Raw genomic sequence first — 44,511 nt, forward strand, 5'->3', positions numbered from 1 at the left:
AACAGCGGCAACCGTAACAGCGGCAACCGTAACAGCGGCAACTGGAACAAGACTTCCTTTTCATCTGGTGTTTTCAATACCAATGAAGCAAAAATTCTGATGTTCAACAAACCTTCTGATTGGACATTCAGAGATTGGCTTGATTCCAAAGCAAGGTATTTGTTGAATCAAATCAAACATGACCTGCTTGAATGGGTGTGGTCAGAAAACATGACCGATGCTGAAAAAGAACAGCACCCGGAACACACAACCACAGGTGGTTATTTGAAAGTTCTTGATGAATCAGAATGTGGTCAAAAGTGGTGGGATTCTTTATCTTATGATGACAAGATGGTTATTGCATCACTTCCAAATTTTGATGTGAAAATCTTTGAAGAAATCACAGGAATTAAAACAGGTGAACATTGATGCCGGTTCAGTTATATCCCCATCAGGTCGAGGCACTGCAAGAAACCAAAGACTTCAACCGGGTTGCCTATTATCTTGATATGGGACTTGGTAAAACATTTGTCGGTTCAGAAAAGATGATTCAATTAGGTTCAACAATCAATTTGTTGGTGTGTCAAAAGTCAAAAGTTCAAGACTGGGTAGAACATCTAAATAAATATTATGGTTATCCCGGACACATTAAAAGCGATTGCTATCCTTACCAAGTTATGGATTTGACCAAAGAAAAGGCAAAGTGGTTTTCTACAAATGAAAATTTCATCACCAAACCATTAGTTGTTGGTCATAGAATTTATGTCATCAACTATGAACTTGCTTTTCGTAGACCTGAATTGTTGAAATTGGAGCATTTCACCTTAATGCTTGATGAATCATCAATGATAACAAATCCCACAGCAAAAAGAACCAAGTTCATTCACAAACTAAACCCTGACAATGTAATTCTGTTATCAGGAACGCCCACAGGCGGTAAATATGAAAAACTATGGTCACAGCTTCACTTGCTTGGATGGAGCATAAGCAAGAAACTATTTTTGAACCAGTACACGGTTACAGAAAAGATTGATGATGGTTCAGGTTTTATGCGGAATGTGATTGTTGATTACAAGAATGTTGACCGGTTGAAAATGAAGCTGAAACAGCATGGATGTGTCTTTATGAAAACCGATGAAGTGTTTGACCTTCCTGAACAGGTGCAGATTCCGGTTGAGGTAACCAACACCAAAGAGTTCAGATATTTCATGCGGAATGATTTGGTGACACTTTCAGACGGTACAGAATTGATTGGTGATACCAAGTTGACCAAAAGGATGTATGCAAGGCAACTTTGCGGTCAGTATAGCAAAGCAAAATTATCAGCCTTTCAAGACTTGATTGAATCCACCGATGATAGATTGATTGTGTTCTATAATTTCAACGAAGAACTGGCAAAGATGAAATCCATTGTGGAAAGCATTGAAAAGCCTGTTTCCATCGTCAACGGTTCAATCAAGGACTTGGATGCCTACGAAACAAAAAGTGATTCAGTGACCTTTGTGCAGTATCAAGCCGGTGCAATGGGGCTAAATCTTCAAAAGTCAAATAAAATCATTTATTTCACCCTTCCGCAAAGTTCAGAACTTTTTGAACAATCAATGAAGCGGATTCATCGAATTGGTCAGAAAAACAACTGCTTTTATTATCTGTTGATGGTCAAAAACAGTGTAGAACAGCAGATTTTGGAAACGCTAAAACAGCGCAAAAATTATGATGATGCACTATTCATCAAATACGAAGGAGAATTTCAATGACAGTCAAAATCAAAGTCAACAGGAAAACACACAGTATTGAAAAGATTGTCGGTGACATCGGTCACACGGCACAATGTATGGCAGGGTCAAAGTTGTTCCGGCACGAAGTTGAACCCACGTTCGGTTATAAATTCCGCAGATTTATCAGGCGGTTCAGGCGTGAAATGAATTATCAACTTGATGCGATTTGCGGTCACGTTGTCGGAAGTGAACAGGCGGCTTCCGTTCCCTACATCGGTATTGAAGCCCACAATGAAAGGTGGTGAATAAAATGATTAAATGTGAAAACGCTTGTCCATTGGGTAAATTTGAAGGGTGTTGTCGTTGTTGCCCTGAATTTGGTTCTTGTGCGGAAGAATGTTCAGAGCGTCCCGACACTTGCGACGAATCAACCTTTGATGAAGAAAGCGGTTTACAGACCTTCAAAAACAGTCAGATTAATGTGATGCAGGAGATTTGCAACATCGTCACCATCAAGAAGCAGGTTGAAGCAAAAGAAAAAGAATTGAAAGACAAGCTGAAGGCGGCTATGGAGCTATACGGCATTAAAAAATTCAATTCTGATGAACTTGAAATCACCTATGTTCCGGATGGAATAAGAACAGCGGTTGACGGCACGAAGTTGAAAAAACTGCACCCCGAAATTGCAGCAGAATGTTCCAAAGTCAGCAAGACTTCCGCTTATGTCAAAATTACAGTCAAAGGTGGTGACAAGTGATGTCGGTCAGTGTTCAAATTACCTTGATTATTTGTGGAACAATCCTTCTGCTTGCAATCATCGGCGCAATGAAAAGGAAGTGATGATGTGGCGGCTGAAAAGAATTTTGAAGTCAAAGTCAAAAAATGGCTTGAATCCATCGGTGTTTATCCACTGGGAACCGCAAAGCAGAAAATGAAGGTCACACCTTGTGGTTATTATGAAAAGCGTTGGGGTGGCGGTTATTCAAAATCAGGCTTGCCCGATATGCACATAGTTGTGAACGCAATCAACATTGATGTTGAATTGAAAGCACCCACAGGCAGACCATCAGAAATTCAAAAACACAACATCACACAAATCAATGATTCAGGGTGTATTGGTGTCATCCTCTACCCTGACAGGTTTGACGATTTCAAAACATTGGTGGAAGGGGTGAGAAAATGCAGTGGTCACACAGCAGGGTTGAAGCGTTTGAAAAATGCCCTTTCAATTTCAAACTGCGCTATCTGGAAGGGGCAAAAGTAAACAGTCCGATTGATGCAGACAATGCACTGATTGTGGGAAAAGCGTTACACACCGGCATTGAAAAAGATGTGCAGACAGCCTTGAAAGAATACTTCTTCAGCTATCCCATCATCAGCGATGCCCACATCAATGAAGCAATTAAACTGGAAACGATGATTCCAAAGGCAAAAGCAATCTTGCCTTCCGGTGAATATGAAGTTGAAATTAAAGATGATGATTTTCACGGCTTTATTGACCTGCTTGCACCTGCAACAGTCTTTGAAAGGGGTGTTGAATTACCCAACACTTATGACATCTATGACTTCAAATATTCCAACAATGAAAATCATTATAAGGAATCAAACCAACTGCATCTGTACAAATATTTCTTTGAAAAGTGCAACCCCGGCAAGCACATCCGCAATTTATATTTTGTTTTTGTTCCCAAGGTGAACATCAAGCAGAAAAAGACAGAGGATTTGATGCAGTTTAGACAGCGCATCCGGGACAAGCTGAACGAAAGTGAACCCCACATTGTTCAGATTGAATATAAGCCCGAAAAGGTCATTGACTTCCTGCTGAAAGTCAAGACCATCAGTGAATCAACAGAATATCCGCAGAAACAATCTTGGTTCTGTAGATATTGTGATTATGAAGAATTTTGTCAGAAAGGATGGGACTATTTTATGAAGTTACCGAGTAAAGAAAGAAGAAGCCTTGAAAAGGTTGAAAAAAGGGTCATTTGGATTTATGGTGTGCCGTTCTGCGGCAAAACTACCTTTGCAAACGCCTTCCCCGACCCCTTAATGCTGAACACCGATGGAAACATCAAGTTTGTCGATGCACCCTATATCCGCATTAAGGATGAAGTCAAGGTCGAAGGTCGCTTGACCAAAAGAACCCTTGCATGGGCGGTGTTCAAGGACATCATTTCCGAACTGGAAAAGAAGGAAAATGAGTTCAAGACCATTGTGGTTGACCTTGTTGAAGATTTGTATGATTTTTGCCGCTTGTATATGTATGACCAACTGGGCATCAAGCACGAATCAGACGATTCCTTCAAGGCTTGGGATATGGTCAGGGGCGAGTTCCTGAACACATTGAAGCGGCTGATGGCGTTGGACTATGAGAACATCATCCTGATTTCCCACGAAGATACATCCAAGGACATTACCAAGAAGGGCGGCGACAAAATCACGGCAATTAAACCGAATATGCAGGACAAGGTTGCTTTGAAGGTTGCCGGTATGGTTGACATTGTTGCCCGAATTGTTGCTGACGGCAATCAGAGAACCTTCAACTTCAAGTCTGATGAAGTCATTTTCGGTGGCGGTCGCTTGACAGTCACACAGAAGGAAATTCCCCTTGATGTCAATGCCCTGTTTACCGTTTACGATGAAGCAAACAGAAGGGCGGTCAGAAAGGCGCAGGAAGGCACCACAGCACACGAAACCGAGCAGGTGACAAAATACACTACTAACACAGAAACGCCCACAGAAGCCCCGAAAGCGGCGAGAACACGCAGAAGGAAAACGCAGGAAGAACCTGCACCTGCTGAACCGGTACATGAAGCGGTTGACGAAGGTCAGACCGATGATGCACCAACTGATGTTTCAACTGAAACTGATACATCAACCGATGCACCAACTGAAACACTGGAAACAGAAACCGAACAGCCGAAACCCGAGGTTCCGAAAAGAACACGCAGAACAAGAAAGACCACCGCAGAATAATTTTGAAAGGACAAAGGTGAATAACAATGGCAGAAAATATTTGGGATAAGTTTGACAAGGCAATTGACACAGAAGGCTTGGCAAAGGATGTCAAGGAAGCCGCTGAAAACGGCGGTGAATATGTGGAAGTTCCGCATGGTGACTATGAAGTTTCCGTTCAGAAGTTAGAACTGACCACATCCAAAAAGGGTGACCCGATGGTAACCATTTGGTTCAAGGTTCTGACCGGTGAATATAAAGGAAGCCTGATTTTTATGAATCAGGTGGTGACCAAAGGATTCCAAATCCATATTGTCAATGAGTTGTTAGGAAGCATGGACACCGGCATCGACATTGAGTTTGTGACCTATCGTCAGTATGGCAACCTGTTGATGGATGTTGCAGAAGCGATTGATGGCAACCTTGAATTTGCCCTTTCTTACAAGGAAGGCAAAAAGGGTTTCAGTACATACGAAATCACGGAAGTTTTTGAAGTAGGCGAATAAACCACATCAAAAGGTGGTGGCGGTGTTCTGCATCGTCACCACCCATCACGGAAGAAAGGATGGTGAACAATGCTTTTTTATGATTTTGAAGTTTTTATTTATGACTGGTTAGTTGTAATTAATGATGCTTCAAACAGACAGGAAAAAGTCATTGTGAATGACCCCGATGCACTGCAAAAGTTCTATGATGAACACTGCAATGACGTTTGGACTGGCTATAATTCAAGGCATTATGACCAGTATATTTTAAAAGGCATCCTTTGTGGTTTTGACCCGAAGAAAATTAATGATTACATCATTCTCAAAGGAAACCCCGGTTGGAAGTTCAGCAGTATGTTCAAACAGATTCCTTTATTGAACTATGATGTGATGCTTGGGACTGACAGGGGCTTGAAATCCTTTGAAGGTTTTATGGGAAACAATATTAAAGAAACATCAGTTCCTTTTGATATTGACCGCAAATTGACACCTGAAGAAATTGAACAGACTATTTTCTATTGTCGGCATGATGTTCAACAGACAATGGAAGTGTTCATCAAAAGGGTTCAAGAGTTCAACACAATGATGTACTTCATCAAGCACTTCCATCTTCCCATTAGTTCTTTATCGAAAACAAAAGCGCAGTTGGCGGCTGAAATTTTGGGCGGTAACCGTAAAGGTCAGAACTTTGATGATGAATTTCAGTTCCCAATCCTTGACTGCATCAGCCTGAATAAATACAAACACATTGCCGATTGGTACAGAAACCCCGAAAATCACGACTACACCAAATCACAAGATAATGTGATGGTTGCAGGTGTTCCCCATACTTTCAGTTGGGGCGGCGGTCACGGCGCTATTCCTAAATATCACACAAAAGGTGATTTCCTGATTGTTGATGTTACGGCTTATTATCCATCGTTACAAAAGCAATATCATTTCGGTTATAGAGTAATGGACAACCCTGAAAATTTTGAATTTATACACGATTCAAATATTGCCTTCAAGCGGAAAGGTGATAAAAAAGCAAGGTTGCCTTTCAAAATTATGGATAATGCAATCAGTGGTCAGATGAAGCAGAAACAATCTGCATTATATGACCCTATGAGCAACAACAGCATTTGCATCAACGGTCAACTTCTTTTGCTTGACCTGATTGAACATCTTGAACCATTTTGTGAACTTGTGCAGAACAACACAGATGGTATCATCATCAGATTGAAAGACTATGACCGAGATTTTGACATCATTGATGATGTAGTTGCTGAATGGGAACACCGAACAGGGATGAAAATGGACTTTGACACATTCTTTGGTGAAATATTCCAAAAGGATGTGAACAATTATTTGATCGTTGACCGGGAAACAGGTGCAATGAAAACCAAAGGCGGTTACATCAAACAACTGTCTGATTTAGATTATGACCTTCCGATTCTGAATAAAGCGGTGGTCAATTATATGGTGCATGGCATCCTTCCGGAACAGACAATAATGCAGTGTAATGATTTGAAGGAATTTCAACTGGTTTCAAAGATTTCAAACAAGTTCAGTCATATTCTTCACGGCGACAAGCCCATCAAAGAAAAGTGCATCAGGGTTTTTGCTTCCAAGAACCCGAATGATGCAGGAGTCAAGAAGGTCAGCATCAGAACCGGCAGACCGGCAAAACTGACCAACAGCCCTGAACACTGTTTCATCTGGAACGATGAAGTGAACGGTGTCAAGGTTCCGGCGAAACTGGACAAGCAATGGTATATCAATTTTGCAAACAAGCGGTTGTCTGATTTTGGGGTGGTGATTTAATGGAATTTTTAAAAATCAACTGGTACACAGGAAACATGATTATTCATCTTGACACATTTTTCCCTAATACGATTAAAAAGGCAAAACAGCTTTTGCAGTTGGTTAGACAATGGTGTGACGATGAAACAAAAGCAGATTTAGCAGAATACTTCAAGGAAAAAATCCTTGAAATTGATGCCGAAATTGCTAAAATCAAACAAATATATCCAAATACAAAAGCAGGTTCAAAAGAGAAAAAGCAGTGTGAAACGGAGTTCAAACGCCTTCAAAGGTTAGAAAACAAATATGTCAAATACCTTGCTTTTCTAAATGAAGGGCGGTGTTGAATTTGCACACACACACACACATGAAAGGAAGTGATGAAGGGTGTCTTTTTTCAAAGGGTACATAATGACTGAAAATAAAAATGCCGCTGAAAAATTCAAAGGCAGAACAAAGTTCAAAACCCTTAAACAAGTTTCATCACTTCCCGAATATGCCGGAATACTGGCATCAGATGCAATCCTGATTGATGTTGACGATATGGAGCAGTCAGAAGTTTTGCTGAAAATATGTGAAGGTGAAAACATCAGATGCAGAGTTTTGCAGAGCCGGTCAGGGATGCACTTTTTGTTCAAAAACAGTAAAGTCAAAAATTGTTTTACAAAAACCAAGGTTGCTTGCGGTTTGAGGGTTGACATCAAATCCGGTTTCAAATCCTGCTACGAGGTTTTGAAGATTGATGGAAAAGAACGTGAACTATTATATGACATCTTGGAAGGTGAAGAATATCAGGAATTGCCGAAATGGTTATTCCCCATCAAAACCACACAACAGTTTTTGGATATGGAAGCCGGTGACGGACGGAACCAAGCCTTGTTCAATTATATTTTGACTTTGCAGGGCAACGATTTCAGCAAAGAAGAAGCAAGACAAACCATCCGCATCATCAACAAGTATGTGTTAAAAGAACCACTTTCCGATGATGAACTGGATGTGGTTCTGCGTGATGATGCCTTCCTGAAAGACATCTTTTTCAAGGGCAACACTTTCCTGTTTGATAAGTTTGCAACATTTCTAAAGAACAATCATCACATCATCCGCATCAATGGTCAACTTCATTTATTCAAAGATGGAATTTATGTTGCAGGTCAGGATGAAGTTGAAGCCGCTATGATTCAACACATCAGCAGTCTTTCAAATGCCAAGCGGTCAGAAGTTTTCAAGTATTTGAACTTGCTTCTGCTTGAAAATACAGAAATGGCAAAACCAAATTTCATTGCCTTCCGCAATGGTATTTATGATCTGACCACCGACACCCTGAACCCATTTTCACCCGATGTGGTGATCACCAACCGCATCCCTTGGGACTATAACCCGGCGGCATATTCTGAACTTGCTGACCGAACATTGAACAAAATTGCTTGCAACGATGAACAGGTCAGAACTATTTTGGAAGAATGTATTGGTTCATGTTTCTATCGGTCAAATACTTTGGGCGGTGGAAAAGCCTTCATTCTGACCGGTGACAGGTCAAATGGCAAATCAACATTCATTGGTATGGTTCAACATCTGCTTGACGAAAAGAACATCAGTGCGCTTGATCTGAAAGAACTTGATCAAAAATTTCAGAACACTGCATTGTTTGGCAAACTGGCAAACCTTGGTGATGATATTTCTGATGAATTTATTGTCAATGCTTCCATTTTTAAGAAGTTTGTGACCGGCGAAAGGGTGCAGGTTCAGAATAAAGGTGAAAAACCTTTTGAATTTAACAATTATGCAAAATTCCTTTTCAGTGCAAACGATATTCCCCGAATCAAAGACAAGACAGGGGCAGTTTTGCGGCGTTTGTTGATTGTTCCATTCAATGCCGAGTTCAGCAAGGATGACCCTGATTATGACAGCAACATCAAGTATAAACTTCAGGAGCAGGATGTTATGGAATACCTGATTGTTTTGGGACTGAAAGCCCTGAAGAATGTCATTAAAAATCAGGGATTCACCGAATCAGTTAAGGTGCAACAAGAAATTGATGATTACAAGAAAACGAATAACCCCATTTTAGGATTCCTTGAAGAATGTGAAATGGAAGGTTTTGAACTTGAACATCAGCCTATACCGGAAGTATTCACAAAGTATGATTATTACTGTTCACACAGCGGTTTGCAGAGTATTTCAAAACCAGAATTTACCAAGCAGATTAAACGCTTGACCGGTCTTGATAAAAAACAAGTCAGAATCCCAAATAGAAAAAATCCTGTTTGGGTATTCATCAGAAAGGATGATGAAAAATGATAGGTAAAGAATTAAAAGCAATGATTTCATCAATTCCCGATGAAGCTATTGTCAACATTGATGTTCAGACATCTGGTTCGGATAGTGAAATTTTTAAAATCAATAACACATTCGGTTGTGAGGTGAAATCCAAAAGTTTATTTTCAATGGATTCAGATGATTTCTTTTATGTCAAAACACATATTACATTTAAAGCCGAAGGAGTTGAAACAAAATGATGACAGGTAAACAGTTAAAAGAATTGGTTTCACTGATTCCCGATGATGCCAAAGTCGGCATCGGATATGATGAAAATAAACAGGGGGAATTTCTTGCCCCTGATTTAATCACAGGGGCAACGGTTCAGACCACAATCAAATTTCCTGAATGTATGTTTTTTTCTACAATAGTAGAAAGCACTATCATTTTTGATGTGAAGGGGGCTGGACAGCAATGAACGCAGTTGAAAAGGATGTTGAAATCCTGACTTTCAAAAAGCTGAACAGCGCAAATGACCAGTTCCCTTTGTTCCATTCACAGCATGAAGGCTATGCCGTTATCAAGGAAGAAATTGAAGAAGTGATGGATGGGATGAACGGTCTGCTTGAAGTCTTTGCCAACGCTTGGGCGGCAATCAAGAAAAATGAGAACGCAACAGTTCAGATGAAGATGGTCGGAACGCTTGCACAGCAGGTTGCAGTTGAGGCAATCCAAGTGGCGGCAATGTGTGATAAATTCAATATGAGCCTTGCCCAACCTGCACAGGTGAACATTGATTCACAGTCTTTTGCTGACTTGATGAACCCTGCAACATAGGCGGTGAATTTATGGCAAACACAGAAACACCCTACACCAACGCAGAAGGTTATGCAGACCCAACCGCATACAAAGGAATTAAGAACATCACCGACACGGAACACAAATGCAATTTCCTGATCAAAGTGATAAAGTTCATTATTAAAGAATCAGGCTTTGAACTTTTGAACAGGATGGAGTTGAAACACACTGATTCAGGAAGGATATTCAGATGATGGCATTACAAGAAGCTATTGAACATTGTGTTGAGGTCAGCAACCGTGATGATGTTTGCGCTGAATGTAAAGCCCAACACAAACAACTTGCTGAATGGCAGAAAGAACTTCAATTCCTCAAAAATCAAAAGTGTCAACCGCCCGATGGGGTCAGCATCAAGCCGGACGGAGTGAACGAACTTGACCCTTGTCTGTATGATGAAGTTGAAACGTATCAAAATGTGACTGTTCATGTGTTGCGATGCAGAAGGTGTGGTCACATTGAAATTGAATGGGAAAGGAATGTTGACGATGACGGAATACAGTGAAGCACTGGAAAATTTCAACAAGGCATTTGATGAAATTATCAAGTCTTTGGTTGAAGGCCTGAAGCCTGTTATTGAAGCAGTAACAAAAACTGTTTTTGAACAAATCAGACCGGTGATGAATGTCATTGTGGAAGGTTTCAGATATTACTGCAAGCATTACGACAATAAAAGGGTTGTTCATCTTGCCCTTCACGCAAAGAAAGCAAGGGTCAGAAATAAGAACAGAAACCGGTTATTCAATGACTACCTGAAAGCACTGCAAAGAGGTGTTGTGCAGTGAAAGGTCTTGGAAAAGAGCGCATTGTTTTATTCACACAATTCTTCCTGACACACGATGAACCCATCACAGTGAAACAGCTTCAACAGATGGTCGAGCGTTACAGCGGTGAAAAGGTCAAGCGGCAAACCATATATGATGACCTCAACGCTATTGACATTGTGATTGGTCTGAAGTGTGAACACGTTACAGACAAACCCGGAAGGATATTGCAATGGTCAAGGGGGGGGTTCCCAAGGTGAATCAAATCACACTTCTCTTTGATTTCGGTCAGGAAATCTTCATTGTTTTGAATGAAAATAAAATGTTTAAAACAAAAGTTAAAAACTATACAGTTTATGATGATTCAATTTTTGTCGGAACACCTAATAGTGAATTTAATGTCAAAGATTGTTTTGCAACTTTTGATGATTATTTATCAAAGGGGGTGAATGTGAAATGATTTGCCCTTATGCCGTGAACAGAAAAGTGGTAACACAGACCCGAATGACCTATGATGAAAATGGTCAGCAGACATCTTGGATGGAAGCACAACAGAACACAGCAGAGTTTGTGGAATGTCAAAAAGAGAATTGCGGTGCTTTTCACGATGGAAAATGTTGTTACGGAGGTAGTTGTAACAATTAAGTAACAGATACATTTCTTTTATCTGTTACATAACAAAAGCCGCATAAACACTGGATTTTTTAACAGGTGTAACAGATGTAACAGATATTTTCTTCTTTTGTTCAAATAATAAGAATTTTTAATCATCAAATTTTTATACTTCCCTAAAAATAAGAAAATATAGAAGTCATCTGTTACTTGTTACACTTGTTACAAATCCGTTGAAAGGAAGTGATGAAAATGACAGTGAAACAATACTTAAAACAAGCATACAGACTTGATGCGTTGATTGATGCTGACCTCGCTGAATTGCGTGAACTTAAACAGCTTGCTTTGTCTGTTTCTTCACCATCTTTGTCCGGTATGCCTTCAGGCGGTCATAAACAACAAGCACCATTTGTGAATCCGGTGCAGAAAATTGTTGACCTTGAAGCACATATCAATTCAGAAATTGACAGATTTGTTGACTTGAAAACAGAAATCAGAAGTTATCTTGAACAAATACAAGATAACACCCAAAGATGTGTTCTACAATACAGATATATTCTGTTTTATTCTTGGAATGATATTGCTGATAAAATGGGATATACAGTGCAATGGATTCATCAAATTCACAAAGATGCTTTGATTTCCTTTAGCAAAGTGATGAAAACAACCAACTAAACTTTATTGAAATTTACTTTTCAATAATTGAAATTTACTTTTCAATTATAATATAATTATAATTAGAAATTTATCTAAATCACCACACAATGATGTTGTTTCCTCCTTTGGACATCATTTGTGGTGATTTTTCGTTGAAAGGCAGGTGTTGTGTGATGGCAAGAATGACACAAAAGCAGAAGCGATTTGTTGAAGAATACCTGATTGACCTGAACGCAACACAAGCTGCTATCAGGGCAGGTTATTCACCACAAACAGCGCAAGAACAAGGGTATCAACTACTTCAGAAAACTTCAGTTCAAAGTGCTATTGGGAAAGCAATGGCAGAAAGAAGCAAGCGCACAGGTATCAATCAGGACAGGGTTATTTCTGAACTGGCAAAAATCGCATTTATCAAGATGACTGATGTTGTTGATGCCAATGGAAGAATTAAATCCGGTGCATCAAGTAATGACCTTGCTTGCATTGAATCAATAAAATATAAGGAATCCGAAAGTGAAACAGGTTCAAGTGTTGAAAGAGAAGTCAAGGTTGCATCAAAGTTAAAAGCCCTTGAACTGCTTGGAAAGCATTTGGGAATGTTCACCGATAAAGTAAAAATTGACGGTGGAACAAAGGTTGTGATTGTTGATGACCTTGATGAATAGTATCAGGTTAGTAACAAAACAGCCTTCTTTTCCCTATTCAAAGTGGTTTAGCACATATTGTGTCATAAATAGGCGGTGGTCTGATGTATGATACAAGGTTGAAGATGTCACAAATCGTTGGTAAAGGCTACAATGAGTTTTGGAAGTTCAAAGGACGTTACAGAGTAGTTAAAGGTTCACGAGCATCCAAAAAGTCAAAGACTTCTGCTTTGTGGTATATGGCGAACCTGTCAAAAGAAAAATATCGGCAAGCAAATTTGCTTGTTATCCGTAAAACATACAGAACACTAAAAGATTCTTGTTTCACAGAACTGAAATGGGCTATCAACAGACTGGGATTGCAAAATCAATGGGTGGCAAAAGAATCACCCCTTGAAATTGTCAATGTAGAAACCGGTCAAAAAATATTCTTCAGGGGATTGGATGACCCTTTGAAAGTCACATCAATCACTGTTGATGTAGGTGTCCTTTGTTGGCTTTGGATTGAAGAAGCCTATGAATTGATGCAGGAATCAGATTTTGACACCATTGATGAATCAATCCGTGGTGAAGTACCGGAAGGTTTATTCAAACAAATCACCCTGACCTTCAACCCTTGGAATGAACATCACTGGATAAAAAAGCGATTTTTCGATGCACCACCTGACCCGGACATTCTTGCAATCACTACCAATTATTTGTGCAATGAGTGGTTGGACGAAGCTGACAAGAAGGTATTTGAACGGATGAAGAAACAAAATCCGAGAAGATACCGAGTTGCAGGTCTTGGTGACTGGGGCATCGTTGATGGTCTTGTCTATGAAAATTGGCATGAACAGATGTTCAGTCTGAAACAAATTCAAGAACAGCACCCTGATTTGAAGTCAGGCTTTGGTCTTGACTATGGTTTCACGAATGACCCATCAGCCGCCTTCATTGGTTTTGTTGACCTTGAAACACATACAATCTATGTGTGGGATGAAATGTATGAAAAGGGACTGTCAAACAAAAAGATATATGATACCCTTTGCAAGATGGGTTATGGTAAAGATAAATTTACCGCTGAATCAGCAGAACCAAAATCAAATGCCGAATTGAAAGGCTACGGAATGAGGGTCAAGGGAGCCGAAAAGGGCAAAGACAGCATCAACAACGGCATCCAATGGATTCAGGACTGCACCATCATCATTCATCCCCGGTGCGTGAACTTCTTGACCGAAATTTCAAACTACACTTGGGAAAAGGACAAGTTTGGAAACAAGTTGAATGTTCCCATTGATGATTTCAACCATTTAATGGATGCAATGCGTTATGGTCTTGAACAATACATTAGGAATAATAAATGGTTGTATTAGTAACACGGTAGTAACAGGAACGTGCATCAATTCTGAAAAGATGCAGGTTCTTATTTTATTTACACAATAAATTCTATGCGGAAAGGCGGTGAAAAAAGATGCTTACAATAGACGAAATCAGCAGATTAATTCAGGACGATGCAAACAGCCCAAGAAAGCAGAGTGCAAAAGTCGGTTCAAGGTATTATGAAGGAAAGCATGATATTTTGAACTATAAATTGTACTACTTCAACGCAAATGGGCAGTTGGTTGAAGATACTACAAGAAGCAACATCAAGATTTGTCATCCTTTCTTCACCGAACTGGTTGACCAGTGTGTTCAATATATGTTGTCCGGCAAGGAAGGGTTTGTCAAATCGGACATTCCTGAACTGCAAGAACAGCTTGACTTATATTTCGGTGATGATTTCAGGGATGAATTTGCTGATACTTTGACCGATGTGTGCAAATGTGGTTTCGGTGATATATACGCCTACAAGAACGCTGATGACCGCATTTCCTTCCAATACGCTGATGCAATGGGCGTTATTAAAGTTAAGGCAAAGGACACAGATGACCACAACGAATATGTCATATATATCTACACTGACCGCATTGACAAAAACAAAAAGGAAATCAAGCGGATTCAGGTGTGGGATAAACAGCAAGTTCATTATTATGTTCAAGTCGATTCAAACAAGATTGAAAAGGACACTGATGAACCACTGAACCCAAGACCACACATTGTCTATGAAAAAGACAATGAAGAAGGCAAGTTTGGTGATTCCTTTGATTTCATCCCCTTCTTCAGACTGGATGCCAACCGAAAGCAGACCAGTCATTTGAACCCGGTCAAGGCATTAATTGATGATTATGACCTGATGGCTTGTGGGCTGTCAAATAACCTGCAAGATGTATCAGAAGCCTTGTATGTAGTCAAGGGCTTCCAAGGTGACAATATGGAAGAACTGATACAGAACATCAAAACCAAGAAACACATCGGTGTTGAACCTGATGGTGATGTTGATGTCAAGACGGTTGATTTGCCCTATGATGCAAGGGTCAAGAAGTTAGAAATTGACGAAAAGAACATATACAAATTTGGTATGGGCTTTAATGCGGCACAGCTTGGTGATGGAAACATCACAAACATTGTCATCAAATCAAGATATGCCCTGTTGGATTTGAAGTGCAATAAACTTGAAACCAAAGTCAGAGCATTTTTGAAGAAACTGGTCAAGGTTGCTTTGCAGGAAATCAATGACATCAATGAAACTGATTATCAGTTGAACGATGTTTATTTTGAATTTGAACGTGAGGTAATGACCAACGCTTCTGATAATGCGCAGATTGAAAAAACGGAAGCCGAAACCGAACAAATCAAGTTAAATACTATTCTAAATATGGCGGCAAAACTTGATAATGACACAATTCTTCAGGCTATTTGTGACCTGTTTGACTTTGATTTTGAAGATGTAAAGGCAAAGCTTGAACAGAATCCTGTTGTTGACCTGAACAGCGCATCGGAAACCCTTGCAAATAAGCCGGTGGACGATGAAGGCGGTGATGGTTGATGAATAACCGTCAAAAAGAAGTGTATCAAGCAACCCTGCACGATGAACAGGTTGTGATGAAGCGGCTTGAAAGCAATTATACATCAGCCCTTGCGAGAATCAGAAGAAACATCAAGGAACTGCAAGCAAATCCGCTGACACAATCAAAAGCCTATCAGCTTGAATTTCAAAAGCAGTTGGAAGCACAAATTTCAGGCATCCTTGACACACTTCAGGGCAACAACTTTTCAACCATTGCCGATTATCTCAATACTTGTTATCAGACCGGCTTCATCGGTACTGCGTATGACTGGCAAGGACAAGGTGTTCCGCTGACGATTCCGATTGACCAAAAGCAGGTTATCAAGGCGGTTCAAAAAACTGGTGATGATTTCAAACTTTCAAATAAACTTGGGGTGAACACCAAGCTATTGAAAGAACAAGTCAAAACCGAGTTGCAAAGAGGTCTTGCATCACAAATGACCTATGCTGACATTGCCCGGAACATTACTGAATATGGTCAGTCTGATATGAACAGGTCAATGCTGATTGCACGGACAGAAGGACACAGGGTTCAGAATGATGCCCGGTTGGATGCAATGCAAGCGGCAAAGAAGAAGGGTGCGGATATTGTTAAACAGTGGGATTCTACCCTTGACGGCAAAACAAGACCGAATCACAGGTTGCTTGATGGTCAAGTCAGGGAACTTGATGAAGCCTTTGAAGTGTCTGGAATGAAGGTCAATGCGCCCGGTCATTTCGGCATTGCTGCTGAAGATTGCAACTGTAGGTGTTGCCTTCTCCAAAGGGCAAGATGGGCATTGAAAGAAAAGGTTGACCCGAACACTGGTGAAGTTACCTATGAGGACAAAGAACCCTATCAGAAATGGAACAATGAAGATGGTGGGTTCATCAAATGTTCAGGGTTCAAAGATTTTGAACAAAAATATATAAAACAGACAAAATCATTGAAATCATCGTCAAAAGGTGGTAACATTACTATACAAAGCTGTTCTGACTTTACACAACTGTCTGATTATTTACAAAAGAACTATGGAATACAGATGCACCCATCTGTTTCAAAATTATCTTTGGATGTTGTCAAAAGACCCTTGATGGGATATGAAGATATGGTTCAAGATTTTCCCGAACTTGGTCAATCAGTTCAAACTGTTATGACTTCCAATAGGGGTGTAATGAGTTGCGCAGGTGACAAAATCAGTTTCAATCCTGCATATTTTAGTGATTTGCAAAAGTTGGAAGGGTTGTGTCAGCAATATGGCGGTGGATGGTGGGTGGCAAATGTTAGCCCTGAATCAATAGGAGTTCATGAATCAGCCCACGCGGTTGAATGGATATTGTGTCAGATGAACCCATCCAATGTTTATGATTGGCAAAAAATCATGGCATACAATCAATGTGCTGAAGCAAAAGGAATAGTCAGTCGAGCTTGTAAAAATATTAAAAAGACACCATTCGGAAAAGGAAAAAAGAACGATGAACTAAAACAAGGTATTTCAAGGTATGCTTTAGATAATCCATCAGAAACGTTGGCTGAAGCATTTGCTGATGTATATGCTAATGGAAAAAATGCACACCCATTATCAACAGAAATCAGGAAACTGACTGTTGAACGATATAAACATTTGAAAGGTGGCGGTGTCCCGTGAGGTTACCCGAAATTTGGGATAATTGGGTTACTTATGATGATAACGGTATTTCAGGCATTAGAGATGATGCCCCTGATAATGTAAAACAGGAATTTGAAAAATACTTAAATCAACAAAAAGACCTTGAAACAGCGCATACTAAAATTTGATTTACTGATTGAAGCACCTGCAAGGGTGCTTTTTTCATACCATTTTTCATCTTCAAAGGTCAGATGTAAAAGAGAGGTATTTCAATCAAGACATAACTTGTAAAAATTGTAGTTGAAAGGATGAACAAAATGACATTACAGGAAATCTTGAAAGCAAAAGGACTGGACGATGCGGCGGTTGAATCCGTCATCGGTGAAATGAAACAGAACAAAATCTTCACGGCATCGGAAGAAAACCTTGATGTTCGCTATGGCAAACTGAAAGGTGATTTTGATGCACTGACCAAACAGCACGGTGAATCCACCACCCTGATTGAACAGTTGAAGAAAGACAGCAAGGGCAATGAAGCCTTGCAGGGCAAAATCACCGAGTATGAAGGAAAGATTCAGCAGATGGAAAAAGAGCTTCAGCAGACCAAGGTCGATGCGGCACTGAAAGTGGCGTTGCTTGAAGCAAAGGTCACTGACGTTGATTATCTGACTTTCAAGATCAAGGAAAAGGGTGAAGTCACCCTTGGTGATGATGGCAAAATCAAGGGTATTGATGACACCATTGCCGCATTGAAAACACAGTACCCACAGCATTTTTCAACGGAATCAAAAAAGAAGATTGATGAAAACAAACTTCCTGACGGCGATGGACACAATGAGGGCGGTTCAGAGCCTAAAACACTTGCAGAAGCCCTTGAATTAAAATACAATCCGCAAACAGCGGAATGAAAGGATGATTGATTATGGCAATGACACTTGAACAGATCAAGGTCGCAATGAATGACAAGGTGTTCGGCAAGATCGTTGACATCTTTTACAGGGAATCGGAAATTCTGACACTGCTTCCCTTTGATGATTGTGTAGCAGAGGGCGGCGGCAACAGCACCCTGCGTTACACCTATGTCAGAAAGGTTCTTCCTGCGCTTGCAGAGTTCAGAAAGCTGTATGGTGAATATACCGCATCGGAAGCAACTGTTGAACAGTTTATTGCACAGCTTGCAATTATGGGCGGCAAGATTCAGATTGACAGAGTGTTGAACAAGGCAAACGGTCGCTTCAACAACTTTGCCTATCAGCTTGAAGAACACATCAAGGCGGTTGCATCCCTTTTCAATTACACGCTGATTAATGGTGATGCAGTAACAACTGCAAGCGGTGACCATCCCGAATTTGAAGGTCTTGATTCGATGGTTGCAGGTACAACCACCGAGTACAACGCTAATGGAAGCATCGACCTTTCCACAATGGCGGCACTGAAGCAGAACGCTGATGAATTTTATGAAAAGCTGACCATTCTTGCGGCTGAAACAGATGCCGATGCGCTTCTGATGAACACCAAGATGATTTCCAAGATTCAGACGGTGGCAAGAATCCTTGGTTACAAGACCGAATCCGAACAGGCTTTTGGCAAGAAGGTCATCAGCCTTGATGGTCTGCGTTTCATCGACATGAAGAATCACTACACCATCAATGATGGTCATGCAACCGCAAATGCGGTCATTCCTGTTGCTACAAAGACCATCGGCGGTTCTTCCGTTACCGGCGTTACTGACATCTATGGTGTCAAGTTTGACGTAAATGACGGCTTCCACGGCATCACAATGAACGGTTCTTCTGTTGTTGAATCCTTCTTGCCCGATTTCAGCAAGCCTGACCCGGTCAAAGATGCGGAACTGGAACTTGTTGCCGCAACTGTCCTGAAGAACACACAGCACGCTGGTGTTCTCCGTAACATCAAGATTGCATAAGAAAGGATGAAAAACAATGGCTGATACAAACAAGAAGCCCGAAACCAAGGGCGAACAGAACACAAATGAAACTGCTGAGGAACCCAAGAAGAAAGCCCCTAAAAAGGCAAAGACCTTCACTGTTACAGTTGAAAACAATTTCACCGGCGTTGGCGCAGGCGGCGTTGCCTTTGCGAACGGCAAAGCGGTTGGTGTAAATGAAAGAATGGCTGAATGGTTCAGAAACCACAAGGGCTATTCCGTTACCACTGACTAAATTTCAACACATAACCCCTGACTTTTTCTGATGAAGTCAGGGGTTTTATTTTTTGAATAGAAAGGGGTGTTGACAATGATTATTGATGTCAAGGAACTGACAAAAATTTCTGATTTTGATGGGGTTGATGAAGCAGTATTGCAGATGAAACTTGATGCGATTGAAGAACTTGTCAGAGCCTACACCAACAACAATTTCCAAAACAGAAAAATCAGATTTTCAGCACCTTCCAACGCAAACCGCATTGACGGTTGGTGCGAATACATCCGAGAGGGTGACACCATTCAAATCACTGATTCAATCAATGATGGTTTGTATGTGGTCAAGAAAATGAAAAGGGTGGGTCACACCATTGAACTTGACAAAGAACTGTTTGATGCACCCTATAACCTTATCACCAAGGTTCAATACCCGGCTTCATTCAAAGAAGGTGTCATCAATCTGATGATGTGGGATGTTCAGAACCGTGAAAAGGTTGGTATTCAGTCGGAAACCCTTTCAAGACATAGTGTGACATATTTTCAGCAGGATGCAAACAATCAGTTGATGGGTTATCCCATCACCCTTCTTGGCTTCCTGAAACCCTACATCAAAGCGAGGTTTTAACCTATGAAAAAGATTGGTGGAAACCTGATTGCATTGTTGCAGGTTAAAGATGAAGGCGAAAAGAACAGCATCGGTGAACGCACACACACTTGGGTTGACGTTGCATCAGTTAAAGGTTGGTTGGATTTCTCAAACGGCGAATCATCAAACACCAATTTCAATTCTAAAATTCAGGAATCCACCCACATTTTTCTTTGTGATTTTCAATCCTTCAAAGGTCTTTCAGGTCAATGGGTGTGGGATGCGCTGAATTTTGTCAACGGCAAAATTTCCGATGCGACATTGCAGAAAACTGTTGATGCTACAAGCGAGAACGCAAGGATGCTGATTGATGGTCAGGTCTATCAGATACAAGTCATTGATGACCCCATGACTATGCACCAACACCTTGAAATTTATTTGAAGTTTGTTGGTGGTCAGTGATGGGCAAAGTCAGTTTTGAGGATAACAGGATGCGGTGCAAAGCCGCCCTTGCGGATGCAGGGGTTGCATTTCTTCACGAAGCGGCAGGGGAATTGGTCAGTCAGACGGCACGAAACAGCAGGGTCAGAACCGGTCAGACAAAGGGTTCTTGGGACTATGTTGTTGATGAAGCAGAACTGACTGCAACCATCGGTTCACCCTTGGAAAATGCAATTTGGGAAGAATTTGGAACAGGCGAATATGCACTGAACGGAAACGGCAGAAAAGGCGGTTGGTACTATGTGGATGAAAAAGGCGATGGTCATTTCACACACGGTAAAAAGCCGAACAGGGCATTATGGAACGCAATGGAAACCCTGAAACCGAGCCTTCAAGCCGCATTGGAAGAACATTTGAAAGGATTGAACTGATATGACTGATGTTCTTGCTTTTGTGTCAGACCAAATGGAAACACTTGGTCTGACCTATGAATTTATGCAAATGACAAAAACGCCCTTGACCTATCCTTACTGGGTCGGTGAGGTCACCGAACCCGAAAACATCACCGAGGATGGCAAGTGTGAACCTACTGTCATTTTGACTGGATTCACAAGGGGTAGTTTTTTAGAACTTGAACAGCAAAAAACAGCAATCAAAGACCATTTTTTGCACGGTCAAACAACCATCAAGAACGGAACGGCGGTTGCAGTCTTTTATGGTGGTTCTTTAACAATCCCCATTGAAGATGATGACCTGAAGAAATGTCAGGTCAATTTATCAATAAAAACTTGGAAAGGAAAATGATTCATGTATAACGAATTTACAAAGCATGGTGTTACTGAGAAAACACCCAAGTCTATTATGCTTGGTGCAGGTACACTTCATAAAGGCTTGAAGTTTGGTTATCACGCTTTGACTGCTGAACCTGCTGACTGGGCAACCAATTACAAGAATTATTATGCCAAAAGCGATGCTGACCACTACGCCAAACTGGACGGCGATGCGGCACCGGCATTTGATTCAAGCATCCATTTCTACAAAGGATGGAACGCAAAAGAAACACTGATTGGTGCGACATCTGGCGGCAACAAAGTCAGCATCAAGCCTGAAGTTATCGACGTTGATGTTGATGGTGCGTTGGTCAAGGTCAAGGGTCTTACTTTCAAACAGGGTGAGGTTGCAACCCTTGAAACAAACCTTGTTGAAATCACACCTGACCTGCTGAAAAACACCTTGATTGGTGAAACTGTTGATTCCGATGTTGAAGGTTTTGCCCTGCTTGAATCCAAACCCGACATTCAGGAAGGTGACTATTTTGAAAACCTTGCTTTTGTCGGTTGGAGAACGGACAACACACCCATCATCATCATTTTTGACAATGCGCTTTGCACAACCGGCTTTGAAGGTGAAGCAAAGAACAAGGAAAACACAGTGGTCAAGGTAACCTTTGAGTGCTATCAGGATGTTACCGCTGACCTCATGGTGCTTCCTTATCACATCTATTATCCTACACAGGGTTAAACAGAAAGGACAGTTGAACAATGGACGAAGTAACAAATAAGAAACCCTATACATTCAGAAAATTACAGGCAACGGATATTGCACCGATGGCGACGGTCATCAGCAAGATTGGTATTGACCAGTTCACAGACTGCTTTGCATCTACTGGTGACTTGGCAAAGATTTTCAGGGACAAAACCAAGACCAAGGAAGCAATCACCAACATTGCCGGAATGAAAATTGCCTTTAAGGTGGCAAACATCGTTCTTGCACATTATGGTGAATGTCAGAATGACATCTTTGCATTACTTGCAGATGTCAGCGGTCTGACCGTTAAAGAAATCAGCGAAATGTCACCGGCAACATTTGCAAAGATGCTGATTGACTTCATCAAGATGGATGACTTTGCGGATTTTTTCAAGGTTGCTTTGGAATTGCTCAACTAACATACATCAAGTGGATGGACTTGCTATTTAAAAGATATGCAAGTCCATTTTTGCTTGTTGACCAAATGATTTTAACTGGTAACTTTGCAGTATTTGTTGCAAAACTGGTTGAACTGGATACAGATGAAAAATTATGGCAATTCTTCCTGCACAAAGTTGATGAAGAAAAATCATTCAATGATTGGAAAGCATCACTTGGAGTTGACCAACAAGCAGAAACACAGATGTCAAATGACGAAATCAAAGCAACAGTTCAAAGTTCATTTTCAATTTTGAACGGCTATGAACCCACATAAGAAAGGGGGTGCATTGAATGGAACTATTCAAACTGTTCGGCACCATCGCCCTTAAAAACGAAGAAGCAAACAGGGGAATTGATGAAACATCCGACAAGGCAAAGGAAGCGCAGAAAAGTGTTGAGGATTTCGGCAACGAAGGTGAAAGAACCGAAAGCAAACTTGGAAAATTCTTTTCAGGTGTTGGAAGGGTTGCCGCAACAGCCGGAAAAGTTATTGGTGTAGGAATGGTTGCGGCAGGAACAGCCGTTGTTGCCGTAGGAAAACAGGCACTTGATTCCTATGCCGATTATGAACAATTAGTCGGCGGTGTAGAAACCCTTTTTGAAGATTTGAGTTATGATGTTATTGAAAATTCAAAGGTAGCTTATAAGACGGCAGGACTTTCAGCAAATGACTATCTTGAAACCGTCATGGGCTTTTCTGCATCTTTGAATCAGTCGCTTCAAAAGTCGGAAGGTAACATTGCAAGGTCTGCTGAATTGTCGAATCAGATCATTATTGATATGTCAGACAACGCAAACAAAATGGGTTCTGATATGGAATCAATACAGAACGCATATAACGGTTTTGCAAAGCAGAATTACACAATGCTTGACAACTTGAAGTTGGGTTATGGCGGTACTAAAGAAGAAATGCAAAGACTGCTTGAAGATGCTGAAAAGCTATCAGGTATCAAGTATGACATTTCTTCCTTTGCCGATATTGCAGAAGCAATCCATGTTGTTCAGACAGAAATGGGCATCACCGGCACAACCGCAAAGGAAGCATCAACCACCATTCAGGGTTCCATTCAGTCAGCAAAATCAGCGTGGCAAAACCTGATAACCGGTATTGCTGATGACGAAGCTGACCTTGATGAACTGGTCAATAATTTCTTCAACAGCATTGTTACTGTTGGTGAAAATATCATTCCAAGAATCAGTGTGATTCTTAATGGTATTGCAAAAGCAGTAGAAAAGATTGCACCCAAAATCATTGAGGTGTTACCAGATGTTATTTCAAAAGTTCTGCCTGAAATTGTAAAAGGCGCACAAACTTTATTAAATGCCGCGGTTAATGTGATACCACAGATTGCTAAATTGATAGTTCAAATGTTACCCAATATTATTTCAGCCTTTGAACAAGTGTTCAAGGCACTTGCAGGGGCTTTGAACTCTATATGGGGAACTCTGCTTGAAGCTTTGCCAACTCTTATTCCTCAACTTGTAACAGCTATTACAGATGTAGTTGTGTACATATTGGAACACATTGGAGAAATTCTACAACCAATTATTGATAATTTGCCCGACATCATAATATCAATCGTTGATGCACTTATGGACAACTTGCCAACCCTGATTGATGGTCTTATTTCATTTATTTTGGCTATCGTTGAAGCAATCCCACAAATCATCATGGGATTGATCGAAGCCTTGCCAACCATCATTGAAAAGGTCATCACCGGACTGATTGAGTGTTTACCCCAACTAATTGAAGGCTTGATTGAATTGGTGATTCAACTGGTGATTCATCTTCCTGAAATCATCATTGGTCTGATTGAAGCTATCCCAAAAATCGTTGTGTCAGTTGCACAGGCTTTGGTTGAAGCAGGACCCAAGATTTGGGAAGCGTTCAGTGAAATCTTTTCAAAGGCTTGGACGAAAATTCAGGAAATCTTTGCACCTGTTGCGGAGTGGTTCGGCAACATGTTTTCAAAGGCTTGGGAAGGCATCCAAGCTATTTGGAATAATGTTGTTTCTTTCTTCCAAGGCATTTGGCAGGGTATTTGTAACGCATTTTCGGCGGTTGGTGACTGGTTCAAGGGCGTTTTTGAAGGTGCTTGGAACGGTATCAAGAGCATTTGGGAAAGTGTGACAGGCTTCTTCAAAGGTATTTGGGACGGTATTGTTGGCATTTTCAGCGGTGTTGGTGAATGGTTCAGTAACATTTGGAACGCCGCAGTCAGCGGTGTCAAAAACGCTTGGAACGGCATCAAAGAATGGTTTTCAAACCTTTGGGATGGCATTTGGAATGTTATTAAAACACCTATCAACTGGATAATCGGCGCAATAAATGCAATCATTGATGGTCTGAATATGATTAGTATTGACATTCCTGACTGGGTGCCGTTAATAGGTGGTCAACACTGGGGATTTTCGCTTGACCATATTGCAGAGCTTGCAGAAGGTGGTGTTGTTGACAGACCAACACCTGCAATCTTTGGTGAACGTGGTGCAGAAGCGGTTGTTCCGTTGGAAAACAACACAGGATGGATAAATAGAATTGCAAAACAAATTCATCAGTTTAGTGTTGAGGATGGCACAGATGCAAGAGCCTTGACATCTAATGGTGGATTTATGACCGCAATTAGAACAGAAATTGGTGACAGAATCAAAAGCCTTGAAAGCATCGTTGCAAGAATTTTGGAAGAGCTGCAAGAGTTCTTCCCCGAACTGCTTGATGCGTTTGATGTTCAAATCGTTCTTGATGATGGAACATTGGTTGCTGAACTGACACCCAAGATTGACCGGGAACTTGGTGCAATCAGAAAACGAAAGGAAAGGGGATAAAATATGGACACAGTGACATTTGGAACTAAAAATTCATATACAGACTTTGGATTGATTCTTTCATCCAAGTCTGTTTCCCTTCCGAGAGCAAAGACAAAAACGGTTGAAGTGCCGGGTGCTGATGGCGAACTTGACTTGACGGACGTTTTGACTGATGAAGTTAAGTATAGCAACCGCAAACTTCAATTCACATTTACGGTTATTGACCACTTCAACGGATGGGCGACACGTTTGTCACAGGTTACCAATTATCTGCACGGACGGCGGCTGAAAGTAATGATGGACTGGGACAAGCATTATTACTATGAAGGTAGATGCACGGTCAACAGCCTGAAATCAAAGAAACGAACTGCAACCATTGTCATTGATGTTGATGCTTCACCTTGGAAGATGGAGCGCAATGCAATCTATCAGCCTTGGGAATGGGATGATTTTTGTTTCATTGATGGCATTATCAGAAAAAACACCTTTCATGTTATCGGTGGGGCTGTAGGTGGTCAGGATGTTACCTTGATAAATACAAGGAAGCCTGCAACACCGACAGTCACTTGTAGTGTTGCCCTTGTTTTCACTTTGAATGGTGTCACTGTCAATGTTCCACCCGGAACAACAACTTTGAATACTGTCAAAATGGTTGAGGGTGAAAACATAGCACATATCAACGCATCAGCCGATGACAATATTGAAATAACTTGGAAGGGTGGTTCATTGTAATGTATCAGGTATATTGTGATGGATTGCCCTTGCTTGACCTTAGTCAGGATGATGAATTTGTATTGATTGACCCTGAAATTTCATTGAAAGATAATGATTCAGGGCAGTTCAATTTCAAGATTTCCCCGAAACATCCGCATTATGACAGCATTAAAAAACTGAAATCTGAAATAATGGTTTTGCTTGATGGTGCTGAAATCTTTTGTGGAAGAATTACAGAAGAAGGTTCAGATTTTTATAAAAATAAAAAGTTCATTGCCAAAGGTGAACTTGATTTTTTAACTGATTCAGTTCAACGCCCGGCAGAATACCACAATTTGACCGTCAGAGGATTTTTGACAACCCTGATTGAAGTGCATAATGCACAGGTTGAAGAAAATAAACATTTTCAGGTTGGTCAGGTAACTGTTACGGACAGCAATGATTCCCTTTACAGATACACCAATTATGAAAACACCTTGGAATGTATCAAAGAAAAGTTGCTGAAGAAACTGGGCGGTCACATCATAATCAGAAAAGTGGAAGGTGTCAAATATATTGACTATCTTGCAGACTTTCCAAATACGAATGAACAGGTCATTGAATTTGGAAAAAATCTGCTTGATTTTTCAACCAACACCGATGCAACAGACATTGCAACAGCGGTTATTCCGCTTGGTGGCAAATTGGAAACTTCCACCATTCAGGCACTTGATGAACGCCTAACCATTAAATCGGTCAACGATGGTTCAGATTTTATTTACAGTCAAGAAGCTGTTGACAACTATGGTTGGATTTACAGAACAGTCATTTTTGATGATGTTAATGTTCCAAGAAACTTGTTGAGAAAAGGCAGGGACTATCTGACCAATGTGCAGTATGAAAATATGATTCTGAAACTTTCAGCGGTTGACCTTCACAAGGTAGATGTTGAAATTGAAAGAATTAAACTGCTTGATAGAATCAGGGTGAAATCATCACCACACGCCCTTGACCGTTATTTCCCTGTTACGGAATTGAAGTTGAAATTGATGAAGCCTGAAAGTGATTCCGTCACCTTGGGTAGTGAGGGGCAAGACACGACCTTCACATCATCAAGCATCGGCACCAATAAAGATGTGATGGAACGCATCAATGCGGTTCCTTCTGAAAGGCTTATTCTTCAGGAAGCGATTGACAACGCAACCGCATTGATAACGGCGGCAACACACGGTCATGTGGTCACAACAGCGGAAGAACAGTTGATAATGGACACTGATGATGTGGAAACTGCAACCAAAGTTTGGCGGTGGAATTTGAATGGCTTGGGTTATTCAAACACCGGCTATAATGGGCAGTACACAACAGCAATCACAATGGATGGTCAGATTGTTGGTGAAAGAATTGTTGGTGGTTCTGTTTCGGCTGATAAACTTGATGTGAATTATAGGTCATCTGTTGAAAAGAAAATCACCGATGCGCAAGCCGAAGCAGAAAGCGCATCAAACGGTTATACAGATAACAGTTTGAAATCATACTGGACGGCGGTTGAAACACAGACCATCATCACAAATACCGCTGATTCTGTTCTTCTTTCTGCACAACAAGATGCGGTTGCCTACACTGATGAACAGTTGCAGAATTATTCCACCTCAGCACAAATCAAGGTGACCACTGATGCGATTGAAGCAGAGGTCAATAAAAAGTTCAATACTTCCGAATGGTCAACTAAAATCAGAGCATCGGCAACTGATATTCAATTTGCTTGGAACAACATAAGTAAATATATTCAGTTTGAAAGTGGTGCAATAAAAATCTATGATTCTGCACTTACTGCAAGTCAAAAACTGCGGTGTGTAATGGATGATGCAGGTCATCAATTCTATCGTGACGGCTATCACGTTGGTAACATTGAAACCAATCAATGGGCTGACAACAACACACACAAGGGGCTTGTCTTTGATTTGGACTATCAGGGAAAATATATGGGCTTTTTGCAAAAAGCCTCTGCAAGTGCTTCAACCTATACCACCATGATGTGTTTTTCAAGGGCAAATTCCATTTATTCTGAATATGGTATGCACCTTGGTTGTGATTTTTACGGTCATAATTACACATTGCATGATGTTTATTTGTCAGGTGTTAATGTAAATTACAGTGGTACAAATTATAAAGGATATACAGGTACAATCCCCATTGTAACCAAATGTGAAATATCTGAAAACAGTAGCGGTGGCATTAGTTGGAGTATTTCTAAATCAAATTTAAGAGTTTCAAACGGACTTATCGTTGGATATTGGAGTTAAAGGTGATTTAATGCGAATTAAACAAATCGAAGATAAAGAACCGGGCAAAGAAGCGGTATGCAATATAGAAACTGCATCAGGTTCAAGTAATGGTTCTGATTCAAGTAACACTGAACGGGAAGTGGAAGAAAATGAATAAACCTTTATCAGTGATGGTTCAGGAAGCAAAGGCAGAGGTTATGACAGTTATCAACCGTATTGGGTTGCCTGTTGAACTGGCTGACCTTGTTCTTTCTTCCGTTCTTTCTGATGTCAGAGGTCAGTTGACATTAGAAGTTTTGAACTATTCAAAGAAAATTGAACAAGAAATAAACAAACAGGAAGGTGATGAAAATGGCTGACATTTCGCAATATACCGAAAAAATCAGAAGGGCAGTGTACGGTGAAGAAGTCAGGGGTTCCATCATAAACGCTTTGGAAGCGGTCAATGATGACAACAATAGTTATCAGGCTATCAAAGATGAAATCAAACAGGATAAACAGGACATCGACAACACAGTTGATGAATTTGATGGTCTTGTTGAACAGGTCACGGAAGCAAAGGAAGTCATTGTTTCATCGTTGGAATCAGTTGAAACAGCAAAAAGGGACCTGCAAGCGGTTGTTGCCGATGCGGAAAGCAAAAACAGCACACTGGTTTCTTCCATTTCAGGTGCTTACAATGCTAATGCCGCTTTGCAGGCAGTCACAAGGAACGCTGAAACCGCAACCACCAACGCTGAAACGGCGAAAACAAACCTTGATGCTTCAATAGGAACATCAGAAACCAAGAAAGCAGACCTTGACGGTGTTGTTTCACAGGCGAGCACTGCTGAATGGAACTTGCAACAGCAAATTTCCAATGCACAAAGGGCAGGTTCAAACCTTGAAACTGTTATTTCAGCGGCAAACAGTGTAAAGTCAGAACTTCAATCTGCAACATCAGATGCGGAAAATATGAAGTCAGACCTTTCAGATGTGCTGACAACGGCAACAGAAAAGCATACTGTACTGACTGAAACGGTGCAGACAGCGGAACAAATTGATTCCCACATCACCAACGAAAACGACAGAGCCGAAAACAACATCAATGCACTTGATGTTAGACTGGAAAACGCTGATGAAATTCTGACCGGCGTTGAGGACATCAAAGCCTATTTAGGCTATGACGATGAACACATTGTTGGTCTGCAAGCGGATTTCAAAAACAAGGTGTTCAAACGCCTTGCAGGTGCTTATGGTCTGAACGCAGGTGCAGACTTTGATTCCTTCCCCATGTTTGGTGGAAGAAGGCGGTGCAATGTTGCCGCTGATGGAACCATCAATGCTTACTATGGTGACGAAGGTTACACAGAGGATGGCACCAATGGTCAGGTGATGGTCTATCAACCGGCATTTTATTACAAGGTTGTTCCCCTTGAACTGGAAAAGAACACGCAGTCAAACATTGGTTATCATTTGAGAAAGGCAAACTACTATGTGAGTAGCAAGCCTGTTTTCGGATTCAAGCGGCATCCGCTTTTCTACGATGAACAGGGCAACCCGGTTGATTATGTTCTTCTTTCAGCTTATGAAGGCAGTATGTATGATGTATCAGAAGAAGCCTATGTCAATGACAGTGTTGACACATCGGTTTCTTATGGTGCAGGTGACCTTCTTTGTTCTGTTGCCGGAAAGAAGCCCATCAGCGGTAAACTTGGCGGTGTTGGAAACAAAGTGCAGTTTGAAACAATGGCAAACAACATTGGTTCCGGCTGGCATCTGAACACCATCAAGGCTGAAAGTGCAAACCAACTTTTGATGATTATTGAACTGGGAAGGTTCAACACACAGGCGGCTATTGGTCAGGGTGTTGTTAGTCAGTCAGGTGCAAGCAATGCTTCATCTTTAACTGGTTCAACAGCAAACCTTGGCAATGGAACAGGACAAGCAACAGAAACCATTGCTGAATCAGCCGGAACGGAAACTGTCAACACAACAAGCGGCAAACTGTCTATCAGTTACAGAGGTGTTGAAAATCCTTGGGGCAACATCTGGAAGCATACCAACGGCATCAACCTTTGGGGTGATGGTCACATGGGCGCAGGTCAGGTGTATATTGCCGATGATTTCAGTTTTAACGAAAGCAAGCACGATGGAAATTATAAGCCCACAGGCTTCACCATTTCCAATGCAGGCGGTTATGTGTCTGCATTTGGTTATGGTGATGAAGAATTTGACTGGTTGTTCATGCCTTCCGAAACAGCAGGAAACAACTCTGTCCCTGTTGGTGATTATTACTGGTGCACACCTAACCTGAACGGATACCGCATTGCTCGGTTGGGCGGTGGTTGGAATGGCGGTGATAATGCAGGCGGTTTCTATTGGGTTTGTAACGGTACTCCCGGTTATCGGGATTTCGCTGTCGGCGGTCGCTTGCTGTATGTACCTTCCGGTGCTGAATAACTAAAAAATAATTGAACGGATATATGGGCAAGCAACGCTGAAAATAAAAATTTTCTGCATGGTCAAGAAAAAATCAATTTTTAATTGCTCAATTAGGCAGTAATTGGAATAACAGTGATAATGCAGGCAGTTTCTATTGGAATTGTAGCAATACTCCCAGTAATCGGAATTACAATATCGGCAGTCGCTTACTAAATGCACTTAATTATCTATTGAGAAACGAAAGTGATTTTGCTTGCCCGACCACACGGTAAAACATCAAAATAATTGAACTGTATTGGTAACACCTTATGAAACAATATGCAAACGCCTATTACATTACAAACATCAAAAGGAAAGGATGACAACAATGATTGACCATGGCATTGTGAAAAGCACCGTCAAGCCGGAAGAAAAAGTTGTTGATGACTATTCTGTTTGGCTTGCAACGGACATCAAGGAAAACACCATTTCCGATGATGACGGTGAAAGAACTGAATTTGAATACCATCTGATTCAGTACACCAAAGATGAATACATCAAACTGATTGATGAAAAGAACGTCACACTGGAAGAACAGTTGACGGGCACACAGCTTGCTTTGTGTGACGTTTATGAAATGATTGGGGGTTAAATCATGGCAAAAGTATATGCCGACCTGATTATGAAGGGCAGAAAGAAACTTTCCGATGTTCCCGACAACCTGAAGCAGGAAGTCATTGAAATCCTGACCGAACATGGTTGGGTTGGTGATGATTGATGCTTTGGCTGATATTAAAAATTTTATTCAGAAAGGATGTGGCAAATATGGCAGTTGTTTATGCAACCCTTATCATCAAGGGCAAGAAAACCTTTGCGGAAGTACCTGCAAGAATCAAAGAGCAGGTCAAGCAGGTTTTGATTGACCTTGATTGCGGTGATTTGGCTGACGAATAAGCCCCACACTGCATTTTTATCACAAGATGGTGTAATTTCACACCGACAACAAAAAGCGTTCTGGGGGCATTTTAGAGCCTTTCAGAACGCTTCAATTTTTGCAGAAAGTGGTGGTGAAGATGACTATTGAAATTGCGTTGGTCATTTCGGCAATTTCGCTTGGATTTGCTATCTATTCAGGCGTGTCAAATCTCAAACGAAACAACAAACAGGATGCAAAGTCAGATTCAGCACAACTGACAACCGTCATTGTCAAACTTGAAAGCATCGGTACAGGCATCAACGAAATCAAGGCTGATGTCAAAGATGTCAAGAATGACTTGAAAGACCATTCAGACCGGTTGATTCGACTGGAACAGCAGGTCAAAGTTTTGAACAAAACCGTATTTGGAAAGGATGACAACAATGAAGATTGACTGGAAAAGAAAGCTGACAAGCAGAAAGTTTTGGGCGGCAATGATTGCCTTTGTAACCGCTTTGCTTTTCGCTTTTGGTGTAGGTGAAAGTGATGTCACCAAGGTGACCGGTGTCATCATGACAGGTGCAACCGCTATTGCCTACATCATCGGTGAAGGTATGGTGGATGCAAAGTCAACCAACATCAAGCCTCAAACTAACCCTGAAATCATCTATGACGATGATGAATATGAAGATGAAGAAGGTGATTGTGATGACGAATAAAGATGAAAACATCGTCATTCCTGACGGTGAAGAAGTCACAGAAGCAACTTTTGAAAACCTTTCAAACAATAAGGGGGATGAAGAATAATGGCATACACAAACAGCAAACTGGTGAACCACAAACACCTTTCTCCGAACCACAGCGGAACAAGAAACCATGTGATTGATACCATCACCATTCATTGTGTAGTGGGTCAGTGTTCGGCTGAAACTTTGGGAAATATCTTTGCAGATGCCAACCGTCAAGCATCTTCCAATTATGGTGTCGGCTATGATGGCAGAATTGGTCTGTACGTTGAGGAAAAGAACAGGTCTTGGTGTTCTTCTTCATCTGTCAATGATAACAGAGCAATCACCATTGAAGTTGCATCAGACACCTATGACCCTTACAGGGTGAATGACAAAGCATATAATGCCTTGATTAAATTGGTTGCTGACATCTGCAAGCGCAACGGTATTAAAAAGCTGAAATGGTCAACCAACAAGAATGAACGCATGAACCATCTGAACGGTTGTAACATGACCGTTCATAGGGACTATGCAAACAAATCTTGCCCCGGTGATTATCTGTATGGCAAAATGGGTGACATTGCTTCCAAGGTCAACAAGTTGCTTGGTACATCTACCACAACAGCGACAACGACCCCGGCAAAGCCCACATCAACAGCCTTCAAGCCGTATTTGGTCAGAGTTACAGCCGATGCGCTGAACATCCGGAAGGGCGCAGGTACAAATTACAAGGTGACCGGGTGCATCACAGGCGGTGGTGTCTATACCATTGTAGATGAAAAGAAAGGCACCGGTTCAACCAAAGGTTGGGGCAAACTGAAATCAGGTGCAGGTTGGATTGCGCTTGACTGGGTAAAGAAACTTTGATGTGATACTAACGTGATACTAACTTGTTACTAACCGCCCGAAATTTGACTAATTCAGGGCGGTTGAACAATTAGTGAAACATTGAACTTTCCTGAACACATCACCCTTGTAAATTGAACTTTTTTATGGTATAATAAACGCTGGAAAAGAACATTTTTCATTACCCGTCCCATTTCCGTTTACGGCAAGGCGATGGATTAATTGGAAAGGATGACATTCAAACGAAGTCATACCTAAAAAACAGAAGAAATATGCAAGAATGTGAAATATGTGTGTAAAGGAGAATTTAAATTGAAGAACACAGTTTTAACATTACAGCAGGCAAAAAATGAAAACAAAAAAATAACCATGCTCACCGCTTACGATTATTCAACCGCGCGTCTTATTGACGAGGCAGGCGTAAACATGATTCTCGTAGGCGATTCGCTCGGAAACGTAATGCTCGGCTACGAGGATACCGTTTCCGTTACCATGGAGGATATGATCCATCACGGAGCGGCTGTAGCGCGAGGAGCGAAAAAAGCAATGGTTGTTGTAGATATGCCATTTATGTCTTACCAGACAAGCGTGTATGACGCTGTTGTAAACGCGGGCAGACTGATGAAAGAAGCCAGAGCAAACGCGGTTAAGCTCGAGGGCGGCGTTGAGGTAAAGGAGCAGATAAAAGCAATCGTTGCTGCGGGAATCCCAGTAGTTGCACATATCGGACTTACTCCTCAGTCGGTAAACGCATTCGGCGGCCATAAGGTACAGGGCAAAACCGAAACTGCAGCAAAGAAACTGATTGCCGACGCGCTCGCGGTTGAAGAGGCAGGCGCGTTCTGCGTAGTAATCGAGGGTGTTCCCGCAAAGCTTGCGGCGCTCATCACAAAAAAGCTGACAATTCCCACAATCGGAATCGGCGCCGGAGCAGAGTGCGACGGACAGGTTCTCGTATATCAGGACATGCTCGGAATGTATTCAGACTTCACTCCGAAATTTGTAAAGAAATTCTCCAACGTCGGCGAAGTAATGAAGGCGGCGTTTGAACAATACATCAGCGAAGTGCAAAGCGGAGCTTTTCCGTCACAGGAGCACTGCTATGCTATCGACGATGAAATAATCGAAAAGCTGAAATAAGGGGGAGCAGACGATGATTTTAGCAAGAACCGTTAAGGAAGTAAAGGATCAGGTGCGCGAATGGAAAAAGCAGGGACTAAGCGTAGGTCTTGTTCCCACCATGGGCTATCTTCACGAAGGACATCAAAGCCTTGTAAAAAGAGCAGTTGCCGAAAACGACAAGGTTGTAGTAAGCGTATTTGTCAATCCAATTCAGTTTGCGCCCAACGAGGATCTGGAAACCTATCCGCGTGACCTCGAAGCGGATTGCGCGCTCTGCGAGAGCACGGGAGCGGCAATGGTATTCCATCCCGAGCCCGACGAAATGTACGGCGACGATTTTACCACATTTGTAGATATGACAGGTGTTACAAAGGAGCTGTGCGGAAAAAGCCGCCCTACTCATTTCAGAGGCGTCTGCACCGTAGTAAACAAGCTCTTTAATATAGTAACACCGGACAAGGCGTATTTCGGACAGAAGGACGCGCAGCAGCTCGCGGTAATCAGAAGAATGGTTCGCAACCTTAATATGAATCTAGAGGTAGTAGGCTGTCCTATCATCCGTGAAGCGGACGGACTTGCAAAAAGCTCACGAAACACCTATCTTTCTGCTGAGGAACGCAAGGCGGCCCTTGTGCTCAGCAAAGCGATATTCTTAGGCGAAAAAATGATAAAGGACGGAGAGCGCGACGGCGATAAGGTGCTTGCCGCAATGACTCAGTTAATAGAATCGGAGCCTCTGGCAAAGATTGACTATGTTGAAATGGTAAAGTGGGATTCAATCGAAATCCACCACCAAATCGACTGTCCTGTGCTTATTGCTATAGCAGTATACATCGGCAAAACCCGACTGATTGATAACTTTATCGCGGAATAAGGGAGAACAATGAACATTACATTATTAAAGGGAAAAATCCACCGCGCTACCGTAAAACAGGCTGAACTGAGCTATGTTGGCAGCATAACAATTGATGAAGAGCTTATGGAAGCAGCAGGGATAATTGAGTATGAGCAGGTTCAGATCGTTGACGTAAACAACGGCAGCCGCTTTTCAACCTATGTAATTGCCGGACAGCGCGGCAGCGGACTGATTTGTCTTAACGGTGCTGCAGCCCGTCAGGTCAGCGTGGATGATAAGATTATTATTATGTGCTACGCTCAAATGACCCCTGAGGAAGCGGCAGACCACGCTCCAAAGGTTGTTTTTGTGGACGACAACAACCAAATTACCAAAACTACAAGATACGAAAAGCACGGCAAGCTGTGCGATATGTAAAGGTGCGGATATGTTAAAAGGAAAAACAGTGGTTCTCGGCGTAACGGGAAGCATTGCGGCGTATAAAATAGCAAATCTCGCAAGCAGTCTTGTGAAGCTGCACGCGGATGTACATGTGATAATGACAAAAAACGCCGCCAATTTTATCAATCCCATTGCGTTTGAAACACTCACCAAAAACAAGTGCATGATCGATACCTTTGACCGCAATTTCATTTTTAACGTTGCACACGTTTCAATTGCGGACAAGGCTGACGTAATGCTAATAGCCCCGGCTTCGGCAAATATTATAGCGAAGATGGCTCACGGAATTGCCGACGATATGCTCAGCACAACATATCTGGTGATGAAATGCCCCGTAATCGTTTCACCTGCAATGAACGTAAATATGTTCACAAATCAGGTGGTGCAGGACAATATTAGAACGCTTGAAAAATACGGCGTAACGGTTATTCCGCCCGATAACGGCTACCTCGCCTGCGGATACACGGGAACGGGCAAAATGCCTTCGGAACAGGTGCTTCTCGATTACATCCTGCGTGAAATCGCAAAGGAAAAGGATTTGACAGGTAAAAAGGTGCTTGTTACTGCAGGCCCCACCAGAGAGAGCATCGACCCGGTTCGCTTTATTACAAATCACTCCACAGGAAAGATGGGATACGCTGTAGCGCGCCAGGCTATGCTTCGAGGAGCGGAGGTAACTCTTGTCAGCGGTCCCGTCAGTATTGCTCCTCCGCCGTTTATTAAGCTTGTTAGCGTTCAGAGCGCGCAGGATATGTTTGAAGCGGTCAGCGCAAACTATTCGGACATGGATATAATCATAAAAACCGCCGCTATTGCGGACTATACCCCCGTCAGCACTGCCGTTGAGAAAATCAAAAAATCCGACGGCGACGCTGATATGGCTATTCCCATGAAGCGTACAACCGATATTTTGAAGTGGCTCGGCGAGCATAAGCGTGTCGGTCAAATTCTCTGCGGCTTTTCAATGGAAACCGAGAACATGCTTGAAAATTCACGCGCAAAGCTAAATAAGAAAAACGCGGATTTGATTGCCGCTAATTCTCTCAGAGATGAAGGCTCGGGCTTCGGAACAGACACAAATCACCTTGTACTGATAAAAAAGGAAGGCGTAACCGATTTACCCTTACTCTCAAAAGCAGACGCCGCGGACAAGCTTCTCGACGAGCTTCTGACTCTTTGCAATAAATGATTCAAACCTCTGCCAAATTCGGCGGAGGTTATTTTTTGTTCCTCATTTCATAAATATTAGCAAGGAGTGATTCAGTTATGAAAATAAAAGTGAACAGCATCTTTAAGAGCAGGTGCGAAGGCGAAAAAAAGGAATTTTTAAATAAAGCTGTAGACTATATAATAAGCAACCGCAAAATAGCCTGACTTATGCAAAAACAAATTGCCGCTTTATATGTTCGGCTCTCACAGGAGGACAGAAATAAACTGAGCAGGGAGGACGAAAGCGAAAGCATAATTAATCAGCAAAATATCTTAACCGATTATTGTAAAAGAAACAGCTTTGAAATATATGATATCTATAAAGATGAGGATTTCAGCGGCTCAGACAGAGAACGTCCCGAATTCAACCGAATGATTTCAGACGCACGGGAAAAACGCTTCAACACAATAATCTGCAAAACTCAGTCGAGATTTGCCCGAGATATGGAGCTTATAGAAAAGTATGTAAACGGCTTGTTTCCAATTTGGGGCATTCGTTTTATTTCGGTGGTAGATAACGGCGACACCATGAACATAGCCAATCGGAAAACGCGCCAGATTTTTGCGCTCACCGACCAGTGGTACCTTGAGGATTTGTCGGAAAACATCCGCGCTACTCTTTCAAATAAGCGCAGACAGGGACTATGGGTAGGAGCTTTCGCGCCGTTTGGTTATGTAAAAGATCCGAAAAACAGGAACCATCTGATTATTGACGAGGAAGCCGCTAATACAGTCAGATATATTTTTCGGCTCTATCTGAATGGTATGGGAGTAAACTCAAAGAATCATTTGTTAACCTCAATCAAACACAGTTAGAAGCTGTAACCGCAACGGAAGGATATATCCGGGTTATTGCGGGAGCGGGTTCCGGCAAGACACGCGCGCTGACCCACCGCTTTGCGTTCTTAGTCAATGAGGTCGGTATCTTGCCCGGCAATATTTTGTGCGTTACCTTTACCAACAAAGCTGCCGATGAAATGCGTCATCGTATTCATCTGCTGACCGGTGATAATGATACCGGCTACATCTGCACCTTTCACAGCTTTTGCGTGAGCGTTTTGCAGGAGGACAGCTTTGCCGTGCAATATCCCAAGAGCTTTCTTGTGCTCGATAATTCGGATATTGACGATATGCTCAGAATCATTTATGCCGAGCGCGGACTGACGCTGCGGGATATGACATTTCGTGCTGCCCGCGATATGATCGAGATCCAAAAGCTATTCAAAAAACCTGACTACTACCTTGATATGATAACCATGTCCCTCGATACCCTGCATGAAAAGTATCTGCAGGCTACCGAGACCAAAGAAATCATATTTTACGGCTATCTTTATCAGGAAAAGAAGTGCTTCGGGCTGGATTATAATGACCTGATCAAGTTTGTGCTGTATATCTTTTCAGATGCCTATTTTGAACCTTTTAATTATTCATAGAAAAATTAAATTGTTTAACAGGTGGGTGCAAATTCCGTTTTGAGTTTGAACCCTAATTCGTTAAAAAGTTAGAAAACAAGCGGGTAAAGAGAGTGCCGTTGCACCCACCTTACCCGCTTTTGGCTTGTATAGTAGCCATTTTCATATAGAAAAATTAAAAGGTACTACGACCGATTGTATCAATGTCGTAGTACCGATGTGGCAGGGGCAGAAGGACTTGAAGCGGAACAGGAGCAAATTTGAGTATTTTTATATAATCACTTTTCTGCTTAAATGCCCTTAAACTGCGGATTGTCATAAAATTTAAGGAAATCAGTAACAACGCCTAAATCTGTTTGATAAATGATTTTGGTAGAAAAATGGTAGAATTTTTGATTGATGAACGCCCGCTGAATTTGTTATATAATCGGAGATTCAATTATGAAAACTAAATATCATATTTACCTCACAGCAGAGGAACGCAGAGCCGTTATCAACAGCCTGATTGAATTGAGAAACGATCTCATCTCACGAGGTAAGTACACCGACATCGTAGATGAACTGATAATCAAGTTCACTAAAGCTAAAGTCAAGAAAATCAAGATTAAGGAGGTCTGACAATGGAGATTACATATACACGTCCAATGGAGATTACATATACACGTCAAGGAGATTATTTGCTGCCGGATTTAACTCTTCCTGAACAGGACAACCGACCAATCGGCTTGTGGGGACAACAACACCTTCGCTATATCAAGCGAAGCCGCCCGATTCTGTACACCAACCTGCTCACAAAATGCAAGCTGAACGAATACCTTGCCGACATTGATGAACAGGCGCAGAAGATGTACGATGAACTTGTACAGTCTTTTGCTAAAGAAGAAGGCTGCACCGAACAGTTAAAAGCCACCAATCAAATACTATGGGTACGCAAGATGAATAATGCCGCCCAACGAGCGAGAGAGGTTGTTTTTGCGGAAATAATAATCCAATAATTATATTTTTAACAGCGATGTTTAGTAGCAACATCGCTGTTGTTTTCTATAATAAAAAGGATATTTGTATCTTCAGCAAAGAATTGGTTAATAGAGCATTTGAAATATTCCCAAAATATGGATTTTGAAAACAATATGTGATATAATCATTATATCTTATTTTCTAGGGTGATATTATGTGGTTAGATAATGCTTCGTCAATTGATTTATTGTTTTACTCTCCGTATGCAGATACTGTTGTAAAGTTTGCAAAAAACAGTGCATTAACCCCACTTACTATAGGGCTATATGGTAGTTGGGGAGCAGGAAAATCCTCTTTGCTAAATTTAATAAATAACAAACTTGAAGAGTCAGATACAGAAGGAAAAATAGCTTGTGTTTCATTAAATGCGTGGCAATTTGAGGGATATGAAGATGCAAAGATAGCGCTTATGGAGTCATTGTTAAAAGCATTAAACGAGAATAGGACGTTTACTGATAAAGTCGGAGATAAAATAAAGCACTTAATAAAAAGAATAGACTTCATAAAATTAGGAAAGAATGCTGTAAAAAAGGGATTACCATATGCTCTTGGAATACTGACAGGTAACCCATTACCGATCGCATTAAATCTTTCAGCGACATTAGAAAATTCTGAAAGCGTTGTAGAAAAGATATCGAAATTTAAAGAGGATTACATAAAGCCACCTGAAGATGATTCAGAGATTGAAAACATTAGAAAGTTTCGAGAAGAATTTCAACAGATGCTGGAAGATGTTAGTTCAATAGATAATCTTACCGTAATTATTGATGATTTAGATAGGTGCACACCGGATAGGATTATTGATACATTGGAAGCGATCAAGCTATTCCTTTCTGTTAAAAAAACTACTTTTATTATAGCAGTTGATCAAAGAATAATTGAGTATGCAGTTAAAACGAAATATAGGGAGATAGATGGTTACGAAATATCTGCAGACTACATAGAAAAAATAATACAACTGCCCATCAAGATTCCGGAATTGTCTCATAAAGATATTAAGAATTACTTATTGCTATTGATATGCCAATTACATATTTATGAGGATGAGTTTAGAAAAATAATAGATTTTATATATGAAGAAAAACTATTATTGAAAGAAAAGGCAATTGATTTCAGCCAAATCGAAGGTTTTATTGCCAAGGAGTCAATGAATAATTATTGTGATGATTTAGATGAGTTTAAAAAAGAAGCACACATTATTGAAAAAATAAGAAGCGTTGTATCTCCTTCGTTAAAAGGGAACCCTCGACAGACTAAAAGGTTTTTAAATACTTTTTTTGTTAGAAAAAATCTCTCATCTCTTTATTTTGAAGATGAATTAGATGTTTCTATTATTGCAAAGCTTTTAGCACTTGAGATAATTGATAGCAAATTATTCAAAAAAATAAATGAATGGAATGAGCTCTCAAAAGGGAAAGAAATATTACAACTGAAAAATTTAGAAGAGTACGCTAATAATCCGGAAGCTGAACTTGAAGATGATCTTAAAAAATGGGATAAACCCAGAGTAATTAGATGGTTGATTAGTGAGCCTTGTGAGCTATATAAAACTGATTTGCGAAAGTATTATTATCTTTCTCGTGAATCTCTTTCGATATATGAGGATAATACTACTTTGTTTAATGAAAAAGAAAAAAGCTTTTTAGCTGCAATTTTAAATGCCAAAGTTGCTCAATTAGAAAACCTAATCAATGAATTAAAGGAAATGAGTCCTGATTCTCAAGAAAGAATAATTAACTCTGTTTTACGAAAATTCAAAACGGATAGTGAAGTGAGATTTAACTTGATTTCGTTGTTGTTTGCTGAGTTTACAGATTATCAAAGCGAAATATGCGATATTATTAAGACGAAAGAGAAAAGCTTTTTCAACGTACCTTTAGCGCCATTGTTATGGAAAATGTATAATGTTAATTCAACAAAAATCCAAGATCTACTTAAATATCTAAGAGATAATAACACTATTGATATAAAATATGAGAATTTGATTGTAGGAAAAAATACATTACCAGTAAAAGCAGTACCAAGGAGGTAAGCAATGGGTACATCGAAAGGATATATATCTCCAACAACACCAAAATGGAGTTCTGTAAAAAGAGGATTAAGTACATATCTTAGCAATCCCACGACTTCAAACGTAAAGACGGTTGCCTCGAAATATGCGCATGCAATGAATGATGATAAAACATCATTTCATAGGGCTTCTGCTATTTTTTCTAGTTTTTCAGCATTTGTTAATCAAAGCAAAAGTCAAGGATTAATACAAGCTTTAAATGATTACCAGTTATCATATATCATTGATTTGCCTCCAGAAGAGGCAATAATTGAACTTGTCAATGTTTTTAGTGATGGAAGCACAATTGACGACAATATCTCTATTGCTTGTATTTCAGTAGCTTTAGAAGAAATAGGTGTTGTTAGTTTAGAAGACTTATCAAACATACAAATGAATGTATTTATAAAAGAGTTGACTTGTCAGTTTGCTATTCAAAAATTTGCGCAAATGTTTGACAAACAATTGAAGAATAAGTGCAATAATATTATTGAAGCGAATAAGAGAATGGAAGAAATTCAGAACTATATATATAACAAATTGATGAGTGAGCTTTCTTTGGAAAAGATTGAGTCAATAGACCCTTTAAATTTGCCAAATGAAGATATAATTAATCAGACAATGGAAGAAGCGTTTGATATTTTGGAGAACTACTATGGATAGAATAAAAATATGGGTTAATAAAATAAAAGAATCTCCAAAGTCCAATGATTTTGAGGAAGCAGGTACTATCAATATAGATATAAAATACATAGGTAATTTATCATCCAATATACGTGAGGTGTGGTATAAACTTGGTGTAAAACAACTACAACCTATTTATGAGGACCTTTATCTTCTATCACTAGTTATATTCGCTGTAGATAAACGCGTGCCTCGCAGTGTATTTCCAGACGCTTGGACAAGAAGAATACAGATCAGTATTCCTATGATAGAACTTGATGCTTGGAGTTCAGTGAAAGATGATGTCGATAAAATGTTGTCTTATTTGTCCGGCGATGAATGGAATGTTAATTTTAGGGCGTGTGAATCAGATTCAAAATATAAATCTCAAAGGAAAAGAGAGGCTCATAGACCAGATTACTTAAATTCAATAGAGGCTGTTTCATTGTTTTCGGGCGGATTAGATTCTTTTTGCGGAGCATATAAATTACTTAGCGAGAATAAACCAACGTTATTTGTAGGGTATCAAGAATACGGTCCACTTAAAGGATTACAAAAAGAATTAATTGAAAGCATTCATAATGAATATCCGGAGTGCTTCTGCGATTTACTATCGTTTACTGCGGTAGCAAGATCATTAATCCTTCCCAACGATGAAAAACTTGAATCGGAAAATACGAGCCGAAGTAGGTCTTTTCTGTTTCTGTGTGCAGCCATAACATTAGCCAGCATAGTTGGAGATGAAATCCCTGTATATATTCCTGAAAATGGTTTTATAGGTTTGAATTTACCAATGACACCCGGCAGATTGGGTAGCTGTAGCACAAGAACGACCCACCCTCATTTTTTAAGGATGTTTAACTCGTTATTGAGCAAAATAGGTATTAAACATCAAATTATTAATCCTTATGCTTATAGTACAAAAAGAGAAATGGTTAAACAATTCAAGGATATACACAGCTTTTGTCAAAACTACCATAAAACGATTTCTTGTTCGCATCCTTGTAATGGTAGATGGGAAGGGTACTCTATTCCGAAAAATTGTGGCTATTGTTATCCTTGCCTAATTAGAAGATCCTCTTTGTTAGATTTGGACTTAGAGAATGAGAGTTATGGAATAGATATTCTTGAAACAAGTATCACTAAGAATTCAACTGAAGCTAAACGATCTGATTTAGAGGATCTTTTATCTTCAATTATTTCGGCTAATGAATCTACTGACAACGAATTGAAAAGAAGAATAGCGATGACAGGAAAACTGTCATCAGAAGAAATCGAACGGTTTTTAAGGTTATACAAAAGCACAATATGTGACTTAAAACAGTTATTCATTAGAAACAATGACTACGCACGCTTAATTGGAGAATAAAAATGAACTTGATAGACACTCATTTTCACTTGGATTTTTATCGGGATCATAAGTATTGGTATGAGTATATTAATCAAAATCGACAATACACTCTTTGTGTAACGAACACGCCTGGGGTTTACTATTCTTGTAAAAGGATTTATTCGGAAACAAAATACTTAAAATTTGCATTAGGTTTTAATCCAAAAAGCATTGTATCTGAAAAATTTGATAAACGATTATTTAACCATTTAATAGGCGAAGCAAAATATATTGGCGAAGTTGGACTGGATTTTACCGGAAATTTAAAAGAAAGGCGAGAAGAACAGCTACAGTGCTTTGATTATATCTGTTCTTCGATTAATGAGAACCAGGTTCTAAGTGTCCATTCAAAAAATGCAGAAAAAGCAGTTTGCGATATTTTGAAAAAACACAAAGTAAAAAAAACTATTCTACATTGGTATTCTGGGAATTTGGAAACCTTAAAAGAATTAATAGAATATGGATACTATTTTTCTATAAACACAAGTATGCTCCAATCAATAAAAGGTAAGAAAATTTTAAAAAGCATTCCCCAAAATAGACTTCTTATAGAAAGCGATGGACCATTTACAAAAGTAAATAATCAAAAATACAATCCTTCAAAATTACAAGAAGTATATAGTCAAATAGGTGCTTTTTTGGAGAGCCCAGAAATAAATAAGTTGGTATGGCAAAATTTTAAAGACCTGATAACTCAAGGAAAAAACTGATATGAACCATTTAGGATTGCAAAAACTCTTTTCGTGTTGTTGAAATGCGCAAAAGGAATAGCAATAGATTGTTACTTGTGCATAGAGGAAGCATAAACTTTCTTCATATAGAAATGCAAAACTGTAACAGGAAAATAGAACACTATGAATTTAATGGGGAACATCTATGGGCATAATCATATAAAAAGCTCCCTATAATACAAGAACAAGAGATTATAAACAAGCGTGTAAGCAGATGTTTCCTGTTTACACGCTCTTTATGGCAACCCATAAAATTTTGTGTAAATAATAATCCTTCAAGCAATAACAGAATACAGGATTGCGGTTGCAATCAGGCTTTCTGATTTGCCCCGTGTCAACTTTTCATTCCTGTCTGCGGAATGTTATGCATGCCAAAGCGTGAATAACATTTTGCAGACAGGAAATTCTATTCTCAGGGGCAAATCAAGCAGGTATTCTGGCCTCAAATATTATTGATAACTGGCTTAAAACTACATCCCAGTTTCGACATCTTTGTGTCCAGCGTTCGACAATTTTTTGAGACGCTAAATACAACATTTTGCGCAGGCTGTCATCGT

The 44,511-nt window shown here is 40.5% G+C and carries 59 protein-coding genes and 1 pseudogene; 59 read left to right on the forward strand and 1 reads right to left on the reverse strand.

Going from position 1 to position 44,511, the window contains the following annotated elements:
- The 59 genes from BLP46_RS13050 to BLP46_RS07635 all read left to right on the forward strand — a co-directional run.
- Positions 1 to 408: hypothetical protein (locus BLP46_RS13050; protein WP_207645217.1), on the forward strand; the 408-nt coding region annotated here is incomplete at its 5' end.
- Complete coding sequence (locus BLP46_RS07365; RefSeq protein WP_207645218.1) at positions 408 to 1,736, forward strand: SNF2-related protein; 1,329 nt, start codon at positions 408 to 410, stop codon at positions 1,734 to 1,736. The genes BLP46_RS13050 and BLP46_RS07365, both read left to right, overlap by 1 nt.
- Positions 1,733 to 2,002 carry a hypothetical protein gene (locus BLP46_RS07370; protein WP_092977749.1) on the forward strand — a complete coding sequence of 90 codons (270 nt, stop codon included), beginning with the start codon at positions 1,733 to 1,735 and terminating at the stop codon, positions 2,000 to 2,002. Before BLP46_RS07365 ends, BLP46_RS07370 begins: the two co-directional genes overlap by 4 nt.
- Before the next feature lie 5 nt (positions 2,003 to 2,007).
- Complete coding sequence (locus BLP46_RS07375; protein ID WP_092977751.1) at positions 2,008 to 2,454, forward strand: hypothetical protein; 447 nt, start codon at positions 2,008 to 2,010, stop codon at positions 2,452 to 2,454.
- Between the two features lie 87 nt (positions 2,455 to 2,541).
- Positions 2,542 to 2,961, forward strand: a complete 420-nt coding sequence (locus BLP46_RS07380) for a VRR-NUC domain-containing protein (RefSeq protein ID WP_092977753.1) — start codon at positions 2,542 to 2,544, stop codon at positions 2,959 to 2,961.
- Complete coding sequence (locus tag BLP46_RS07385; RefSeq protein ID WP_092977755.1) at positions 2,877 to 4,673, forward strand: AAA family ATPase; 1,797 nt, start codon at positions 2,877 to 2,879, stop codon at positions 4,671 to 4,673. Before BLP46_RS07380 ends, BLP46_RS07385 begins: the two co-directional genes overlap by 85 nt.
- Before the next feature lie 26 nt (positions 4,674 to 4,699).
- Positions 4,700 to 5,158, forward strand: a complete 459-nt coding sequence (locus BLP46_RS07390) for a DUF669 domain-containing protein (RefSeq protein ID WP_092977757.1) — start codon at positions 4,700 to 4,702, stop codon at positions 5,156 to 5,158.
- A gap of 69 nt (positions 5,159 to 5,227) precedes the next feature.
- On the forward strand, positions 5,228 to 6,940 hold the full coding sequence (locus tag BLP46_RS07395) for a hypothetical protein (protein WP_092977759.1): 1,713 nt from the start codon (positions 5,228 to 5,230) through the stop codon (positions 6,938 to 6,940).
- Positions 6,940 to 7,266, forward strand: coding sequence for a hypothetical protein (locus BLP46_RS07400; RefSeq protein ID WP_092977761.1), 327 nt, complete (start codon positions 6,940 to 6,942; stop codon positions 7,264 to 7,266). Before BLP46_RS07395 ends, BLP46_RS07400 begins: the two co-directional genes overlap by 1 nt.
- A 64-nt stretch (positions 7,267 to 7,330) precedes the next feature.
- The gene (locus BLP46_RS07405) at positions 7,331 to 9,217 is read left to right on the forward strand and encodes a DNA primase family protein (RefSeq protein ID WP_092977763.1); all 1,887 of its coding nucleotides are present in this window, start codon (positions 7,331 to 7,333) and stop codon (positions 9,215 to 9,217) included.
- Entirely contained in the window at positions 9,214 to 9,435 is a 222-nt protein-coding gene (locus tag BLP46_RS07410) for a hypothetical protein (protein WP_092977765.1), read from the forward strand. The genes BLP46_RS07405 and BLP46_RS07410 overlap by 4 nt, the downstream gene beginning before the upstream one ends.
- The gene (locus tag BLP46_RS07415) at positions 9,432 to 9,653 is read left to right on the forward strand and encodes a hypothetical protein (protein ID WP_092977767.1); all 222 of its coding nucleotides are present in this window, start codon (positions 9,432 to 9,434) and stop codon (positions 9,651 to 9,653) included. The genes BLP46_RS07410 and BLP46_RS07415 overlap by 4 nt, the downstream gene beginning before the upstream one ends.
- Positions 9,650 to 10,012, forward strand: a complete 363-nt coding sequence (locus tag BLP46_RS07420) for a hypothetical protein (protein ID WP_092977769.1) — start codon at positions 9,650 to 9,652, stop codon at positions 10,010 to 10,012. Before BLP46_RS07415 ends, BLP46_RS07420 begins: the two co-directional genes overlap by 4 nt.
- An 11-nt stretch (positions 10,013 to 10,023) precedes the next feature.
- Positions 10,024 to 10,227 carry a hypothetical protein gene (locus BLP46_RS07425; protein WP_092977770.1) on the forward strand — a complete coding sequence of 68 codons (204 nt, stop codon included), beginning with the start codon at positions 10,024 to 10,026 and terminating at the stop codon, positions 10,225 to 10,227.
- Positions 10,224 to 10,535: a hypothetical protein gene (locus BLP46_RS07430; protein WP_092977772.1), complete on the forward strand. Its 312-nt coding sequence runs from the start codon at positions 10,224 to 10,226 to the stop codon at positions 10,533 to 10,535. Before BLP46_RS07425 ends, BLP46_RS07430 begins: the two co-directional genes overlap by 4 nt.
- Positions 10,519 to 10,815: a hypothetical protein gene (locus tag BLP46_RS07435; protein WP_092977774.1), complete on the forward strand. Its 297-nt coding sequence runs from the start codon at positions 10,519 to 10,521 to the stop codon at positions 10,813 to 10,815. The genes BLP46_RS07430 and BLP46_RS07435 overlap by 17 nt, the downstream gene beginning before the upstream one ends.
- A complete protein-coding gene (locus tag BLP46_RS07440) occupies positions 10,812 to 11,054 on the forward strand; it encodes a hypothetical protein (RefSeq protein WP_092977776.1) in 243 nt (80 codons plus the stop codon). The genes BLP46_RS07435 and BLP46_RS07440 overlap by 4 nt, the downstream gene beginning before the upstream one ends.
- A complete protein-coding gene (locus tag BLP46_RS07445; RefSeq protein ID WP_092977778.1) occupies positions 11,051 to 11,254 on the forward strand; it encodes a hypothetical protein in 204 nt (67 codons plus the stop codon). Before BLP46_RS07440 ends, BLP46_RS07445 begins: the two co-directional genes overlap by 4 nt.
- Complete coding sequence (locus BLP46_RS07450; RefSeq protein WP_092977780.1) at positions 11,251 to 11,439, forward strand: hypothetical protein; 189 nt, start codon at positions 11,251 to 11,253, stop codon at positions 11,437 to 11,439. The genes BLP46_RS07445 and BLP46_RS07450 overlap by 4 nt, the downstream gene beginning before the upstream one ends.
- A gap of 219 nt (positions 11,440 to 11,658) precedes the next feature.
- Entirely contained in the window at positions 11,659 to 12,081 is a 423-nt protein-coding gene (locus BLP46_RS07455) for a hypothetical protein (RefSeq protein WP_092977782.1), read from the forward strand.
- 155 nt (positions 12,082 to 12,236) lie between these two features.
- The gene (locus tag BLP46_RS07460; RefSeq protein WP_353961304.1) at positions 12,237 to 12,728 is read left to right on the forward strand and encodes a terminase small subunit; all 492 of its coding nucleotides are present in this window, start codon (positions 12,237 to 12,239) and stop codon (positions 12,726 to 12,728) included.
- 83 nt (positions 12,729 to 12,811) lie between these two features.
- Positions 12,812 to 14,062 (forward strand): PBSX family phage terminase large subunit, encoded by a 1,251-nt coding sequence (locus BLP46_RS07465; RefSeq protein ID WP_092977784.1) that lies wholly within the window; start codon positions 12,812 to 12,814, stop codon positions 14,060 to 14,062.
- 98 nt (positions 14,063 to 14,160) lie between these two features.
- Entirely contained in the window at positions 14,161 to 15,615 is a 1,455-nt protein-coding gene (locus BLP46_RS07470) for a phage portal protein (RefSeq protein ID WP_092977786.1), read from the forward strand.
- Positions 15,615 to 17,264, forward strand: coding sequence for a phage minor head protein (locus tag BLP46_RS07475; RefSeq protein WP_092977788.1), 1,650 nt, complete (start codon positions 15,615 to 15,617; stop codon positions 17,262 to 17,264). The genes BLP46_RS07470 and BLP46_RS07475 overlap by 1 nt, the downstream gene beginning before the upstream one ends.
- Positions 17,261 to 17,413, forward strand: coding sequence for a hypothetical protein (locus BLP46_RS13055; RefSeq protein ID WP_167669214.1), 153 nt, complete (start codon positions 17,261 to 17,263; stop codon positions 17,411 to 17,413). The genes BLP46_RS07475 and BLP46_RS13055 overlap by 4 nt, the downstream gene beginning before the upstream one ends.
- 129 nt (positions 17,414 to 17,542) lie before the next feature.
- Positions 17,543 to 18,133, forward strand: coding sequence for a phage scaffolding protein (locus BLP46_RS07480; RefSeq protein WP_167669215.1), 591 nt, complete (start codon positions 17,543 to 17,545; stop codon positions 18,131 to 18,133).
- A 14-nt stretch (positions 18,134 to 18,147) separates the two neighbouring features.
- Positions 18,148 to 19,152 carry a major capsid protein gene (locus tag BLP46_RS07485; RefSeq protein ID WP_092977792.1) on the forward strand — a complete coding sequence of 335 codons (1,005 nt, stop codon included), beginning with the start codon at positions 18,148 to 18,150 and terminating at the stop codon, positions 19,150 to 19,152.
- A 16-nt stretch (positions 19,153 to 19,168) separates the two neighbouring features.
- Positions 19,169 to 19,408 carry a hypothetical protein gene (locus tag BLP46_RS07490; protein WP_092977794.1) on the forward strand — a complete coding sequence of 80 codons (240 nt, stop codon included), beginning with the start codon at positions 19,169 to 19,171 and terminating at the stop codon, positions 19,406 to 19,408.
- 75 nt (positions 19,409 to 19,483) lie between these two features.
- Positions 19,484 to 20,014, forward strand: coding sequence for a head-tail connector protein (locus BLP46_RS07495; protein ID WP_092977796.1), 531 nt, complete (start codon positions 19,484 to 19,486; stop codon positions 20,012 to 20,014).
- A gap of 3 nt (positions 20,015 to 20,017) precedes the next feature.
- On the forward strand, positions 20,018 to 20,437 hold the full coding sequence (locus BLP46_RS07500) for a hypothetical protein (RefSeq protein ID WP_092977798.1): 420 nt from the start codon (positions 20,018 to 20,020) through the stop codon (positions 20,435 to 20,437).
- Complete coding sequence (locus BLP46_RS07505) at positions 20,437 to 20,847, forward strand: HK97 gp10 family phage protein (protein ID WP_092977799.1); 411 nt, start codon at positions 20,437 to 20,439, stop codon at positions 20,845 to 20,847. Before BLP46_RS07500 ends, BLP46_RS07505 begins: the two co-directional genes overlap by 1 nt.
- Position 20,848: 1 nt before the next feature.
- Positions 20,849 to 21,220, forward strand: coding sequence for a hypothetical protein (locus BLP46_RS07510; protein WP_092977801.1), 372 nt, complete (start codon positions 20,849 to 20,851; stop codon positions 21,218 to 21,220).
- Positions 21,221 to 21,223: 3 nt separating this feature from the next.
- Positions 21,224 to 21,937 (forward strand): hypothetical protein, encoded by a 714-nt coding sequence (locus tag BLP46_RS07515; protein WP_092977803.1) that lies wholly within the window; start codon positions 21,224 to 21,226, stop codon positions 21,935 to 21,937.
- A 20-nt stretch (positions 21,938 to 21,957) separates the two neighbouring features.
- Entirely contained in the window at positions 21,958 to 22,362 is a 405-nt protein-coding gene (locus BLP46_RS07520) for a hypothetical protein (RefSeq protein ID WP_092977805.1), read from the forward strand.
- 20 nt (positions 22,363 to 22,382) lie between these two features.
- A complete protein-coding gene (locus BLP46_RS07525; RefSeq protein WP_143000467.1) occupies positions 22,383 to 22,658 on the forward strand; it encodes a hypothetical protein in 276 nt (91 codons plus the stop codon).
- Positions 22,659 to 22,675: 17 nt separating this feature from the next.
- Positions 22,676 to 25,210, forward strand: coding sequence for a phage tail protein (locus tag BLP46_RS13210; RefSeq protein ID WP_207645219.1), 2,535 nt, complete (start codon positions 22,676 to 22,678; stop codon positions 25,208 to 25,210).
- Positions 25,211 to 25,213: 3 nt separating this feature from the next.
- Positions 25,214 to 25,924, forward strand: a complete 711-nt coding sequence (locus tag BLP46_RS07535) for a hypothetical protein (protein WP_092977809.1) — start codon at positions 25,214 to 25,216, stop codon at positions 25,922 to 25,924.
- The gene (locus BLP46_RS07540) at positions 25,924 to 28,188 is read left to right on the forward strand and encodes a phage tail spike protein (RefSeq protein WP_092977811.1); all 2,265 of its coding nucleotides are present in this window, start codon (positions 25,924 to 25,926) and stop codon (positions 28,186 to 28,188) included. The genes BLP46_RS07535 and BLP46_RS07540 overlap by 1 nt, the downstream gene beginning before the upstream one ends.
- A complete protein-coding gene (locus tag BLP46_RS13060; protein ID WP_167669216.1) occupies positions 28,172 to 28,327 on the forward strand; it encodes a hypothetical protein in 156 nt (51 codons plus the stop codon). Before BLP46_RS07540 ends, BLP46_RS13060 begins: the two co-directional genes overlap by 17 nt.
- Positions 28,320 to 28,529: a hypothetical protein gene (locus BLP46_RS07545; protein ID WP_092977813.1), complete on the forward strand. Its 210-nt coding sequence runs from the start codon at positions 28,320 to 28,322 to the stop codon at positions 28,527 to 28,529. Before BLP46_RS13060 ends, BLP46_RS07545 begins: the two co-directional genes overlap by 8 nt.
- Positions 28,522 to 30,612, forward strand: coding sequence for a hypothetical protein (locus tag BLP46_RS07550; protein WP_092977815.1), 2,091 nt, complete (start codon positions 28,522 to 28,524; stop codon positions 30,610 to 30,612). Before BLP46_RS07545 ends, BLP46_RS07550 begins: the two co-directional genes overlap by 8 nt.
- 349 nt (positions 30,613 to 30,961) lie before the next feature.
- Positions 30,962 to 31,225, forward strand: a complete 264-nt coding sequence (locus BLP46_RS07555; protein WP_092977817.1) for a hypothetical protein — start codon at positions 30,962 to 30,964, stop codon at positions 31,223 to 31,225.
- A 3-nt stretch (positions 31,226 to 31,228) separates the two neighbouring features.
- A complete protein-coding gene (locus tag BLP46_RS13325) occupies positions 31,229 to 31,351 on the forward strand; it encodes a CD1375 family protein (protein ID WP_318259527.1) in 123 nt (40 codons plus the stop codon).
- A 47-nt stretch (positions 31,352 to 31,398) separates the two neighbouring features.
- Positions 31,399 to 31,527: a CD1375 family protein gene (locus BLP46_RS13330; protein WP_353961305.1), complete on the forward strand. Its 129-nt coding sequence runs from the start codon at positions 31,399 to 31,401 to the stop codon at positions 31,525 to 31,527.
- A gap of 119 nt (positions 31,528 to 31,646) precedes the next feature.
- Positions 31,647 to 31,943 (forward strand): hypothetical protein, encoded by a 297-nt coding sequence (locus BLP46_RS07565; protein ID WP_092977821.1) that lies wholly within the window; start codon positions 31,647 to 31,649, stop codon positions 31,941 to 31,943.
- Entirely contained in the window at positions 31,933 to 32,208 is a 276-nt protein-coding gene (locus BLP46_RS07570) for a hypothetical protein (protein ID WP_318259529.1), read from the forward strand. The genes BLP46_RS07565 and BLP46_RS07570 overlap by 11 nt, the downstream gene beginning before the upstream one ends.
- Before the next feature lie 87 nt (positions 32,209 to 32,295).
- A complete protein-coding gene (locus BLP46_RS07575; protein WP_092977823.1) occupies positions 32,296 to 33,084 on the forward strand; it encodes an N-acetylmuramoyl-L-alanine amidase in 789 nt (262 codons plus the stop codon).
- 291 nt (positions 33,085 to 33,375) lie between these two features.
- Positions 33,376 to 34,203 (forward strand): 3-methyl-2-oxobutanoate hydroxymethyltransferase, encoded by an 828-nt coding sequence (panB, locus tag BLP46_RS07580; RefSeq protein WP_092977825.1) that lies wholly within the window; start codon positions 33,376 to 33,378, stop codon positions 34,201 to 34,203.
- 13 nt (positions 34,204 to 34,216) lie between these two features.
- The gene (gene panC, locus BLP46_RS07585) at positions 34,217 to 35,059 is read left to right on the forward strand and encodes a pantoate--beta-alanine ligase (RefSeq protein WP_092977827.1); all 843 of its coding nucleotides are present in this window, start codon (positions 34,217 to 34,219) and stop codon (positions 35,057 to 35,059) included.
- A 9-nt stretch (positions 35,060 to 35,068) separates the two neighbouring features.
- Positions 35,069 to 35,458, forward strand: coding sequence for an aspartate 1-decarboxylase (panD, locus tag BLP46_RS07590; protein WP_092977829.1), 390 nt, complete (start codon positions 35,069 to 35,071; stop codon positions 35,456 to 35,458).
- Between the two features lie 10 nt (positions 35,459 to 35,468).
- Entirely contained in the window at positions 35,469 to 36,671 is a 1,203-nt protein-coding gene (coaBC, locus tag BLP46_RS07595; protein ID WP_092977831.1) for a bifunctional phosphopantothenoylcysteine decarboxylase/phosphopantothenate--cysteine ligase CoaBC, read from the forward strand.
- A gap of 188 nt (positions 36,672 to 36,859) precedes the next feature.
- The gene (locus BLP46_RS07600; protein ID WP_092977833.1) at positions 36,860 to 37,507 is read left to right on the forward strand and encodes a recombinase family protein; all 648 of its coding nucleotides are present in this window, start codon (positions 36,860 to 36,862) and stop codon (positions 37,505 to 37,507) included.
- 35 nt (positions 37,508 to 37,542) lie between these two features.
- The gene (locus BLP46_RS07605) at positions 37,543 to 38,124 is read left to right on the forward strand and encodes a UvrD-helicase domain-containing protein (protein WP_502685989.1); all 582 of its coding nucleotides are present in this window, start codon (positions 37,543 to 37,545) and stop codon (positions 38,122 to 38,124) included.
- Positions 38,125 to 38,544: 420 nt separating this feature from the next.
- Positions 38,545 to 38,721, forward strand: coding sequence for a hypothetical protein (locus BLP46_RS07610; protein ID WP_353961306.1), 177 nt, complete (start codon positions 38,545 to 38,547; stop codon positions 38,719 to 38,721).
- Positions 38,722 to 38,723: 2 nt separating this feature from the next.
- Positions 38,724 to 39,098: a TnpV protein gene (locus tag BLP46_RS07615; RefSeq protein WP_092977837.1), complete on the forward strand. Its 375-nt coding sequence runs from the start codon at positions 38,724 to 38,726 to the stop codon at positions 39,096 to 39,098.
- Positions 39,099 to 39,274: 176 nt separating this feature from the next.
- Positions 39,275 to 41,152: a KAP family P-loop NTPase fold protein gene (locus BLP46_RS07620; protein WP_092977839.1), complete on the forward strand. Its 1,878-nt coding sequence runs from the start codon at positions 39,275 to 39,277 to the stop codon at positions 41,150 to 41,152.
- Positions 41,153 to 41,155: 3 nt separating this feature from the next.
- Positions 41,156 to 41,833, forward strand: a complete 678-nt coding sequence (locus BLP46_RS07625; protein ID WP_092977841.1) for a Qat anti-phage system associated protein QatB — start codon at positions 41,156 to 41,158, stop codon at positions 41,831 to 41,833.
- Positions 41,826 to 43,202 (forward strand): Qat anti-phage system QueC-like protein QatC, encoded by a 1,377-nt coding sequence (gene qatC / locus BLP46_RS07630; RefSeq protein WP_092977843.1) that lies wholly within the window; start codon positions 41,826 to 41,828, stop codon positions 43,200 to 43,202. The genes BLP46_RS07625 and qatC overlap by 8 nt, the downstream gene beginning before the upstream one ends.
- Before the next feature lie 2 nt (positions 43,203 to 43,204).
- Entirely contained in the window at positions 43,205 to 43,933 is a 729-nt protein-coding gene (locus BLP46_RS07635; RefSeq protein WP_092977845.1) for a TatD family hydrolase, read from the forward strand.
- Between the two features lie 444 nt (positions 43,934 to 44,377).
- Here BLP46_RS07635 and BLP46_RS13550 read toward each other — a convergent pair.
- Positions 44,378 to 44,511: pseudogene (locus tag BLP46_RS13550) on the reverse strand (IS256 family transposase); the annotation flags it as partial.

The organism is Ruminococcus sp. YE282, assembly GCA_900101355.1.
Lineage (GTDB): Bacteria > Bacillota > Clostridia > Oscillospirales > Acutalibacteraceae > Ruminococcoides > Ruminococcoides bromii_A.

Bases quoted from the DNA above. Each gene is read 5' to 3' on its own strand.
- BLP46_RS07365 (WP_207645218.1), top strand. From the start codon at position 408: ATGCCGGTTCAGTTATATCCCCATCAGGTCGAGGCACTGCAAGAAACC.
- BLP46_RS07370 (WP_092977749.1), top strand. From the start codon at position 1,733: ATGACAGTCAAAATCAAAGTCAACAGGAAAACACACAGTATTGAAAAG.
- BLP46_RS07375 (WP_092977751.1), top strand. From the start codon at position 2,008: ATGATTAAATGTGAAAACGCTTGTCCATTGGGTAAATTTGAAGGGTGT.
- BLP46_RS07385 (WP_092977755.1), top strand. From the start codon at position 2,877: ATGCAGTGGTCACACAGCAGGGTTGAAGCGTTTGAAAAATGCCCTTTC.
- BLP46_RS07390 (WP_092977757.1), top strand. From the start codon at position 4,700: ATGGCAGAAAATATTTGGGATAAGTTTGACAAGGCAATTGACACAGAA.
- BLP46_RS07395 (WP_092977759.1), top strand. From the start codon at position 5,228: ATGCTTTTTTATGATTTTGAAGTTTTTATTTATGACTGGTTAGTTGTA.
- BLP46_RS07400 (WP_092977761.1), top strand. From the start codon at position 6,940: ATGGAATTTTTAAAAATCAACTGGTACACAGGAAACATGATTATTCAT.
- BLP46_RS07405 (WP_092977763.1), top strand. From the start codon at position 7,331: ATGACTGAAAATAAAAATGCCGCTGAAAAATTCAAAGGCAGAACAAAG.
- BLP46_RS07410 (WP_092977765.1), top strand. From the start codon at position 9,214: ATGATAGGTAAAGAATTAAAAGCAATGATTTCATCAATTCCCGATGAA.
- BLP46_RS07415 (WP_092977767.1), top strand. From the start codon at position 9,432: ATGATGACAGGTAAACAGTTAAAAGAATTGGTTTCACTGATTCCCGAT.
- BLP46_RS07420 (WP_092977769.1), top strand. From the start codon at position 9,650: ATGAACGCAGTTGAAAAGGATGTTGAAATCCTGACTTTCAAAAAGCTG.
- BLP46_RS07425 (WP_092977770.1), top strand. From the start codon at position 10,024: ATGGCAAACACAGAAACACCCTACACCAACGCAGAAGGTTATGCAGAC.
- BLP46_RS07430 (WP_092977772.1), top strand. From the start codon at position 10,224: ATGATGGCATTACAAGAAGCTATTGAACATTGTGTTGAGGTCAGCAAC.
- BLP46_RS07435 (WP_092977774.1), top strand. From the start codon at position 10,519: ATGACGGAATACAGTGAAGCACTGGAAAATTTCAACAAGGCATTTGAT.
- BLP46_RS07450 (WP_092977780.1), top strand. From the start codon at position 11,251: ATGATTTGCCCTTATGCCGTGAACAGAAAAGTGGTAACACAGACCCGA.
- BLP46_RS07455 (WP_092977782.1), top strand. From the start codon at position 11,659: ATGACAGTGAAACAATACTTAAAACAAGCATACAGACTTGATGCGTTG.
- BLP46_RS07460 (WP_353961304.1), top strand. From the start codon at position 12,237: ATGGCAAGAATGACACAAAAGCAGAAGCGATTTGTTGAAGAATACCTG.
- BLP46_RS07465 (WP_092977784.1), top strand. From the start codon at position 12,812: ATGTATGATACAAGGTTGAAGATGTCACAAATCGTTGGTAAAGGCTAC.
- BLP46_RS07470 (WP_092977786.1), top strand. From the start codon at position 14,161: ATGCTTACAATAGACGAAATCAGCAGATTAATTCAGGACGATGCAAAC.
- BLP46_RS07475 (WP_092977788.1), top strand. From the start codon at position 15,615: ATGAATAACCGTCAAAAAGAAGTGTATCAAGCAACCCTGCACGATGAA.
- BLP46_RS07480 (WP_167669215.1), top strand. From the start codon at position 17,543: ATGACATTACAGGAAATCTTGAAAGCAAAAGGACTGGACGATGCGGCG.
- BLP46_RS07485 (WP_092977792.1), top strand. From the start codon at position 18,148: ATGGCAATGACACTTGAACAGATCAAGGTCGCAATGAATGACAAGGTG.
- BLP46_RS07490 (WP_092977794.1), top strand. From the start codon at position 19,169: ATGGCTGATACAAACAAGAAGCCCGAAACCAAGGGCGAACAGAACACA.
- BLP46_RS07495 (WP_092977796.1), top strand. From the start codon at position 19,484: ATGATTATTGATGTCAAGGAACTGACAAAAATTTCTGATTTTGATGGG.
- BLP46_RS07500 (WP_092977798.1), top strand. From the start codon at position 20,018: ATGAAAAAGATTGGTGGAAACCTGATTGCATTGTTGCAGGTTAAAGAT.
- BLP46_RS07505 (WP_092977799.1), top strand. From the start codon at position 20,437: ATGGGCAAAGTCAGTTTTGAGGATAACAGGATGCGGTGCAAAGCCGCC.
- BLP46_RS07510 (WP_092977801.1), top strand. From the start codon at position 20,849: ATGACTGATGTTCTTGCTTTTGTGTCAGACCAAATGGAAACACTTGGT.
- BLP46_RS07515 (WP_092977803.1), top strand. From the start codon at position 21,224: ATGTATAACGAATTTACAAAGCATGGTGTTACTGAGAAAACACCCAAG.
- BLP46_RS07520 (WP_092977805.1), top strand. From the start codon at position 21,958: ATGGACGAAGTAACAAATAAGAAACCCTATACATTCAGAAAATTACAG.
- BLP46_RS13210 (WP_207645219.1), top strand. From the start codon at position 22,676: ATGGAACTATTCAAACTGTTCGGCACCATCGCCCTTAAAAACGAAGAA.
- BLP46_RS07535 (WP_092977809.1), top strand. From the start codon at position 25,214: ATGGACACAGTGACATTTGGAACTAAAAATTCATATACAGACTTTGGA.
- BLP46_RS07540 (WP_092977811.1), top strand. From the start codon at position 25,924: ATGTATCAGGTATATTGTGATGGATTGCCCTTGCTTGACCTTAGTCAG.
- BLP46_RS07545 (WP_092977813.1), top strand. From the start codon at position 28,320: ATGAATAAACCTTTATCAGTGATGGTTCAGGAAGCAAAGGCAGAGGTT.
- BLP46_RS07550 (WP_092977815.1), top strand. From the start codon at position 28,522: ATGGCTGACATTTCGCAATATACCGAAAAAATCAGAAGGGCAGTGTAC.
- BLP46_RS07555 (WP_092977817.1), top strand. From the start codon at position 30,962: ATGATTGACCATGGCATTGTGAAAAGCACCGTCAAGCCGGAAGAAAAA.
- BLP46_RS13325 (WP_318259527.1), top strand. From the start codon at position 31,229: ATGGCAAAAGTATATGCCGACCTGATTATGAAGGGCAGAAAGAAACTT.
- BLP46_RS13330 (WP_353961305.1), top strand. From the start codon at position 31,399: ATGGCAGTTGTTTATGCAACCCTTATCATCAAGGGCAAGAAAACCTTT.
- BLP46_RS07565 (WP_092977821.1), top strand. From the start codon at position 31,647: ATGACTATTGAAATTGCGTTGGTCATTTCGGCAATTTCGCTTGGATTT.
- BLP46_RS07570 (WP_318259529.1), top strand. From the start codon at position 31,933: ATGAAGATTGACTGGAAAAGAAAGCTGACAAGCAGAAAGTTTTGGGCG.
- BLP46_RS07575 (WP_092977823.1), top strand. From the start codon at position 32,296: ATGGCATACACAAACAGCAAACTGGTGAACCACAAACACCTTTCTCCG.
- panC (WP_092977827.1), top strand. From the start codon at position 34,217: ATGATTTTAGCAAGAACCGTTAAGGAAGTAAAGGATCAGGTGCGCGAA.
- panD (WP_092977829.1), top strand. From the start codon at position 35,069: ATGAACATTACATTATTAAAGGGAAAAATCCACCGCGCTACCGTAAAA.
- coaBC (WP_092977831.1), top strand. From the start codon at position 35,469: ATGTTAAAAGGAAAAACAGTGGTTCTCGGCGTAACGGGAAGCATTGCG.
- BLP46_RS07600 (WP_092977833.1), top strand. From the start codon at position 36,860: ATGCAAAAACAAATTGCCGCTTTATATGTTCGGCTCTCACAGGAGGAC.
- BLP46_RS07610 (WP_353961306.1), top strand. From the start codon at position 38,545: ATGAAAACTAAATATCATATTTACCTCACAGCAGAGGAACGCAGAGCC.
- BLP46_RS07615 (WP_092977837.1), top strand. From the start codon at position 38,724: ATGGAGATTACATATACACGTCCAATGGAGATTACATATACACGTCAA.
- BLP46_RS07620 (WP_092977839.1), top strand. From the start codon at position 39,275: ATGTGGTTAGATAATGCTTCGTCAATTGATTTATTGTTTTACTCTCCG.
- BLP46_RS07625 (WP_092977841.1), top strand. From the start codon at position 41,156: ATGGGTACATCGAAAGGATATATATCTCCAACAACACCAAAATGGAGT.
- qatC (WP_092977843.1), top strand. From the start codon at position 41,826: ATGGATAGAATAAAAATATGGGTTAATAAAATAAAAGAATCTCCAAAG.
- BLP46_RS07635 (WP_092977845.1), top strand. From the start codon at position 43,205: ATGAACTTGATAGACACTCATTTTCACTTGGATTTTTATCGGGATCAT.